At 70.3% G+C, this 56,455-nt stretch carries 51 protein-coding genes (2 of these 51 only partly in view); 17 read left to right on the top strand and 34 right to left on the bottom strand.

The genetic code is table 11. The features are described from left to right. Both KRR26_RS03085 and KRR26_RS03080 read right to left on the bottom strand, forming a co-directional pair. Positions 1–488 carry the 5' portion of an ImuA family protein gene (locus KRR26_RS03085; RefSeq protein ID WP_236068251.1) on the bottom strand. The gene continues 394 nt to the left of window position 1, outside the view, so 488 of the gene's 882 nt are visible here — the first part of the coding sequence; its start codon is at positions 486–488; the stop codon falls past the left edge of the window. A 141-nt stretch (positions 489–629) separates the two neighbouring features. Further along, positions 630–1,910 carry a vWA domain-containing protein gene (locus KRR26_RS03080; protein WP_407931706.1) on the bottom strand — a complete coding sequence of 427 codons (1,281 nt, stop codon included), beginning with the start codon at positions 1,908–1,910 and terminating at the stop codon, positions 630–632. A gap of 192 nt (positions 1,911–2,102) precedes the next feature. Here KRR26_RS03080 and lon point away from each other — a divergent pair, with 192 nt between their 5' ends. Continuing rightward, a complete protein-coding gene (gene lon, locus KRR26_RS03075; protein WP_217079081.1) occupies positions 2,103–4,595 on the top strand; it encodes an endopeptidase La in 2,493 nt (830 codons plus the stop codon). A gap of 171 nt (positions 4,596–4,766) precedes the next feature. Further along, the gene (locus KRR26_RS03070) at positions 4,767–5,747 is read left to right on the top strand and encodes an aldo/keto reductase (RefSeq protein WP_120203855.1); all 981 of its coding nucleotides are present in this window, start codon (positions 4,767–4,769) and stop codon (positions 5,745–5,747) included. Here the strand turns inward: KRR26_RS03070 and KRR26_RS03065 are convergent. The 4 genes from KRR26_RS03065 to KRR26_RS03050 form a co-directional block, all read right to left on the bottom strand. Further along, entirely contained in the window at positions 5,717–6,877 is a 1,161-nt protein-coding gene (locus tag KRR26_RS03065; RefSeq protein ID WP_236068250.1) for a DUF4130 domain-containing protein, read from the bottom strand. The genes KRR26_RS03070 and KRR26_RS03065 overlap by 31 nt on opposite strands. Positions 6,878–6,924: 47 nt before the next feature. Beyond that, positions 6,925–7,893 (bottom strand): FHA domain-containing protein, encoded by a 969-nt coding sequence (locus tag KRR26_RS03060; protein WP_217079080.1) that lies wholly within the window; start codon positions 7,891–7,893, stop codon positions 6,925–6,927. Beyond that, positions 7,881–9,200: a S1C family serine protease gene (locus KRR26_RS03055; RefSeq protein ID WP_120203852.1), complete on the bottom strand. Its 1,320-nt coding sequence runs from the start codon at positions 9,198–9,200 to the stop codon at positions 7,881–7,883. The genes KRR26_RS03060 and KRR26_RS03055 overlap by 13 nt, the downstream gene beginning before the upstream one ends. Before the next feature lie 84 nt (positions 9,201–9,284). Continuing rightward, entirely contained in the window at positions 9,285–9,935 is a 651-nt protein-coding gene (locus tag KRR26_RS03050; RefSeq protein WP_217079197.1) for a hypothetical protein, read from the bottom strand. Positions 9,936–10,066: 131 nt separating this feature from the next. Between KRR26_RS03050 and KRR26_RS03045 the strand changes: the two genes are divergently transcribed. The 7 genes from KRR26_RS03045 to KRR26_RS03015 all read left to right on the top strand — a co-directional run bounded on the left by KRR26_RS03045 (position 10,067) and on the right by KRR26_RS03015 (position 18,796). After that, a complete protein-coding gene (locus KRR26_RS03045) occupies positions 10,067–10,549 on the top strand; it encodes a hypothetical protein (RefSeq protein WP_120203850.1) in 483 nt (160 codons plus the stop codon). A gap of 150 nt (positions 10,550–10,699) precedes the next feature. Continuing rightward, positions 10,700–11,797: a 6-phosphofructokinase gene (locus KRR26_RS03040; RefSeq protein WP_120203849.1), complete on the top strand. Its 1,098-nt coding sequence runs from the start codon at positions 10,700–10,702 to the stop codon at positions 11,795–11,797. 28 nt (positions 11,798–11,825) lie between these two features. Continuing rightward, entirely contained in the window at positions 11,826–13,655 is a 1,830-nt protein-coding gene (locus KRR26_RS03035) for a serine/threonine-protein kinase (protein ID WP_217079079.1), read from the top strand. Continuing rightward, positions 13,652–14,641: a hypothetical protein gene (locus KRR26_RS03030; RefSeq protein ID WP_120203845.1), complete on the top strand. Its 990-nt coding sequence runs from the start codon at positions 13,652–13,654 to the stop codon at positions 14,639–14,641. The genes KRR26_RS03035 and KRR26_RS03030 overlap by 4 nt, the downstream gene beginning before the upstream one ends. Before the next feature lie 20 nt (positions 14,642–14,661). Further along, positions 14,662–16,554: a sigma 54-interacting transcriptional regulator gene (locus KRR26_RS03025; protein ID WP_120203844.1), complete on the top strand. Its 1,893-nt coding sequence runs from the start codon at positions 14,662–14,664 to the stop codon at positions 16,552–16,554. 20 nt (positions 16,555–16,574) lie between these two features. Continuing rightward, the gene (locus tag KRR26_RS03020) at positions 16,575–17,162 is read left to right on the top strand and encodes a hypothetical protein (protein ID WP_233576735.1); all 588 of its coding nucleotides are present in this window, start codon (positions 16,575–16,577) and stop codon (positions 17,160–17,162) included. After that, the gene (locus KRR26_RS03015; RefSeq protein ID WP_217079078.1) at positions 17,159–18,796 is read left to right on the top strand and encodes a carboxypeptidase-like regulatory domain-containing protein; all 1,638 of its coding nucleotides are present in this window, start codon (positions 17,159–17,161) and stop codon (positions 18,794–18,796) included. The genes KRR26_RS03020 and KRR26_RS03015 overlap by 4 nt, the downstream gene beginning before the upstream one ends. Before the next feature lie 4 nt (positions 18,797–18,800). Here the strand turns inward: KRR26_RS03015 and KRR26_RS03010 are convergent, their stop codons facing one another. From KRR26_RS03010 to mutL, 5 genes are all read right to left on the bottom strand, one after another. After that, entirely contained in the window at positions 18,801–19,319 is a 519-nt protein-coding gene (locus tag KRR26_RS03010; protein ID WP_217079077.1) for a hypothetical protein, read from the bottom strand. An 84-nt stretch (positions 19,320–19,403) separates the two neighbouring features. Further along, positions 19,404–20,429 carry a tetratricopeptide repeat protein gene (locus KRR26_RS03005; protein WP_217079076.1) on the bottom strand — a complete coding sequence of 342 codons (1,026 nt, stop codon included), beginning with the start codon at positions 20,427–20,429 and terminating at the stop codon, positions 19,404–19,406. Positions 20,430–20,539: 110 nt separating this feature from the next. Further along, on the bottom strand, positions 20,540–21,277 hold the full coding sequence (locus KRR26_RS03000; RefSeq protein WP_217079075.1) for a hypothetical protein: 738 nt from the start codon (positions 21,275–21,277) through the stop codon (positions 20,540–20,542). Positions 21,278–21,297: 20 nt separating this feature from the next. Then, complete coding sequence (locus KRR26_RS02995; protein ID WP_199723702.1) at positions 21,298–21,456, bottom strand: hypothetical protein; 159 nt, start codon at positions 21,454–21,456, stop codon at positions 21,298–21,300. Between the two features lie 123 nt (positions 21,457–21,579). Next, positions 21,580–23,406: a DNA mismatch repair endonuclease MutL gene (gene mutL, locus KRR26_RS02990; RefSeq protein ID WP_120203836.1), complete on the bottom strand. Its 1,827-nt coding sequence runs from the start codon at positions 23,404–23,406 to the stop codon at positions 21,580–21,582. Between the two features lie 102 nt (positions 23,407–23,508). On the opposite strand from mutL, the gene KRR26_RS02985 reads away from it, so the two are divergent. Together KRR26_RS02985 and KRR26_RS02980 are read left to right on the top strand one after the other, a co-directional pair. Next, on the top strand, positions 23,509–24,471 hold the full coding sequence (locus tag KRR26_RS02985; protein WP_120203834.1) for an SDR family oxidoreductase: 963 nt from the start codon (positions 23,509–23,511) through the stop codon (positions 24,469–24,471). Between the two features lie 3 nt (positions 24,472–24,474). After that, positions 24,475–26,349, top strand: a complete 1,875-nt coding sequence (locus KRR26_RS02980) for a lysophospholipid acyltransferase family protein (RefSeq protein ID WP_217079074.1) — start codon at positions 24,475–24,477, stop codon at positions 26,347–26,349. Between the two features lie 6 nt (positions 26,350–26,355). Here the strand turns inward: KRR26_RS02980 and KRR26_RS02975 are convergent, their stop codons facing one another. Together KRR26_RS02975 and KRR26_RS02970 are read right to left on the bottom strand one after the other, a co-directional pair. Next, positions 26,356–27,231 carry a GGDEF domain-containing protein gene (locus KRR26_RS02975; RefSeq protein ID WP_120204169.1) on the bottom strand — a complete coding sequence of 292 codons (876 nt, stop codon included), beginning with the start codon at positions 27,229–27,231 and terminating at the stop codon, positions 26,356–26,358. A 101-nt stretch (positions 27,232–27,332) separates the two neighbouring features. Continuing rightward, on the bottom strand, positions 27,333–29,729 hold the full coding sequence (locus KRR26_RS02970; protein ID WP_217079073.1) for a carboxypeptidase-like regulatory domain-containing protein: 2,397 nt from the start codon (positions 29,727–29,729) through the stop codon (positions 27,333–27,335). 104 nt (positions 29,730–29,833) lie between these two features. Here KRR26_RS02970 and KRR26_RS02965 point away from each other — a divergent pair, with 104 nt between their 5' ends. Together KRR26_RS02965 and KRR26_RS02960 are read left to right on the top strand one after the other, a co-directional pair. Then, complete coding sequence (locus KRR26_RS02965; RefSeq protein ID WP_120203829.1) at positions 29,834–30,133, top strand: DUF721 domain-containing protein; 300 nt, start codon at positions 29,834–29,836, stop codon at positions 30,131–30,133. Further along, positions 30,130–31,647 carry a CAP domain-containing protein gene (locus KRR26_RS02960; protein WP_120203827.1) on the top strand — a complete coding sequence of 506 codons (1,518 nt, stop codon included), beginning with the start codon at positions 30,130–30,132 and terminating at the stop codon, positions 31,645–31,647. The genes KRR26_RS02965 and KRR26_RS02960 overlap by 4 nt, the downstream gene beginning before the upstream one ends. Before the next feature lie 92 nt (positions 31,648–31,739). Here the strand turns inward: KRR26_RS02960 and KRR26_RS02955 are convergent, their stop codons facing one another. After that, complete coding sequence (locus tag KRR26_RS02955) at positions 31,740–31,973, bottom strand: hypothetical protein (RefSeq protein WP_120203826.1); 234 nt, start codon at positions 31,971–31,973, stop codon at positions 31,740–31,742. A gap of 352 nt (positions 31,974–32,325) precedes the next feature. Between KRR26_RS02955 and KRR26_RS02950 the strand changes: the two genes are divergently transcribed. Continuing rightward, positions 32,326–34,464 carry a lytic transglycosylase domain-containing protein gene (locus KRR26_RS02950; RefSeq protein WP_217079072.1) on the top strand — a complete coding sequence of 713 codons (2,139 nt, stop codon included), beginning with the start codon at positions 32,326–32,328 and terminating at the stop codon, positions 34,462–34,464. A 4-nt stretch (positions 34,465–34,468) separates the two neighbouring features. On the opposite strand, the gene cmk is transcribed toward KRR26_RS02950, so the two are convergent. The 3 genes from cmk to KRR26_RS02935 are packed head-to-tail and all read right to left on the bottom strand — an operon-like array spanning position 34,469 to position 37,237. Continuing rightward, entirely contained in the window at positions 34,469–35,170 is a 702-nt protein-coding gene (gene cmk / locus KRR26_RS02945) for a (d)CMP kinase (protein ID WP_217079071.1), read from the bottom strand. Further along, positions 35,167–36,258, bottom strand: a complete 1,092-nt coding sequence (gene hisC / locus KRR26_RS02940) for a histidinol-phosphate transaminase (protein ID WP_217079070.1) — start codon at positions 36,256–36,258, stop codon at positions 35,167–35,169. The genes cmk and hisC overlap by 4 nt, the downstream gene beginning before the upstream one ends. A gap of 10 nt (positions 36,259–36,268) precedes the next feature. Continuing rightward, positions 36,269–37,237: an acetyl-CoA carboxylase carboxyltransferase subunit alpha gene (locus tag KRR26_RS02935; protein WP_120203820.1), complete on the bottom strand. Its 969-nt coding sequence runs from the start codon at positions 37,235–37,237 to the stop codon at positions 36,269–36,271. Between the two features lie 225 nt (positions 37,238–37,462). Between KRR26_RS02935 and KRR26_RS02930 the strand changes: the two genes are divergently transcribed. Then, a complete protein-coding gene (locus KRR26_RS02930; RefSeq protein ID WP_217079069.1) occupies positions 37,463–37,930 on the top strand; it encodes a hypothetical protein in 468 nt (155 codons plus the stop codon). Positions 37,931–37,951: 21 nt separating this feature from the next. On the opposite strand, the gene KRR26_RS02925 is transcribed toward KRR26_RS02930, so the two are convergent. From KRR26_RS02925 to KRR26_RS02900, 6 genes are all read right to left on the bottom strand, one after another. Next, a complete protein-coding gene (locus KRR26_RS02925) occupies positions 37,952–39,919 on the bottom strand; it encodes an ArsA family ATPase (protein ID WP_217079068.1) in 1,968 nt (655 codons plus the stop codon). Positions 39,920–40,206: 287 nt separating this feature from the next. Beyond that, positions 40,207–41,649: an enhancer binding protein Nla6 gene (nla6, locus tag KRR26_RS02920; RefSeq protein WP_120204167.1), complete on the bottom strand. Its 1,443-nt coding sequence runs from the start codon at positions 41,647–41,649 to the stop codon at positions 40,207–40,209. Between the two features lie 61 nt (positions 41,650–41,710). Beyond that, complete coding sequence (locus KRR26_RS02915; RefSeq protein ID WP_147422899.1) at positions 41,711–42,397, bottom strand: sensor histidine kinase; 687 nt, start codon at positions 42,395–42,397, stop codon at positions 41,711–41,713. 210 nt (positions 42,398–42,607) lie between these two features. Beyond that, positions 42,608–43,072 carry a deoxycytidylate deaminase gene (locus KRR26_RS02910; protein WP_120203813.1) on the bottom strand — a complete coding sequence of 155 codons (465 nt, stop codon included), beginning with the start codon at positions 43,070–43,072 and terminating at the stop codon, positions 42,608–42,610. Between the two features lie 67 nt (positions 43,073–43,139). Next, positions 43,140–43,991 (bottom strand): S1C family serine protease, encoded by an 852-nt coding sequence (locus KRR26_RS02905; RefSeq protein ID WP_120203811.1) that lies wholly within the window; start codon positions 43,989–43,991, stop codon positions 43,140–43,142. A gap of 132 nt (positions 43,992–44,123) precedes the next feature. Then, entirely contained in the window at positions 44,124–46,370 is a 2,247-nt protein-coding gene (locus KRR26_RS02900) for a PrkA family serine protein kinase (RefSeq protein WP_120203810.1), read from the bottom strand. Positions 46,371–46,746: 376 nt separating this feature from the next. Here KRR26_RS02900 and KRR26_RS02895 point away from each other — a divergent pair, with 376 nt between their 5' ends. After that, on the top strand, positions 46,747–48,267 hold the full coding sequence (locus tag KRR26_RS02895; RefSeq protein WP_217079067.1) for an Hsp70 family protein: 1,521 nt from the start codon (positions 46,747–46,749) through the stop codon (positions 48,265–48,267). Between the two features lie 93 nt (positions 48,268–48,360). Here the strand turns inward: KRR26_RS02895 and clpX are convergent, their stop codons facing one another. The 3 genes from clpX to KRR26_RS02880 all read right to left on the bottom strand — a co-directional run bounded on the left by clpX (position 48,361) and on the right by KRR26_RS02880 (position 51,467). Further along, on the bottom strand, positions 48,361–49,638 hold the full coding sequence (gene clpX, locus KRR26_RS02890) for an ATP-dependent Clp protease ATP-binding subunit ClpX (protein WP_120203806.1): 1,278 nt from the start codon (positions 49,636–49,638) through the stop codon (positions 48,361–48,363). 221 nt (positions 49,639–49,859) lie between these two features. Then, the gene (locus tag KRR26_RS02885; protein ID WP_217079066.1) at positions 49,860–50,498 is read right to left on the bottom strand and encodes a hypothetical protein; all 639 of its coding nucleotides are present in this window, start codon (positions 50,496–50,498) and stop codon (positions 49,860–49,862) included. 45 nt (positions 50,499–50,543) lie between these two features. Then, entirely contained in the window at positions 50,544–51,467 is a 924-nt protein-coding gene (locus KRR26_RS02880) for an AgmX/PglI C-terminal domain-containing protein (RefSeq protein ID WP_120203803.1), read from the bottom strand. 127 nt (positions 51,468–51,594) lie between these two features. On the opposite strand from KRR26_RS02880, the gene KRR26_RS02875 reads away from it, so the two are divergent. Beyond that, positions 51,595–52,368, top strand: a complete 774-nt coding sequence (locus KRR26_RS02875; protein WP_407931705.1) for a tRNA pseudouridine synthase A — start codon at positions 51,595–51,597, stop codon at positions 52,366–52,368. Between the two features lie 10 nt (positions 52,369–52,378). On the opposite strand, the gene KRR26_RS02870 is transcribed toward KRR26_RS02875, so the two are convergent. The 8 genes from KRR26_RS02870 to KRR26_RS02835 form a co-directional block, all read right to left on the bottom strand. Continuing rightward, positions 52,379–52,543 carry a ribbon-helix-helix domain-containing protein gene (locus tag KRR26_RS02870; protein WP_120203800.1) on the bottom strand — a complete coding sequence of 55 codons (165 nt, stop codon included), beginning with the start codon at positions 52,541–52,543 and terminating at the stop codon, positions 52,379–52,381. Between the two features lie 59 nt (positions 52,544–52,602). Next, positions 52,603–53,100, bottom strand: coding sequence for a hypothetical protein (locus tag KRR26_RS02865; RefSeq protein ID WP_120203798.1), 498 nt, complete (start codon positions 53,098–53,100; stop codon positions 52,603–52,605). Then, positions 53,100–53,996, bottom strand: coding sequence for an ATP-dependent sacrificial sulfur transferase LarE (gene larE, locus KRR26_RS02860; protein ID WP_120203796.1), 897 nt, complete (start codon positions 53,994–53,996; stop codon positions 53,100–53,102). Before larE ends, KRR26_RS02865 begins: the two co-directional genes overlap by 1 nt. A 94-nt stretch (positions 53,997–54,090) precedes the next feature. Beyond that, on the bottom strand, positions 54,091–54,846 hold the full coding sequence (cysC, locus tag KRR26_RS02855; RefSeq protein ID WP_120203795.1) for an adenylyl-sulfate kinase: 756 nt from the start codon (positions 54,844–54,846) through the stop codon (positions 54,091–54,093). A 157-nt stretch (positions 54,847–55,003) separates the two neighbouring features. Continuing rightward, positions 55,004–55,474: a Mov34/MPN/PAD-1 family protein gene (locus KRR26_RS02850; RefSeq protein WP_120203793.1), complete on the bottom strand. Its 471-nt coding sequence runs from the start codon at positions 55,472–55,474 to the stop codon at positions 55,004–55,006. Between the two features lie 18 nt (positions 55,475–55,492). Beyond that, positions 55,493–56,131 carry a ThiF family adenylyltransferase gene (locus tag KRR26_RS02845; protein WP_120203791.1) on the bottom strand — a complete coding sequence of 213 codons (639 nt, stop codon included), beginning with the start codon at positions 56,129–56,131 and terminating at the stop codon, positions 55,493–55,495. Positions 56,132–56,138: 7 nt separating this feature from the next. Then, positions 56,139–56,411, bottom strand: a complete 273-nt coding sequence (locus tag KRR26_RS02840) for a ubiquitin-like small modifier protein 1 (protein WP_120203789.1) — start codon at positions 56,409–56,411, stop codon at positions 56,139–56,141. A 3-nt stretch (positions 56,412–56,414) separates the two neighbouring features. After that, positions 56,415–56,455, bottom strand: the end of a protein-coding gene (locus KRR26_RS02835; RefSeq protein WP_217079064.1) for a sulfurtransferase TusA family protein. It continues 199 nt past the right edge of the window; 41 of the gene's 240 nt are visible here — the last part of the coding sequence; the start codon falls outside the window, past its right edge; it ends in the stop codon at positions 56,415–56,417.

Below are 56,455 nucleotides of genomic sequence, written 5' to 3'. Positions count from 1 at the left end.
GACAGCCGCGTGGGCCGCCCCGCCGCGCCCACGCCGCGCGTCAGGTCCAACACCACGCACGCGAAGGCACCACTGCGAGCCAACTGCACCGCGGCCCACACGCGCTGCTCCGGGAGCGGAGGCCGCACCACCAGGAGGCGCTCCAGGTCCACGCCCAGCGCCGCCGCCGCGGGCGGATAGATCTCCTTCGGGCCATCCACCCACGCGCACAGCCGCTGCTCCCGGTGCGCCGCCGCCACCGCGCGCAGGGCCAGGCTGGTGCGCCCCGAGGCCGCCTCGCCGCACAGCTCCACGGCCTGCCCCAGGGGAAAGCCTCCCGCGGGCAGCAGCGCGTCCACCGCGGCCACGCCCGTGCGCAGCACCGCCAGGTACTGACGCGGCGCCGCCTGGAGCCTCCGGATGCGCTCGCGGAGCTGCTCCACCACCGAGCCTGGCGCCGAGGTCATCGGCTCCTCGCTCGCCGCCTGCTGATCCACCGCCGCGCTCATCTCGCCTCCCGCACACGTCCGCCAGCCCCTCGGCTGGACGGTCGTTCAGTATGCTAGGAGGTCTGACACCCACCGCTGTGGACACAGGAGGTGGGAAGCAGCGGATGACGTGTCAGGTCTGGCGACGAAAACGCGCGCGAGCTACCCCGCGCAGAGCAGCTTCACATCCACCCGGGTATCGCCCACGCGACGCAGACACCCACCCAGGAAGTACAGCCGCGCCGGGCGCCCCTCGCCCGACGGCTCGTATCTCAGCTCGCCTCCGGCCACCGAGCACACCTGCACCGAGCCATCCTCCCGCGTCAGCTCCACGCGGGCCAGCCGCGCGTCCGGCAGGTTCATCACGTCAAGGCTCTGCCCCACCGTGGCCAGCGCCGCGATGCCGATGAGCGTGTCCCGGTAGTTGCTCTTGCAGATGGAATCCAGGTTCACCAGCTTGCGGTCGAACTTCTCCGCCATGGCGCGCTGGCGATACCCGGGGCCATAGGACGTCGGGCAATCCGCGTTGCGCACGACAGGTCCCTGCGGCGTGCTGTCCTGCACCAACTCCGCCCGCTTGTCGCTCAGCGCCACCGGCCCGATGGTGGCCCAGAGCACCTCGCGCGAGGCGCCCGTCCCATCATGCAGGCCCTGGAAGATGGCGTAGTAGTCCTCCACCGACGTCAGCAGGTTCTCCTGCTCGTGACAGAAGTCCCGCGAGGCGTCGTCGCGCAGCGCCACCGGCGGCGGCCGCACCGTGGAGCTGCAGTCCTCCTCGTCCGTCACCACCACCACCAGCAGGCGCGCGCCATCCCGGAGGAAGCCTCCGTTGCCCCCCTGGGCGATGGACGTGGTGCTCAGCGGGCTGGAGACGGCCAGGCGCACCGCCTCGAAGGGAGTCTCCTGGCCACTGCCCTCCGTGCCCTGCTTCACCAGCCGACGGAACTTCTCCACGACGAAGCTGTCCGTGCCGTCGATGAACCGCTCGTCCGTGGGGTTCCCGGCCGCGTCCGGGACTGCCTGGAGCCGGCCGGATTGATCCGGGTACTGACGAACGACGTCCTGGCCCGACTTCAGGATGTGCCGCTGATACACCGACGTCGTGATGACCCCCACGCGAAAGTCCTGCGCCACCCCGCTGCCCTCCTTGATGGCCTCCAGGAAGGCGGGCAGCTCCGTGGCGATGCCCGCCTGCTCCTCGGCCATGGAGCCGGAGTTGTCGATGACGAAGAGGATGTCCGTCTTCTGCGGCGCGATGAGCGGCGGGGCGGACTGACAGGTCCCGGGCACGGTGGAGCCCGGGTCATCCACGGGAGAATGACAGGCCGCCGCCAGCAGGGCGGACAACAGGACGAGGGGGGCTCGGGAATGGCGCGTCACGGGGGGCCTCCTGCACGCGGCGCGCACCAGCGACGCACCGCCTCGGACAGAGGGGGCGAGCATGCCCCACCCCGCTCCTGGACGCGAGACGCGAGAGGAGCGTCGCGCATCCGACGAGGCACGGAAAAAACGCACACCGCGTTTGCCACATCCGTTTTGGTTGTTACCTTGCTTCATCTGCCGCAGAAAAACGACAGATGGTTCACCGGCTCGGTTGCTTGCTGACCGGGATCAAGAAGGAAGAGGCCGAACTTCATGTCTGACGAGAAGAAGAAGGGCACCGCGGCCAGCGCCATGCCCACCGCGATGGCTCCTCCAGGGCTGATCAACAAGGAAGACATCCCGCAGGTGCTGCCCATCCTGCCGCTGCGGAACAGTGTCTTCTTCCCGGGCGGCGTGCTCCCGCTGGCCGTCGGCCGCCAGAAGACGATTGCGCTCATCAAGGACGCGGTTCGTGACGACCAGGTCATCGGCGTCGTCACCCAGCGCCGCGCCGAGGAGGAGGACCCGGGCGCCTCCGACCTCTACACCATGGGCACGGTTGCCCGCATCGTGAAGCTCCTGAAGATGGGCGAGGACAACTACTCGCTCGTCGTCCAGGGTCTGGCGCGCTTCCGCGTGCTGGAGCTGGTCCAGGAGGCCCCCTACCTCAAGGCCCGCATCGACGCGGTCGAGGACAAGACCTCGGCGGAGAACGTCGAGGTGGAGGCCCTGGGCATCAACCTCAAGAAGCTCGCCCGCGAGGTCATCGAGCTGATGCCCGAGCTGCCCGCGGCGGCCACGGAGCTCGTGGAGAGCATCACGCACCCCGGCCACCTGGCGGACCTCATCGCCGCCAACGTGGACGTGCCCATCGAGGAGAAGCAGGCCGTCCTGGAGACGGTGGACCTCAAGGCACGCATGAAGCTGGTGCTGGAGCTGCTCAACCGCAAGCGCGAGATCCTCAAGCTCTCCAACAAGATCGACTCCGCCGTGAAGGGCGAGATGTCGAAGACCCAGCGCGAGTACTACCTGCGCCAGCAGCTCAAGGCGATCAAGGAAGAGCTCGGCGAGATGGGCGAGGAGGAGGAGGAGCTCGACGAGTTGCAGGAGCGCCTGAAGAAGGCGGGCCTGCCGCCCGACGTGGAGAAGGTGGCGCAGAAGGAGCTCAACCGCCTGAAGACGATTCCGGCGGCCTCCAGCGAGTACACCGTCGCGCGCACCTACCTGGATTGGATCGCGGATCTGCCGTGGGCCAAGCTGTCCGAGGACAACCTCGACATCGAGAACGCGCGCCAGCAGCTCGACAAGGATCACTTCGGCATCAAGAAGGTGAAGAAGCGCATCCTGGAGTACCTGGCCGTGCGCAAGCTGAAGAACGACATGCGCGGCCCCATCCTGTGCCTGGTCGGTCCTCCGGGCGTGGGCAAGACGTCGCTCGGCCAGAGCGTGGCGAAGGCCACGGGGCGCAAGTTCGTGCGCCTGAGCCTGGGCGGCGTGCGCGACGAGGCCGAGATCCGCGGGCACCGGCGCACCTACGTGGGCGCGCTGCCCGGCCGCTTCATCCAGAGCATGAAGAAGGCCGGCACCAAGAACCCGGTGATGATGCTCGATGAGATCGACAAGCTGGGCGCGGACTTCCGCGGCGACCCCAGCGCGGCGCTCCTCGAGGTGCTGGATCCGGAGCAGAACAACTCGTTCAGCGACCACTACCTGGACGTGCCGTTCGACCTGTCCAAGGTGATGTTCGTCGCCACGGCGAACCAGCTCGACCCCATCCCCGGGCCGCTCCGCGACCGCATGGAGATCATCGAGCTGTCCGGCTACACGTTCGAGGAGAAGCAGCAGATCGCCCGCATCCACCTCGTCCCCAAGCAACTCAAGGAGCACGGGCTGTCTCCGGACCACATCGAGATCACCGACGACTCGTTGCTCGTGCTGACCACCTCGTACACGCGAGAGGCCGGTGTGCGTAACCTCGAGCGGCGCATCGCGGACATCTGCCGCGCCATCGCGGTGGAGGTCGCGGGCGGCAAGACGGAGAAGCAGATCATCAACGCCGAGCGCGTGAAGGAGATCCTCGGGCCCGAGATGTTCTACTCGGAGGTCGCGGAGCGCACGGAAGTCCCCGGTGTGGCCACGGGCCTCGCCTGGACGGCGGCCGGCGGCGACCTGCTCTTCATCGAGGCGACGAAGATGGCGGGCAAGGGCGGCATGACGCTCACCGGCCAGCTGGGCGACGTGATGAAGGAGAGCGCGACGGCGGCGCTCAGCTACCTGCGCAGCAAGGCGGAGTCGCTGGGCATCAGCCCGAACTTCCTCGAGAAGACGGACCTGCACCTGCACTTCCCCGCGGGCTCCATCCCCAAGGATGGTCCCTCGGCCGGCGTCACCATCCTCACCGCGCTCACCAGCCTCCTGACGGGCATCCGGGTGCGGCACGACACGGCGATGACGGGCGAGGCCACCCTGCGGGGCCTGGTGCTGCCGGTGGGCGGCATCAAGGAGAAGGTGCTGGCGGCGCACCGGGCGGGCATCAAGCGGGTCATCCTGCCCGAGCGGTGCCGCAAGGACCTGGTGGACGTGCCGGATCAGGCCAAGAACGAGCTGGAGTTCATCTTCGTGAAGGAGATGGACGAGGTGCTCAAGGCGGCGCTGGAGACCTCTCCGTTCAAGGGCGGCGCGTCCGCCTCGGGCGGGGGTGAGCCGGGCAAGGAGGCTCCTGCCATCCCGCCCTCGGCCGAGAGCGCTCCCGAGGTCCGCGCGTAGTTCCAGCGGTCCTCTCGGATGTCACGCGGGCAGGCTCCCTCCTTGGGGGCCTGCCCGTCGTCTTTTCGGCCACGTCCGACGAAAGTCGCGCTGGGCGGACCGGGCGCGACCCACGAAGATGCCGCGCGACCCACGAAGATGCAGCGCGTGACGCGCGAAAGGAGCGCACCGATGAAGTACGTGAACCTGGGCCGCACGGGCCTGCGGGTGTCTCGCCTCTGCCTGGGGTGCATGAGCTACGGCACGCCCAAGTGGCGCCCCTGGGTGCTGGACGAGGAGTCCTCCCAGCCGTTCTTCCGCCGCGCCGTGGAGCTGGGCATCAACTTCTTCGACACCGCGAACATGTACTCGCTGGGCGTCAGCGAGGAGATCACCGGCCGCGCGCTGCGCCGCTACGCGCGCATGGAAGAAGTGGTCGTGGCCACCAAGGTCTTCTTCCCCACCGGGGATGGCCAGAACATGCGCGGCCTGTCGCGCAAGCACGTGGTCCAGGCGTGCGAGGCGAGCCTCAAGCGGCTCGGCGTGGACACCATCGACCTGTACCAGCTCCACCGCATGGATCCGATGACGCCGGTGGAGGAGACGCTCGCCGCCCTGGAGCTGCTCGTGCAGCAGGGCAAGGTCCGCTACATCGGCGCGAGCACCGCGTTCGCGTGGCAGTTCGCGCGCGCGCTCGGCGTCTCCGAGCGCCGTGGCTGGAGTCGCTTCGTCTCCATGCAGAACCACTACAACCTCGTCTACCGCGAGGAGGAGCGCGAGATGCTCCCCCTCTGCGAGGCCGAGGGCGTGGGCGTCATCCCCTGGTCTCCGCTGGCGCGGGGGCTGCTGGCGGGCTCGCGAAAGTCCCTGGATGACCGAGAGTCCACCAAGCGCGCGGGCACTGACTCACTCTCCCCCATCCTCTACGATCACCCCGGCGACTGGGACGTGGTGGAGGCGGTGCGGCAGGTGGCGGAGACGCGCGGGGTTCCGTCCGCCCAGGTGTCTCTCGCGTGGCTGTTGTCCAAGCCGGTGGTGACGGCGCCCATCATCGGCGCGACCAAGCTCACGCACCTGGAGGACGCCGCGCGCGCGGTGGACCTCAAGCTGGAGCCCGCGGAGGTCCAGATGCTGGAGGCGCCCTACCGGCCCCACTCCGTCAAGGGCATGTAGCGCCCCGGGCCTTTCACCCACTCCGCCGCCGAGCGCAGGTCCGCCTCGAAGTGGATCCGCGCCTCGGCCCGAGCGCGCGGCTCGGCGATCCGCTGCACCTGCGCGGGGTCGAACGTGGCCATCCAAGCGTCTGCCCACGGCGTGCGCAGCAGCCGCCCCCGGTCCAGGTGGAAGCGGAAGCTCGGCCCCAGGAACGCGCGCGCGGCCCCCTCGCCCAGCGCGACCACCATCCGAGGCCGCACCGTCGCCACCTCCGCCTCCAGCCACGCCCGGCACTCCGAGTCCTCGACGTCCCTGGGCAGCGACGCCCGGTGCACCGCCGAGCGCCGCAGCCGCGCCCGAGCAAGCACCTCGTCGAGCAGGGACGCCTCGGCGCCGAAGAGCGGATGGCCCGCGCTCGCATCCGCCACGTCGGAGCGCTCGCGCACCAGCATCAACGAAACCGCGCCGTCCCCCGCCCCCACCATCTGCCCCTCGGGGCCGAGCGCGCGAGGCTCGGGCATCCCAGGGTCCGCGACGCCGGCCGCGAAGCGCAGCTGCCCGGCATCCCAGTGCGCGCTCGCGTCGGGCGTGAGGAGACTCCATCGCGCGAACGCGAACCGCCGCGCGACGCGCGGAGCCACGTACCGGGCGATGCGGTGTGCCGGCCGGAACCACGCGACGAACCGCTCGCCCTCATCCGAGGACACGCGACGAAACCGCGCGCCTTCCAGGAGCCTCTGCGCGTCACGCCCCACCGCGCGCTCCATCTCTCGCAGGCGCGCCACATCCCCATCCCCCGAGCGCTCCAGCACGGCGCGCTCCCCGCGCGTGAGTCGCCAGAGGACGCGATAGAGCAGCCCCCAGCGCTCCGCGGAGCGATGACAGGCCACCGCCTCGGCCAGCACGAGGAAATCCCGAGGCACGCTCGCCGCGGCAACGGGCGCCATGCCCGGCGCGAGCCCCCCAGGCGTCCGCATGCTTTCCGGGTCCGAGTGCGCCAAGCCACGAGCGCCCTCATGGGACTCCACGAAGAGCACCCGCTCCGGTGGCGCACCGCGCGCCAGCAGCGTGCGCGCCACCTCGCGAAAGGAGGTCAGCTCGAACGTCACGTGGACGCGCGTGAAGGGCTCGGGCAGGACTCCGGACATGGGCAGCCCCGCGTCCTACCTCACCCGTCCGACACACGCGACCCCGTTCATTCCTCCTTCGCGAGCGAGTCCACGTCCTTCTGCAGTTGGGCGCTGTCCTGGAAGAACGCGTCCAGGGACTGGGTCCGGGCCACGCGGAACGAGGGCGGCAACATCGAGCGCGAGAAGTCCAACTCCGGGCTGAACTCCTCGTTGGCGAGCAGCGTGGGGATGTACGTGAGCAGCAGGAACACGCCCGAGCCCACCACCAGCACGCGCAACAGGCGCACGGGCTCCCAGCGCGTCACGTAGCGCAGGTGCCAGAACAGCCCCCACACCAGCAGGCCCAGGTAGGCCACCTTCGTCAGGAACCCCAGCCCCCAGTGCCACGACAGGCTGAAGCCCAGCGTCGCGGTGGCGGCCGGCACCAGCGTGACGCCCAACAACATCAGCCCCCCGAGGGTGGCGTGGGTGCGGAACTGGAAGCTCCGGCGCGAGATGCGGCTCGCCAGCGACCAACCGCCCGCCCAGAGCAGCGCCACGCCCAGCGGAATCAACCCCGAGGTGAGGAGGTCGCCCCAGTCCGTGCGCTGGTAGTTGGTGACGTAGCCCGAGACGAGGCACGCGAACACCAACACCAGGAGGGTCGCCGTGAAGGCACGAGGCTGTTCGAAGAGGCGCTCGCGGGGAGACTCGGCCATCCGCGCGATGACGGTGTCCTCCACCTTGTGGCTTCGCGGGCGGAAGCGCAGCACCGTGTCCCCCAGCGCCACGCGCGCGTCGGGCGTCAGCACCACCTCGGCCAGCGGGGCCCAGGGGTCCACGCGGAAGGTGCCGTTCTGGCTGCCCAGGTCGCGCACCACCAGCGCGCCGTCCTCGCGCCGCTCGACGCGCAGGTGCGACGCGGACACCTTGGGGTCGTCCAGGATGATGTCGTTGTCGTAGCCGCGCCCCACGCTGACGGGGAAGCGCTCCAGCCGGTGCCGGGCCTGGACACCGTCGCCCTCCAGGACCTCCAGGAAGATCACTTCGTCCACGAGAGGCCCTCCAGGTAGCGCCGCGCCAGCTTGCGGGCGTTGTCCGCGCTGAAGCCCGCCAGGGTGAGACTGGAGTCCACGCCGCTCGTGCTCGCGTTGAGCGTGGCGGCGCGCAGCACCAGGTCATAGAGGCCCGGGAAGCGCCGGTACGCGCGCAGGCACATCGACGCGCGCACGGGCAGCCCGCCCACGTCCACGAACTCCGACTGGCAACGGAAGTTGGTGACGTCCTCGCGCGTGGCGGGGACGGAGTCCGGGTCCTGCGAGTACAGCGAGCTGTACAGCGACGCGAAGCGCAGCGCGCCCAGCTCCCGGCTGCTCACGTGCTGGTGGAGATAGGACACCACGCCCGTGCTGTGATTGGAGGACAGGTAGATGTCCTCCTCGGACGAGCACTGATAGTTCGTCACCGTGTAGGGCGTATCGGGCTCGTGGGCCGTGTCCCCCCAGCACTTGAGGAAGCTGCTCCACCGCCCGGGCACGCGGTAGTCATCCAGCGGCTGCTGCGGCAGGGGTGAGGCGAGCAGTCGCTCCGTCAGCCGCTGCTGATTCTCCAGGAGCTGCTGATGGACCGACGGCAGCAACGACTCGTCCACCTGCTTTCGCGGAGCTTGAAGCACGCGGGCCAGCAGCGCGCGCGCATGCGCCACCGGCACCAGGAACCCGACCTGATTGCCCAGCGTGGAGACGTTGATGCCCACCACGCGGCCCTCGCCCGTGAGCGTGGGCCCGCCGCTCATGCCCGGGTTGATGGCGCCCGTGAAGTGGATGCGCTCGTACAGCGCATCCTGGACGAGCCCGTTGTACGTGCCCTCGACGATGGTGGTGCCCAGGTCGCGCGGGTTGCCCATGGCGAACAGGCGCGTGCCCTGCGCCGGCTCGTGGTCATCCAGCGGGAAGAAGTCCGGGGCTGGCACATCCGTCTGGATGAGGGCCAGGTCGTGCACCACGTCCACGTCCAACAGCCGCACCAACACGGTGCCGGCGCCGCGCTCCAACTCGGCGGTGTAGTCCTCCGGGTGGAGCACCAGGTCGGAGACCACGTGGTAGTTGGTGATGGCGTGCCCCTGGGCGCTCACGAAGAAGGCCGAGCCGATGGACGACTTCGTCCCCGAGCGCCGCTCGATGATGCGCACCTGCGCGACCCGCCCTTGAATCTTGCGGAACAGCTCGTGGGTGGCGGGCGGCAGCACGGGAGGCGGCGCCTCGGGACGCGCGGCCTCTGACGCTCCAGGAGGAACGCCCGGCTCCACCGGGGCCACCACGGGCGTCTGCGCGAGCAACGCGACGGCGATGAGGACGATCATGGGCACGGCGCACAGTACCCCAGGGGGCCCCACACAGGGACAGGACGAAGCAGGGCGGGCCGCCACGGAAGCGCCCGCCCGCGCTCAGCCACGCGGCCCGAACTCGGCGCGCCCCCGCTGTCGCCTGCGCCAGGCGGCATAGGAGGCCACCAGCGCGCCCGCCAGCGCCCCCGCCAGCGCGCCCGCCACCCGCCGAGGCACCACGCCCGCGACGGGAGGCTCCATCCGGAAGCTCTCCAACGACGCGCGCACTTGGGGCGCCAGCGCCTCCCACCGCTCCGCCGGCGCGCTCACCGTCACCACCGCGTGACGCCCCTCGGACGCCAGCGCCGTCACCAGCACCGCGCGCACCTGGCCCGCCTCGCGCAACGTGCCCAGCACCTCCACCCGGGGCACCGGCCCGCCCACCCGGTCCACCCGCTCGGGAGACAGCGTCAGTCCCAACTCCCGCAGGAAGTGCCCCGGCACCGCCGAGGCGAACGCGTCCCGCTCGGAAGGGCTGGCGGAGAAGCCCTGCTCCACCACCGACACCAGCCACGTGGCGGCCTCCGGGCCCTCGCCATCCATCAGCACCGCGGACAGGCCGCGAGACGCCCCGGGCTCCAGCGACACCGCGCCCACGCGCGAGCCGGCGTAGCGCTCCCAGCCTGTCATCCGGAAGGACGCCGGGGGCCGGAAGCTGTAACCATCCCGGCGCAGCTCGGCGCCCAGCGCCCCCTGCTGCACCATCAACATGAGCGTCAGAAGCGGCCACACCACGCGGCGAGCATAGCCCGCGCCACCTGTCCGCCCGTATTCCAGGAAGTCCCGCGCGCCTGCTTCCCCGTGTGACATCCCCCTCGGGCGCGGCTAACGTTCGCGCCCCGATGACTCCAGCCGCCAGGGCCGAATTGGAGGCGCGCGCCGACCGAGCCCTGCGCCGTGGCGAACTCGCCGAGGCCCTCGGCCTCTTCGAGCAGCTCGCTCGTGCCTTCCCCACGGAGGAGGGGCTCGCCCACAAGCTCGTGCTGGTGCGCGAGTCGCTCCAGCCCCATGAGCTGCAGCACCTGCAGAACCGCCCGCGCGAGCCCCACGAGCTGCCGTCGCTCGGCCCCTCCACGCCCATGCAGGAGGGCGAGCGACTCTTCGCGCTGGGAGACTATGTGGGCGCGGCCGCCGCCTATCGCCGCGCGCTCCAGGATCGCCCCGGCAACGAGCTGCTCCAGGAGCGCCTCCTGGAGTTGTACGAGCTGGCTCGCGCCCTGCCCGTCCAGTCGCCCACGGACAAGGCCCTCCCGCCGGAGCCCGAGGACAAGCTGCAGGCCCTGCTGGATCGGCTGGCCTCCCGCCGCCGCCTCAAGCGCGACTGAAGTGCCCTATCTCCCTGGCACCGGGAGATCCGACGTGGGGCGTATTCACGCGTTGCACCCCCCGGAGCGCGCTCCTACAATCCGCCCCGACGTCGCTGTCATAGCGCGGCCTCACCCACGTGACACCCACGTCCGACTTGACTCGTGACCATGACCCGACCCCTGCGACTCGGAGTCCTCACCGGTGGCGGTGACTGCCCGGGGCTCAACGCCCTCATCCGCGGCCTCGTCCGGCGTGGCGCGCACGAGTTCGGCCATGAATTCGTCGGCATCGAGAACGGCTACATGGGGCTGTGCGAGCCGGAGCTCGTCCGCCCGCTCGGCGTGGAGGACACGCGCGGCATCCTGCCCAAGGGCGGCACCATCCTGGGCACGTCCAACCGAGCCAACCCCTTCGCCTACGCCCTGCGCGAGGGCGACCACTGGGTGGAGCGGGACGTGTCGGACCGGGTGCTGCGCCGCTGCGAGGAGCTGGGCCTGGATGGGCTCGTCACCATCGGCGGCGACGGCACGCTGTCCATCGGGCACCGGTTGGCGGAGAAGGGCCTGAAGGTCGTCGGGTGTCCGAAGACCATCGACAACGACCTGTCCGGCACGGACCAGACGTTCGGCTTCGACACCGCGCGGCTCATCGTCACCGAGGCGCTAGACCGCCTGCACTCCACCGCCGAGTCGCATGACCGGGTGATGGTCGTCGAGATCATGGGCCGGCACGCGGGCTTCCTCACACTGGACAGCGGCATCGCGGGCGGCGCGGACGTCATCCTGCTGCCGGAGATTCCGTACCGCGTGGAGTCCATCGTGGAGAAGATCCGCCGCCGGGCCACGCGCCGGCGCAGCTTCTCCATCATCGCCATCTCCGAGGGCGCCTTCCCCGAGGGCGGCACGCTGGCGGTGATGGAGAAGGCCGAGGACATTCCGGGACGCGGCGTGGTGCGGCTGGGTGGCGCGGGCAAGGTGTGCGCGGATCTGCTGGCGCGGCACATCGACGCGGAGATCCGCGTCACGGTGCTGGGCCACTTGCAACGCGGTGGCAGTCCCAGCGCGGCGGACCGCGTGCTGGCCACGCGCTACGGCTGCAAGGTGTTGGACCTGGTGCGCGACGGGCAGTGGGGCCACATGGTGGCGCTGCGCAACAACGCCATCGTCGCGGTGCCGCTGAGTGAGTCGCGCAAGGAGCGCCGGGTGGATCCGCACGGGGAGCTGGTGCGGTTCGCCAAGAGCATGGGAATCGGATTCGGGGACTGAGTCGAGGGAGCAGGGGCAAACGCGAACCATGACGCTCGTCGGCCGCCATATCGGTCGTTATCGCATCCTGGAGGAGCTGGGCTCCGGGGGCATGAGCGTCGTGTACAAAGGGCTCGACACCGCGCTCGATCGCGAAGTGGCCGTGAAGGTGCTGCACCCGCACCTGGCCGGCAAGGACGAGTCGCGCAAGCGCCTAGCGCGCGAGGCCCGCGCGGTGGCCAAGCTGCACCACCCCAACATCCTGGAGGTGTTCGACTTCTCCCCCGCCGAGGCCCACGACGCCTTCATCGTCACCGAGTACATCCGAGGCCGCACGCTCAAGACGTACCTGGACGAGGGCGCGCTGGAGCCGCCCGAGCTGGCGGCGATGATCATCCACGAGCTGGCCGCGGCGCTCGCCCACGCGCACGAGTCCGGCGTCATCCACCGCGACCTCAAGCCCGACAACGTCATGGTGCGCGAGGACGGCGTCCTCAAGCTGATGGACTTCGGCATCGCGCGGCTGCTCGACATCGAAGAGCGGATGACCGTCACTGGCACGCTGGTGGGATCGCCCGCGCACATGTCCCCGGAGATCATCGAGGGACTCGAAGCAGGCCCCGAGGCGGACGTCTTCAGCCTGGGCATCATGTTCTATGCCCTGCTCACCGGCCGCCTGCCCTTCAGCGCGCCCAACACCACCGCCACCCTCAAGCGCATCCTCGATGGCGCCTACGAGGACCCTCGGCGCCGCGTGCCCTCGCTGTCCGATGAGCTGGCGGAGATCTGCGCCCTCTGTCTTCAGCGCGACCCGCGCCGCCGCTACGCGGACGCGGGCCAGCTCCGCGACGCGCTCGCGGACTACCTCACCGGCCTGGGCTTCCCGCGCGTGGGCGAGGAGCTCGTGTCGTTCTTCGCCGACCCGCCCTCGTACAAGAAGCTCGCGCGCCAGCGCATCGTCGCGGCGCTGCTGGAGCGCGGGGAGCGCCTGCTCGCCGAGAAGCGCACCCCGCGCGCCCTCGCGCACCTGAACCAGGTGCTCGCGCTGGACGCGGACAATGCGCGCGCCCTCGCGCTGCTCAAGAACGTCCAGCGCGCCCAACGGCTGCGCACCTGGCGCCGCCGGGGCCTGCGACTGGGCACCGCCGCCGTCGTGGCGGGCGTGCTCGGCACGGTGGGTTGGAAGGTCCATGCCCTGCGCGAGCCCGCGGCGCCCGTGCCCACCCCGCCCTCGGCGACCGCGCCAACGCCCCAGCCCATTGCCCGGGTGACGCCGCCCCCCACGCGCGCCACGCCCCCGGCGCCGCCCGTCACGACCGTCGTGCGGACCGCCATGGAGCGCCCGCCAGCTCCGCATCCGGCGCCGCCAGAGTCCACCGAGGAGCCGCGCTCGGCGGCCCGCAAGGGGACCGCCCCCGTGCGGACGATGCCCGTGTCCATCCTGGTGCGGCCCTATGGCTTCGTGCGGGTGGATGATGCGCCGGCCAGCGCGCAGCCGCTCGCGCAGCACAACGTGCAGACGACGCCGGGCCGCCACTCCGTCACCATCACCTGCGACTACTGCGAGGACACCACGGAGACCATCGACGTGAGCGCCGAGGGCGACAACGTCTTCCGGCTGCGTGCGCTGCTCAAGCCCTCGCAGCTCTCGTTCGATTATCAGCCCGCGGACGCGCTGGTGCAGGTGGGCGACACGCGCCGCACCGCGCACGACAGCCTGGCCCAGCCCTTCGAGATCCGCTCCCCGCGCGGCCCGGCCAGCTTCCAGCACCGCGTCGAGGTGGAGATCAGCCGCCCGGGCTTCCGCGCGGAGAAGCGCGTCGTCCTCCTGGAGCCGGGCAAACCCACCACCTTGCGCGGAACCCTGCACCCCGAATGAGCCGCGCCCTGTCGCTCCTCCTCTTCTGCCTGGCGCTCGCGCTCGCCCTGCCCGCGCGAGCGCAGGAGCCGACCGACCCCGAGGTGTCCGCCCTCCGCGCCGCCTTCGAGTACGGCAAGTACGCCGAGGTGCTGGACCGCGCGGGCCAGCGCATCGACCGCGGCAACCTCGGCCCCGAGGACCTGGAGGAGCTGCAGAAGCTGGCGGGACTGGCGGCCTTCAACCTGGGGCGCACCGAAGAGGCCGCGCGGCACCTGCGCGCGCTGCTGCGCTTGGATCCCGACTTCAACCTGGATCCGTTCGTCGTCCCGCCCCCGGCCGTGGCCTTCTTCGAAGACCTGAAGGGCCAGATGGCCAGCGAGTTGGAGTTCCTCCGGCAAGAGCAGCGGCTGCGCGTGGAGCGCGAGAAGTCCGAAGCGGAGCGCCGCGAGCAGGAGCGGCTGGCGGCCGAGACGCAGCGCCGCCGCGCCGAGGAACTCTCGAGACAGGTCGTCGTGCGCACGGTGGAGAAGCGCAACTTCCTGGTCAACTTCGTGCCCTTTGGCGCGGGCCAGTTCCAGCAAGGCCGCAACAGCCTGGGCATCGTCTTCGCCGCGACCGAGGGCGCGCTCGCGGTGACGAGCATCATCTCCTTCTTCGCGTACGGCTCGCTCTACAAGGAAGGCTTCATCCGCCTCGACAATGTCTATGACGAGGACGGACAGGCCTCCATCCCGGTGCGATACATCCCCACGGACCGCGCGCGGCAAGCGGACACGTGGCAGTTGCTGAAGCTGGCGTCGGCGACGGGCTTCTACACCGTCTATGCGCTGGGCGTGGTGGACGCCATCTACCACCACGAGGATCAAGTCGTGCGCACCACCATGGAGGCTCGCCCGGAGCCCTCGCCCTCCGAGTCCCTCCGCTCTCCTGCCCCCCCGCCCCTGCGACTGCGGCTGCATGCCTCCCCGGACGGCGTGGGCGCGGGCCTCACCCTCAAGTTCTAGCCCCAGGTACGCGCCCTCTTATGGCCAGCCTCACCGTCCGCTCCCCCGATGGCAAGGTCCTCACGGTCTCCCTGCGCAAGCGCATCACCAGCCTCGGCCGGGGTCCTGACAACGACGTGCGCCTGGAGGACCCCGCCGTCCCCGACAGCGCCCTGCACGTCACCTTCGATGGCAGCCGCTACGAAGTGGGCACCCTGGGCGCCACCTTCCAGGTCAACGGACGCAAGCGCGACACCCACGCGCTGGCCACCGGTGACGTGGTGCGCGTGGGCGGCACCGAGCTTGTCTTCACCCGCGACGACGCGCCCCGCGCCCCGCCGCCCCGCACGCCCACGGCCGAGGTGGAGGTCTCGCTGTCCTCCAACAGCTCGGACTCGCACACCGCCGAGGTGCCCGGGGTCCCCGGCCGCGAGCTGGTGCTCCTGCGGCGGCTGACCGCCTTCAGCGAGCGGCTGCTGGGCAGCTACGACGTGGAGCGCATCCTCGAGAGCCTCATGGACGAGGCCATCGAGGTGACGCGCGCCGACAAGGGCTTCCTCATCCTCATGGAGAGCGGCGAGCCGCGCGTGAAGGTGGCGCGCAACATCTCCCGCGAGAACATCGAGGACGCGGTGGAGAAGCTCTCCGACTCCATCATCGCCAAGGTGGTGCGCGACCAGCGCGCGCTCATCCTCGCGGACGCGGTGGACGCGCCCGAGTTCAAGGCCAGCGAGTCGGTGGTCAACCTCAAGGTCCACTCGGTCATGTGCGTGCCGCTCATGCACAAGGGCGACCTGTTCGGCGTGCTCTACGTGGGCAATGACCGGCTGGTGAACCGCTTCGAGCCCAAGAGCCTGGACATGCTCACCGTCTTCGCGGCGCAGGCGTCCCTCATCCTGCACAACGCGCTGCTGGTGAATGACCTCAAGCTGGACAACACCGAGCTGCGCAAGAAGCTGGAGGATCAACGCTACGGCGACATCGTGGGCGCGTGTCAGGGCATGCGCGACGTGTACAAGCGCATCGACAAGATCGCCCCCACGGACATCTCGGTCCTCATCACCGGCGAGACGGGCACGGGCAAGGAGCTCATCGCCCGGGAGATCCACCGCCGCTCGCCGCGCACCAAGGGCCCGTTCATCACCATCAACTGCGGCGCCATCCCGGAGAACCTGCTGGAGAGCGAGCTGTTCGGCCACACCAAGGGCGCCTTCACCGGCGCGGTGGCCACGCGCCCCGGCAAGTTCCAGGCGGCCATCGGCGGCACGCTGTTCCTGGATGAGATTGGCGAGATGCCCCTGCAGCTCCAGGTGAAGCTGTTGCGCGCGCTCCAGGAGAAGGTCGTCTACAAGGTCGGCGACAACCGCGGCGAGGCGGTGGACATCCGCGTGGTGGCCGCCACCAACAAGATCCTCGAGGAGGAAGTGAAGCGGAACACCTTCCGCGAGGACCTCTACTACCGGCTCAACGTCGTCACGTTGAAGCTGCCGCCGCTGCGTGAGCGCGGCGAGGACATCATCGTCCTGGGCCGCTTCTTCCTTCAGAAGTACGCGCGGGAGTTCAACTCGCGGGCGCGCGGCTTCACGCCGTCCGCCAGCGTCTCGATGAAGAAGTACAGCTGGCCGGGCAACATCCGCGAGCTGGAGAACCGCATCAAGAAGGCCGCGGTGCTCGCGGACAAGCCGCTGCTGGGCTCGGACGATCTGGACCTCAAGCCGGAGAACCTGGAGCCCATCATGCCGCTGCTCCAAGCGAAGGAAGAGTTCCAGAAGCGCTACATCAACGAGGTCCTGGCGCGGAACAACGGCAACCGCACCAAGACGGCCAAGGACCTGGGCGTGGATCCCCGCACCATCTTCCGCCACCTGGAGAAGCTGGAGGCGGAGAAGACGGGCCGGCCCCTTCCCCCCGAGGAGGGCGAGGAGCTGCTCTGACGGCGCCAGGTCCCTGAACGATGCGACCCTCCTCGATTCGAGCCCCGCGCGAACGACGGTCCCCCACGACGTGGGGACTGTTCGGGCTCGCCCTGTGCCTGGGCGTGGCGGCCGGCTGCCTCGTCCCGCAGGACAGCGCCTCGTTCCTGGACAACCTGCCCGTCATGCTCAACCGCCCACCACGCATCATCGAGAACCAGGTGCGGCCCCCGGAGCGTCTCATTCGCGACTTCGGCGCCAGCACGTGCGCGCTCGACTTCTCGGTGGAGGTGCAGGATCCCGACGTGGACGACACGCTCAGCGTCGAGTGGTACGTGGACTATCCCACCGACGGCCGCATCCAGCAGGTGGACGAGTTCACCAACACCGGGCGCCCGGACCGCGCGGGCGGCGCGCAGCTCCACGTGGACCTGCGCGCGGCCAACAGCCTCCTGGCGAGCCCGGGCCTGCACGTCGTGGAGGCCATCGTGACGGACACCCGGCTCATCCACCGCGAGCCCCGGCCGCGCGGACAGCTCGACCTGGCGGACGGCGGCACGGTGGTCAATCCGGGCTTCGCCACCAGCTATGCCTGGGTCGTGAACACCGTGCAGGGGAACTGCCGATGAACGCTCGGCTTCGCATCGCGACCTGGGTGGCGGTGGCGCTGGGCGCCCCCGCGTGCGGACTCATCGACGATTCGACCAAGGCCGCGCAGCTCGTGTGCGCCTCGGACGCCGAATGCGGCCCCAAGCAGGTCTGCTTCGCGGACGGCTGCGGAGACCCAGGCCGGGACATCGTCGTCGAGGTGACCGCCGCGCCCAGCCAGGGCGTGCATGCCCAGGACTTCCCGGTGGACAACCTGCGCCCGCAGCAGGACCTCCAGCTCTTCGGCCCGGCGTCGCTCCAGGGGAAGGTGACGCGCAACGTGAGCGCGACGGCCGACGGCGGCGTGGGCCCCACCGCGTACCGCGACAGCATCACCGTGCGCGCCACGGGCACCAGCCGCCTCATCCCCGGCGTCTCGCGCCACTACGAGGCCACGCTCGTGCCCACGGACGGCGCCTACGCGATGCCCGTGGGCACCGGGGACTACGCCGTGACGGTGGTGCCCGGTGACGTGACGGTGCCGCCCATCACCCGGGCCGGCGCGGTGGATCCCGGCCTCCGCGCCTCGCTGGACTTCTTGCTCGCCGCCCCCGAGGCGCTGGTGCGCCTGGAGGGCGTGCTCGTGGAGCAAGGCACACAGCCGGTGGCCACGGACATGGAGGTGCAGGCGTTGGATGCCAGCCTGCGTCCGCTGTCCCAGCGCGTCCGCGTGGAGCGCGGCACCGGGCGCTTCGTGCTCAACCTCGCCCCCGAGGCGGCGCGACTCGCCACCGTGCTCCTGGCCGCGACGTCGGTGAACAACGACGACGGCGTGCCTCGCAAGACGTTCGTGGTGGATCCCCGCGTGGGGCTTCCCGAGCCGCTGGCGCTGGGCGCCTACGGCACGCTGGTGCGCGTGGGAGGCCGTGTGCTGGACGCGCGCGGACAGCCCATCTCGGGCGCCACCGTGTCGATGGAGGGCAGGGTCGGCGGGGGCGGCGGCTACGTGAGCCGCCCGGTGCTCACCGGCACGGACGGACGCTTCGAGCTGCTGTCGCTGCCGAGCGGCGCGGAGGGAGCGCTCGCCCTGGTGACGGTGCCGCCGCCCGCGTCCACCGCGCGCATCACCCGCCAGGCCGTGACGGTGCCCGCCGAGCTCACCGTCCTGCCGGACATCACCTGCCAGGATCGGCTCCTCGTCACCGGCACGATGCTGACGCCCGACGGGAATCCCGCCCCGGGCGTGCGAATCGTCGCCGAGCCGCTGGCCGAGGTGGCCGGATGGCCCCTTCCCTCCTCGGGCACGCAGCCTCGGGGCGTCACGGACGCGGACGGCCACTTCGAGTTCCGCGTGGACCCCGCCACCTACCGGCTGGACTTCACCCCGGGGGAGAACCTGCCGCGCGTCAGCCGCTTCGTCACGGTGCAGCCCGTGGGCTCGGGCGATCCCGGGGCCACGCGGCTGGAGCCCTTCACGCTCTACAAGGGGCGCAGCATCACGGGGCTCGTCACCATGCCGGGGGGCGTGCTGCACACGCCGGGGGACCTGGTCCCCAACGCCTCCATCCGCTTCTTCCGCGTCGTCACCGTGGCGGGAAAGCCCTCCGCCGTGCTGCTGGCGCAGGCGCTCTCCGACAGCTCCGGTCACTACACGGTGGTGCTGCCCACCCGTTGAACCTTCAGGGCAGCGAGCCGGCCGCGGCGTTGGCCTGCGCGGCGTCGAACGCGGCGTGCAGCGCATCCACCGCGCCGCCCACCTCGCCCGCGTACTGCACGGCGTGGATGGTGTAGAGGTCCTGCACGTGCTCCAGGCTGCGGAACAGGGTGCGCAGCTGCACGCGCGAGGGGTCCCTCGAGTCCAGCGCGCAGCGTGACTCCTCCTGACGCGTGCGCGTGAGCCAATCCGCGCGGAACTTCATCCACTCCTGATCCACCTTCTGCGCCGGCATCACGCGCACCAGCTTCTCGCGCTCCGTCTCCAGGTCCGCCCAGAGCGAGCGCGCGGTGTCCAGGCACTCGCGGAAGGTGAGCGGCGGCGTGGACGGGGGCGGCCGAGCGGGCGTCATCGCCGCCACCGAGCGCCCCACGTTCCAGATGAGCCAGAGGCAGAACAGCGTCGAGAGCGCGATGTGGATCCCATAGGCGCCACCGCGGAATCGACGGTAGCGGGGATCTTTGCCAGGGTCGGGAGCGGACACGGGGTCCAGGTCTTACGACCGTGGCCCCCGCGTGGCAACGCCCCTGTCATGGACAGCGTCCGCTAACAGGGGCGGTCCGGACACCTACTGCGGCGCCGCGGTGGCCGCGGGAGCCTGGGCCGGCGCAGGCGCACCGGCGGCCGGGGCAGGCACCGGGCCCGGCGCGGCGGTGTCACCGCTCATCAGCCGCTTCACCGTGGAGAGGCGCCCGCGGAACTGCGACAGGTACTGGGTGGCCGGGTACGTGGCCAGCGCCGAGCGCACCGTCTCGGCCGCCTTCTCCAGCTGATTGGTCTCCTGGTACGACTGGGCCAGCAGCAGCATGGCGTAGTCACGCGTCTTCGACTTCTTGTCGCTCTCGACGAAGCGAACCAGCAGCGGCACCGCCTTCTCGTGCTGGCGCAGCTGGTTGTAGGCCGTACCCAGGAAGAAGGACGCGTCCAGCGCGTCCGCCTCCGAGGGGTTCATGGCCAGGAAGCGCGAGAGGTCCTCCACCACGGCGCTCATCTCGTTGCGGCGGAAGGCGGCCTTGCCACGCTCCAGCGCCGCGTCGCCCGTCTCGCGGCGGAGGATGGCGGCGCGATCATTCAGCGCCTGCCGCTCCAGCGAGCTGAGCCGCGACGTGTCCAGCTTCACGAGCGCGTCGATGCCCTTGAGCCGCTCGTCACCGGGCAGCGTGGTCATCATCTTGTAGACCTCGGCCGCCGCGCGCTGCGCGGTCTGGTGCGAGGACAGCTCACCGCGCTGCTTCTCCAGCTGCGAGCTCAGGTCCGCCACCTGCTTCTCCAAGCGCTCACGTTCCCCCGTGGCGCTGGAGCTGCGCGCGCTGGTCACCATCACCGCGGCGCCGGTGGCCAGGATGGCGAACAACGCGTAGGCCACGGCGGAGGACAACCACTGGCGCTTCTGGAAGTCCTCGTGGCGCTTGCCCACCGCCTTCACCTCCGCATGGAGGTTCTTCAGCAGGTTGTCGGTCTTGATGACCAGGTTGCGCGACTCAATGACTTCCCTGCGGAGTTCGGAGAGTTCCTTCTCGACATCGGACTTCGGCTGTTCGCTTGGCATGGACATCTTCCTGGGCCCGGAGACGACTTCGGCCGACTCGCGCATGGTAGGGAACTCCGAGGGTAGTGCAGCGACTTTTCCGCACCGGAACAGGACTCGGGTGCCTTCACATTCCAGTCGCCGCGCTCGCGCGCACGCTCGGTCGCTGCCCGCGACTAGAAGCTTCCAACGCTCCTGGAAGGCTCGGGCGAGAAGGCATACGTCAGGCCGAGCGTGAACCAGTTGCCGCCGCCGTTGAAGCTGAACGGACCGGGGTGTCCCTCGGCGTCCGGCGTCTCCACCGGGCCGCGCAGGAAGGCGAGCCGGTACTCGGCGGTCAGGCCCCAGTGCGCGGACAAGCGAAGCGTGGCGCCAATCGAGCCCATCCACGCCTGCGTGACGTTCTCCACCATCGAAGAGCCCTCGCGCTTGGACGCCGCCACGGCGGGCCCGGTGAGGATGCCCGCGAAGGGCACCAGCCCCTGCGGGCCAATTCCGTCCAGCACGCCCTGGAAGCGCAGGCCCACCAGCGCGCCGTACGACAGCGTCGTCAGCTTGCGGCGCTCGAAGGTGCCGTCGCCCACGGGCTCGGCGAGCCGCAGCGAGTTGTTGCCGCTGACGAAGAGATCGATCCCCAGCTCCACCAGGTCCGTCACCGCGTACGCGAAGGTGCCCGTCAGCACGGGCCCGTCACCGCGCGGATCCTCACCGCGCTCCGGTGGAGGGAGCCACGCGCTGCCGACCTTGCCGGGCCGGTACCAGGAGTCGAAGAGGGTGTCATTCGAGGTCAGCCGCCAGCCGCCGCTCACGGTGATGCGCCCCACGCCGTCCAGCGATTTCGGTGCGGCGTCCTCCGGTTGGGCGAGCGCGGGCGTGGCGAGGAGGACGAGCAGGGGCAGGAGTCGGCGGGGCATCGGGCGGGCTCAGGATGGACTCACCGCGAGCGGGGCGGGCGCACGGCGATTTCGAGGAACGTGGTGCGCCGCCGACACAGCGACGCGACCACGCAGCGGGCCACGCAGAGCGGGCCGAACTCCCGGAGGACGACGCCCAGGTTGGCCAGCACGTCACGCAAGGTGATGACACCGCGCATGCGCTCGCTCCTCGCGTGGGAACCGTGAGTCCGCCCCGTGCTACAGGCGTGTGGCGGACCGTAACAGCGACCTCCCACGCGTCAACTTTCCGGGCGCGCAAGGGCGCGACACGCCTGGGGTTCTCAGCGGGCGCGGCGCTCCAGCTCCAGGAGCGGCATCTCCAGCACCACCACCGTGCCGTGCGTGCACGGGGGCGTGAAGTCCGCCTTGTCCAGCTCGCCCAGCAACGCGCGCAGCTGCGCGTCCGTCAGCGGCGTGGTGGTGGCGCGGCGCGCGGCATGGCACGCCATCACCCGCACGGCCTCGGCCAGCGACACGGCATCCAGCTCGCCGCCCGGGGGCGGCAGGGCCCGCGCGAGCGCCTCCAGCAGCGCGCGCGGCTCCGTCCCCTCCAGACCGGCCGGCACCGTCTTCAGCGCCACCGCCGTGCCGCCGAAGGGCTCCACGTCCACCCCCAGCCGCGCGAGCGCGTCGCGGCCCTCCACGAGCGACCGGGCCGCCGCCAGCGACAGGTCCACCGTGGTGCCGAACAACGAAGGCGCCGGGGGCTTCGAGGTGTCCAAGAGGCGCAGGTAGGACGTCAACCGCGCGCGCTCCAGCGCCGCGTGCGGATCCAGGACCACGAGCGTTCCGCCCGGTCCCTCGCACACGTGGAAGCGCCCGCCCAGCAGGCCCAGGGGCCGCAGCGCGCCGAAGTACCCGGGAGGTGGCGCCTCGTTGAGTTGAGGCTGGGCCTCGCCGAACGCGGGGGCGCGCCCGAGCGGCAAGCCGCCCAAGCCGCCCGCGAAAGGACCGGCCTGCGGGCTCGACGGCACCGAGGGCGCATCCATCACCGTGGGCAGCGGCGCGCCCCACGTAGCCTCCTGGGCCCGGGTGAGGAAGCGCTCCACTGCGAGCGCGTAGTGCGCGGCGTCCTGCGGCTGCGCGGCCCCCTCCTGCCCCGCCGCGCCCAACCAGGGCGCCGCGCGCAGCACCCGCGTGAGCGCCGCGCCGATGGTGTCCTGCACCCCGCGCGCATCCGAGAAGCGAACCTCCTGCTTCTGGGGATGCACGTTGACGTCCACCGCGCGCGGATCCACGTCGATCTGCAGCACCACCACGGGCTGCCGGCCCGCGGGCAGGAAGTCCTGGAAGGGCCGCTGCACGCAGCTGATGAGGCCACGGTCGCGCACGTAGCGTCGGTTCACGAAGGTGTAGAGCCCTCGCGCGTTGGGCAGCGTGTACTCGGGCGAGGCGATGTAGCCGGTGACTGTCACGCCCAGCCGCCGCTCCTCCACGGGGAACAGGTGCGGATGCGACGCGGGGCCCAGCACCTCGGCGATGCGGTCGCGCGGGTCGCTGCCGGACGCGGCGCTGGTGAACAGCGCGTTGCCCTCGTGCGTGACGAAGATGGCCACGTCCGGGTAGGCGAGCGCCAGCCGCATGGCCGCCTCCTCGGCGTGCTTCAGCTCCGTGTCGCCCTTGCGCATGAACTTGCGGCGCGCGGGCACGTTGAAGAACAGGTCCTCCACGCTGATGACCGTGCCCACCCGAGGCGGCGCGTCCTCCACCACCGCCGGGCCGCCGCCCTCCACCGTCACGCGCGTGCCCACCAGCGCGCCCGGCTCCGCGGTGTGCAGCGTGAAGCGGGACACGGAGGCGATGGCCGGCACCGCCTCGCCCCGGAAGCCCATGGAGTCGATGCGGAACAGGTCGTCCAGCTCGCGCAGCTTGCTGGTGGCGTGGCGCTCCAGGCAGAGCATGGCGTCCTCGCGGCCCATGCCGTGGCCGTCATCCGAGACGGTGATGCGCCCCAGCCCCCCGCCCTCCAGCTCCACGCGGAGGGTCCGAGCCCCCGCGTCGATGGAGTTCTCGCACAGCTCCTTCACCACCGAGGCGGGTCGCTCGACCACCTCGCCGGCGGCAATCTTGTTGATGAGCACGTCGCTCAGGCGCGCGATGCGGGACATGGCAACCGTCCACCCTCCGCCACCCGGAGGGCGTTGTCCAGCGCATCCATGACGCAGTGGGCTGACATTCCCGGGCGTCTGGGCTAACACCTGGACCCGCGTATGGACGTGACACGAGCAGACAAGGGCCCGATGCGCGTCGCCGTGACGGGCGCCAGTGGCGAATTCGGCAAGCTGCTGCTCCCGTTGCTGGAGCGCGACCCGAACGTCGAGCGCATCGTCGTGCTCGACGTGGCGAAGCCCGCGGGCGACAAGGTCGAGTTCCACCGCGTGGACCTCACCCGGCACGACGCGGAGGGCGAGCTGACCGACGCCCTCACCGAGCACGCGGTGGACGCGCTCTATCACCTGGCCTTCCTCTTCGGCCCCATCCGCAGTGGCTCGATGGCGCACGAACTGGAGGTCGTGGGCACCATGAATGTGCTCACGGCGGCCGGGCGCGCGCGGCTGCCCCGGCTGGTGGTGCCCTCGCTGACGGCCGCGTACGGCGCGCGGGGCAACAACCCCGCCCTGCTGCGGGAGGAAGCCCCGCTCCAGGGCTGCCCCCACAGTCGATTCATCAACGACAAGGTCGAAGTCGAGGGCCAGGTCATGGCCTTCCGCGAGCGACACCCCGACACGCGCACGCTGGTGCTGCGCTTCGCGCCGTTGCTCGGCAGCGACGTGGACAACCCCGTCGCGCGCTTGCTGTCGCGCGCGGTGGTGCCCACCCTGCTGGGGTACGATCCGCTGTGGCAGGCGCTGCACGCGGAGGACGCCGCGCGGGCGCTCCACCTGGCGCTGCGGGCGAACGCGTCCGGCGCGTTCAACATCGTGGGGCGCGGTGTGCTGCCGCTGTCCGGCCTCATCCGTCAGGCGGGTGCCCGCCCGCTCCCCCTGCCCGGCCCGATGTTCCGGGCCGCGCTTCACGCACTGGACATGGCGGGCGCGGCGACGTTGCCGGTGGCCCTGCTCGACTACATGCATTACTCCTGGGTCGCGGATGGAGAGCGCGCCGAGTCGGCGCTGGGCTTCGTCCCCGTCCACCACGTCAGGGATGCCGCTGCGGCGTTGAGGAGGAGCTGAGTCATGGCGAAGGGTGTCCTCGGGAATGATCCGTTCCAGCGCGGCGCGGCCTCCCGCCAGCCGGAGGCCACGGACGCACGCAAGCCCGCCGAGGAGAAGAAGCCCGCGGCGAAGAAGGCGAAGGCCTCGGGCAAACCTCCGAAGCAGGCCGCGGCGGCCAAGGCGACGAAGTCCCGTCAGCCCCCCGCGGCCTCCGCGAAGAAGGCCAGCGCGAAGGCGCGCGAGAAGGCGGCTCCGCCCGTCGCGCCGGAGCCCATCGCCGATGAGGCCATGCCCCTGCGCGAGCCTGCGGCGCCCGTCACGCCTCGCACCACCCCACCCGCGCGCCCCCCCGTCATGGCGGACGACGCGGCCCAGCGCACCGCGGAGAATCGCCGCGTGGACCGCGCGCTGACGGAGGCGCTCGCCGCCGAGGTGGCCGAGGCCGCCGCCGCGGCCGCCGTGGACGAGGCGCTCCAGGGGCGCGAGGAAGCCAACCAGGACGTGGACCGCGTGCTGGCCACGGAGCTGGCGGCGGGCATGGCCGAGGCCGCCGTACGCGAGGTGTTGGACCAGGACTCCGGCACGAGCCCGCACCGGGCGCGGGAGCTGGCCGCCACCGTCGCCGCCCAGGTCGCGGGCGCGGCGGGAGGGCCCGCGGTGGACGAGGTGCTGGAGCAGCACGCCAGCCGAGGCCCCCTGGAGCGCGGCGCCGACAGCCGCGCCCCGCTGTCCTCGGACGAGTACGAAGGTCACCTCGAGGACGAGGACGACGAGGACGCGTGGGGCCACGACGCGTGGGGCCTGAACGCCGACGCGGACGATGAGGAGCCGCTCCCCACCTCCGAGGAAGTCGCCGCGATGGAGCAGGAGCTGGAGCTGACGGCCAGCGTCACGCGGGACGAGTTCCCGCCGCAGCGTCGCTCGTCCCTGTCGCTCGTGCCTCCCGTGGAGGGCGCGCAGGCGGAGTCGTTCTCCGCGGGCGAGTTCGGCACCGAGCCAGAGCGTCCGCCCCCCTCCCGCGCCGGCGGAATGTTCGCGCTGGCGCGGGAGATCGCCGGCCAGGCGCTCGCGAGCGAGGGACTGGGACGCGCCATGGGCGCCATGCAGGGGCTCGTGGAGGCCGTTCGCACCGGGCTCGGCGCCAGCGGTGGCACGCGCGTGGACGAGTACGGCAAGGACGCCGCGCTGGTGGAAAACCTCCAGCCGGTGCTCGACTTCCTCTATGGCCCGTACTGGCGCGTGTCCGTGCAGGGCGCGGAGATGGTGCCCTCGGGCGCGGCCATCCTGGTGGCCAATCACTCCGGCGCCCTGCCCTATGACGGGCTGGTGATGGCGCAGGCCATCACCCGGGAGCGGCCGGATCTGCGCGAGCCGCGCTGGCTGGTGGAGGATCAAGTCTTCCACGCGCCGGTGCTGGGCACCCTGTTCAACCGGCTGGGCGCCGTGCGCGCCTGTCCGGAGAACGCGCTGCGCCTGCTCGACGAGCAGCGCCCCGTGGTCGTCTTCCCCGAGGGCTACCAGGGCCTGAGCAAGCCCTTCGCGGAGCGCTATCGCCTGAAGCGCTTCGGGCGCGGCGGCTTCGTGAAGCTGGCGCTGCGCACGGGGGCGCCCATCGTCCCCGTGGCCATCGTGGGCGCGGAGGAGACGTCGCCGCTGCTGGGCCGCATCCCCGCCAGCTTCCTGGGGCTGCCCTACCTGCCGCTCATGCCCGGCCCGCTGCCACTGCCCGCCAAGTGGAGCATCCGGTTCGGTGAGCCCATCGACCTGGGAGACCTGGCGCCCGAGTCCGCGGAGGACCTGGGCGAGGTGCAGCGCCTCACCGAGCGCACGCGCGAGTCCATCCAGGGGATGATCCAAGCCCTGCTGCGCGAGCGCCGCTCCGTGTTCGCGGGGTGAAGTCCGTCAGCCGCAGGAGCGGTTACGGCCGCCCTGCTTCGCTTCGTAGAGCCGCTCATCCGCCGTGCGCACCAGGTCCATGGGCTCGCGGTGGTGCGGCTCCAGCACGGACACGCCCAGCGACACCGTGACGGGGATGGGCTGCTTGTCGAACTCGAAGCGCTGATTCTCCACCAGCAGCCGCACCTTCTCGGCCAGCTGGCGCGCGCCGCTCAGCGATACCTCGGGCAGGAGGATCCCGAACTCCTCGCCGCCGTAGCGCGCGAAGACGTCCTCGCGGCGGATCTTCGTGCGAACGGTGGACGCCAGCTGCTTCAACACCGAGTCCCCTGCCAGGTGGCCGAACGTGTCGTTCACCGCCTTGAAGTGGTCGATGTCCATCAGCACGAGCGACAGCACGCGCTCGTAGCGCCGGCTGCGAGACAGCTCGCGCTCCAGCTGCTCGTCGAAGTAGCGGCGGTTGTAGATCTGCGTGAGGCCGTCCATCGTGGTCAGCCGGTAGATCTCGTCGTGGTACGCCGCCTCGATGTTGCCGCCCGCGATGTACTTGAAGATGGTGCGGCCAATCTTCACCAGGTCGCCGTTGCGCAGCTCGCGCGGCGTGGCCGCCGGCTCGTCGTTGATGAACGTCCCGTTCGTCGAGCCCAGGTCCTGGATGCGCACACCGTCGCGCGTGTTGCGGATGCTCGCGTGGTTGCGGCTCACCGACTCCTGATCGATCTGGATGTCCGCCTTCGACGAGCGCCCGATGAGCGTCTCCTCGCGCGCCAGGTCGTGCTTGCGACCCAGGTCCAGGCCGTAGATGACCACCAGCGCCGCGTCCAAATTGACCGGCCGCTCGGAGATCTTGGAGATGACGGTGATGACCGTCTCCTTCTGCACCATACCGGGCTTGACGCTATCACCCGGCAAATCTTGAAAGCGAGCCTCACCCCGCGCGTCGGGAAAAGGAGGCGGCGGCGAAGGACGGACGACCCGCCACGTCATGGCTGCGCCTCCGAAGTCGAGGGGACCGGGACGAGGTCCGTGGAAGGCGCCACCGCCAAGCCTGCCCCCATCACTGTCGCCGTGACGCCATAGTCGAGGGTGGAGAGGGCTTGAGTGAGCTCCGGCAGACGCTCCAGGTCGGAGCCATCCGCCTCGGCCAGCGCGGACGCACCCAGTGCCGCCCCCTCGGGCCCGCGCACGACCAGGGCATGCAAGGCGAAGTTCGCGGCGCTGGCGGGCAGGTCCCCCCAGAACGTGCGGTCCTCAAACTCCCCCGGCGGGCGAGGCAGCCGGACACCCTGCGCCGCGCGACGCGGATCCATCAGCACCGTCCACCGCTGGCCCGCGCGATTGGTGAAGATGGCCCGGAGCAAGGTGGCCCCCTCCACGGGGGTACCCAGCCGCAGCTCGCGTGCCTCCAAGCCGCCCGTCTTCCCGAGGGTGCCGTTGTAGAGCGCGCCCTCGGGAGGGGCGAGGAAGTCCATCCCCAGCGCCACCGGGCGAGTCCCCGAGGGGTCGAACCGAGGCGCCTCCAACGGGGCCAGCAAGGTGCTGGTGGCGGAGCCCGCCGTGCCCTGTCCCAGCACCTCATCGGATGAGGCCATGGCGACGAGCCGGTACGGCTGTCCCTCCAGACCATGGTGCGCGGGCGCCATGCGCAGGCGCACCAACCCCGGGCCAGACAGCCCCTCCTGGGCATCGGTGTTCGGATCGACCGGCGCGCGATTCAGCGCCGCGCCCATTCCCACCGGCACCATGCCCCGCCCCGGCGCCGTCACCGTGGCGAGCGCGAACGCGCGGTCCAAATAGGCGCCGCGCACGCGAGGCAGCGGCGGGAAGCGCACCACGAAGGGGAACGCCAGAGGCACCTGCTGGAAGGGGTACGACACCCGCGCGAAGTGCGACACGTCGCTCATGTCGGGCGAGTCCGTGCCGGCCCCCGGCGTGGGCACGACCCGGAACTGCACGTCGCGCACCACGGTGGAGTGGAACCGCGAGGCGGCAGGCAGCGCGCGGATGAGCAGCGCGAGCGGATCCGCCGCCGGACTCAGCAGGTTCCCCAGCACCTCGGCGCGGGGCACCTGCCCCGTCAGCGCCCAGCCCGTGCGCGTGCCGCACGCCCCAGCCCGGACCGCCTCCTCGGGGAACAGGACGCCGGCGAGGGAGGCGTCGCACACGCCCGCGACACCTGGCGCGCGCACCTCGGGAGGCTCGCCGGGCGAGCCCATGACGAAGCCGCCCTGCGGCAATGAGTCGAGCACGCTGCTCGCGCTGGCGGCCCGCGCCGGCCCCAGGAGCTGCACCGGATCCACCTCCGCGGGCAGCCCCGGCGCGGACAGCCCCGTCAGCCCCATCGCCAACAGCGGCGTCGCCTCAGCGAACGGAAACACCACGTCGGGGACAACGCCCCGCGCCCCGCCATAGGTGTCTCGGGGGTTGCGGCGCAGCGGGAGCACCAGGTCGCGCAGCCCCTGCGTGTCGTAGCCCGCGACGGTCAGGTAGCCGAAGTCCGGGTGGAACACGGACACCGTCACCTCGCCCGTGGCGGCCACCCACGTCAGGCCCGCCCCATCCGTCATCGCCCGAGCCAGCTCACCGCCCTGTCCGTTCGACACGGACACCACGGCGCCGGGGATGGCGCGCCCCGTCAGCTCGTCCGCCACGCGCACGCGAACCCCGCCCGTTGGAATCTTCGGCGTCAGCACCGTGACGCGCGCGGCGCAGGAGGCCGAGCCGAGCGTGACGCCCACCGCATCGGACTCAACCCCGGGCGTGCCCAGCACGAAGGTCGCGGAGAGCCCCTGCCCGCTGCCCTGCACCCGCTCGGAGCGCGCCACCCAGGACGGCAGCTCGCGCGGCACCACGGGTTGTCCGGCCGCGTCCATCACCCAGACCGAGAAGCGCACCGGCGTACCCGGTCGCCCCACCACCACATCGGGGACGATGTGACACGCGGTGGCCAGCGAGAGCGCCGGCGCCGCGCCACACTGCCCATCGCGACAAACCTGCCCGGCGCCCTTGCAGTCCGCATCCGCCGTGCACAGCGCTGCGACACAGCGGTTCGCGTCGCAGCGACACCCCAGGGGGTTCGCCTCGCACTGAGGCAAGGCGGCCTGACCACGGCGCGACGCGCCACAGTCCACGTCCACACGGCACGAAGCCTCGCACCGAGACACCGCCGTGTTGCACATGAACAGCGCGGGGTCGCCGCAGTCCTGATCCACCGAGCACGGGCCCCCGACCGGAGAGCCCCCTGGAACCTTGGGCGTCCCCTCGTCCCCCATCGCACAGCCGAGCGAGAGGCACAGGACGACGAGCGCGACACCCGTGACGGGCGCCAGCAGGCGGAGCGGGGACAGGGACGAGGTGGAGGGGGACACCGGCTGCGACATTACCGCCGGAACGCCCGGCGCGCGACGACCCTGGGCGGCGGCCCGCACGTCCCCCGCGGTTGTCGGTTGGCTTTCGGGACTTCCCGTCCCATGATCGCGCCGGCATGGCCAGCAGCGAGCCGAAGTCCCTCGAGAGCCTACTTCCCCGTGTCCTGGCGCGCCTCGCCGGAGAATCCGGACGTGCCCGTCCGCTGACCCCCGTCTGGACCGCGGCGGCGGGGCCCCACATCGCCCGCCATTGCACCCCGCATGTGCTGGAAGGCACCACCCTGGTGCTGACGGTGGCGAGCGCGGAGTGGGCCCAGGCGCTCACTCGCGAGGAAGCGTCGCTGTGCGCGCGGCTGAATGAGCGGCTGGGCGAGGGCATGGTGACGGCGCTGGCGTTCCGGCTGGAGCCGAGATGATTGCACTGGCGCTCTTGAGCGCGGTGCTCGCCGCGGCGCCCGCGCCGGACACCCCGGAGGCGATGGAGGCACGCGCCTCGGAGCACGTGGTGACCGAGTTCGAGCGCATCGGCCGACGGGCGCCTGCCCCGGACCCCAGCCTGGGCGCGGCGGCCCGCAGGCTCGCGCGCGAGGCCCTCACGCTCTACCCCACGGGCGCGCCGGACCTGTTCACCCTCACGGACGCAGTCAGCGACTCGGGCGCGGCGGACCCCTCGCCGCGCACGCTCGTCATCCGAGCCTGGGCGCACGCGCACGCCATCGAGACCTTCGAGGCGCGAAGGGACTTCAACGAGGAGCACGCCTCCCACTACGGGCTGGGCGTGGCCTTCGACGACGCGCGCGCCGTCATCGTCCTGCTGCTCGTGGACCGCAAAGTGGAGCTGCAGCCCTTCCCGCGCATCATCACGGCGGAGAAGGCCGCGCGAACGCTGTGCGCGCGCTGGAGCGCGCCGATGCGCTCGCCCGAAATCTACGTCACCCGTCCGGACGGCGAGGTGGAGCGCGCGAGCCTGCTGGCCCGCGCCAACGGCGGCCCCACGTTCTGCTCGCGCCTCACGTTCAACGCCCCCGGAACCTACACCGTGGAGGTGGTGGGCATTGGCGACGCGGGCCCCGAGGTGGCGGCGCTGTTCCTCACCGACCTGGGGCCTCGCAAGCAACGCGACGACCGCGAGCCCACCCGCGAGCCCACCACTGTCGAGGACGCCCGCCCCGTCCTGTACGAGCGGGTGAATGCCCTGCGCCGTGCGTTCCGACTGCCGGAGCTGACCCCTGACCCGACGCTGGAGCAGGTGGCGCAGCGCTACAGCGCGCGCATGGGGCACGAGGGCTTCTTCGCCCATGTGGCGCCGGATGGCTCCTCGCTCACATCGCGCCTGCAGGGCTCTCGCTACATCCGCGCGGGCGAGAATCTGGGCCAGGCCTCGGGACCGCTCGCGGCGCACTTCGGCATCGAGCACAGCCCCGGTCACCGCAAGAATCTGTTGGATCCCGCGTTCCACTTCATGGGCGTGGGCGTGACGTTCCAAGAGCTTGGCGGGCGCAAACAGGCCATCGTCACGGAGGTCTTCACCACGGCCTCGCCCGGCGCGCCGGAGCCGGCGGATCCGCTCGCGGACGCATACGACACGCTCATGCGCCACCGCAGCGCGCTGAAGCTGCCCCCCATGGCGCGCAGTGAGGTGCTGGAGCGACTCGCGCGGCAGCATGCCCAGCGCGCGCTGGAGCTGGACCAGCCCTCGGCCCAGCCGGGCGAGGCGCCCCTGCACGAGCGCGTCTTCGCGGTGCTCCCAGACGCGGGAACCGCGGCGGTGGACTTCTACGTGGTAGGAGATCCGAGCGCGATTCCGGACTCGCGAAGCCTCGCGGACGCGACCAACAACCGGGTCGGCGTGGGCGTGGTGCGAGGAGACTCGAAGCGCTTCGGGCGAGGACAGTATTGGGTGGCCGTCATCTACGCCGCGGTGCCATGAGGCGACACGCGGCGCGGCACATCCCGCACGGCGACGGCGGGGGCACCCCTTCGTCAGGAAGGGCGTGCCCCGACACCGTCAGGAAGACCTGGCTAGATGCCGCGGCGCTGCGTCGCGTAGGCCTCGATGCCCATCTGCGGCGGCGCCACCTGCTGGTTGAGCGGGCACTTCACACACGTGAAGGACTGCCAACCCCGCCGGACGGCTTCGTCCAGACAGTTGTCATACTGATTGCAATTGAGATTGCGATGCGTCTCGACGCCGGCACGCTTCGGCCCGGCTTCGGGATTGATGGTCTGCGGCAGATCGGATGGACACGGCTTCATGGAGCCCTCCCTATGAGCAGTTTCCCCCCCCGAGCGCTGTGAACGAGCAGTGCTACCGACGACTTACCCGCCGGGGACACCGACGGTCCGGAGTGGCGCGCAACAGCCACGCAACGTATTGATTCACCCCAGGTGACGCAACGGGTCGAGCTGTCCATCCCAAGTGCAGGTAATCGTCCGAACGTCTTCAGCGAATGGGACGCGTTTCCGACAGCAAGCTCGACCTGTCGGCGCGGGGATCTAGGTCTTGTCGAGCCGACTGTCAAACCACCCCGCCCATGGGCGGCGGGGAATGTCCATCGAAAACCTCTCGTTGGTGGCCGCAAGGCCGCGTTGTGAAAGGAAGACTTACATGCGTTGGAGCGGGTTGGTGGCGGGGCTGGCAGCGACTGCGGCCCTGGGGCAATCCCCCGCCACCTTGGAAGCAGTTCGCCTGCACCGACCTGACGCGGCGGCTGTGGCCCGGGCTGAATTGGATGCCTGCGTGGCCGCCCGCTGCCCGGACGCCGGCCGGATGGCCTTGCTGGCCGGCACGCTCGCCCTCTCGGACGGCCGCGCCGCCGAGGCGAGAGACCTCCTCGCGGCCCGCGCCCCGCCCGCCCTCCTGGCCCCCTTCCATGCCTTCTACCTGGGTCAGGCGCGCTTCTACTCGGGTGACCCGGCCGGCGCCGCGAAGGACTTCGAGCGCGCGCTGAAGGTCGCCCCACCCGCGCTGGCGGCCCGCGCCCGCGCCCGCCTGGGCGAGGCCCTGCTGGATGCCGGACAGGCCGCCCGCGCCGCGCCGGTGCTGGAGTCCGCCGCCGCCGCGGAGCCCGGCCCGGAGCTGCTCTACGAGCGGGCCCAGACGCGCCGCGCCACCGGCAACGCCGCGGGCGAGCGCGCGGACCTGAAGTCCGTGGCGCTGCGTTACCCCAATCACCCCTACGCGGACGAGGCCCTGGTCCGCCTGGCGGAGTTCAAGCCCGCCACGCCCCTCAACCTCGCCGAGCGGATGCAGCGCGCGAAGGGGTTCCTGGACGCCGGGGCGCCCGCACGCGCCCTGGATGAGCTGACCGCCGCCGACACCGCGCACCTGCTGACCGCCGCTCCAGCACGAGCCCAGGCCGCGCTGCTGCGCGCCCAGGCGAGCTTCGCGCTGGGCAAGCCCGCGGACGCGGAGCAGGCGCTCGCGGTGGCGCGCAAGGGCCCGCCCGCGGTGGCCGCCGAGGCCGCGCTGGTGGTCGCCCGCCGCATGCTGCGCACGGATGACAACGTCCAGGCGCGCGCGCTGATGGCCGCGTTGGACAAGGCCTGGCCCACGCTCCCCGCCGGCGAAGAAGGCGGGTTCTTCACGGGCTGGTTGGACCTGCAAGGCGGGCGCTTCGCGGACGCGGCGAAGTCGTTCGCGGCCTACGAGAAGCGCTATCCCCATTCGCGCCGACGCGACGAGGGCATGTGGTTCCGTGCCTTCGCGCACATCCGACAGGAGCAGCACGCGGAGGCGCGCAGGGCCTTGGAGGCGCTCGTCGCGGCCTACCCCAAGTCAGCCCTGATGCCGCAGGCGCGCTACTGGCTGGCGCGCACGCAAGAGCTCTCCGGCGCGAACGCGGCGGTGCTCGGCCCGGCCTACGAGTCCGTCATCGCGGCGGCGCCCGCGTCGTTCTACGCGCTGCTCTCCACCGAGCGACTTCGCGCGCTCGGCCGCACCCCTCCGGCCGCCTTCCCCGAGCCGCCCCGCCAGCTCACCGTGCCGCGCCCTCCCGAGTTGGAGCTGGCCGTGGCGCTGACGGAGGCCGGCCTCTTCCGCGACGCGGCGGACGAGGTGCGCGTGCGCGCGGCGGGACTGCGCACGGCGGACCAGGCCCTGCCCTTCGTCCACGCGCTGCTCCAACTGGGGGAGTTCGGTCACGCGCACACGGTGGCGGCGCGCTACCTGTGGGGCCGCGCCTTCGGAGCGCGTGAGCCCGATGCGCTCGCGGCCTTCTATCCCCGCGCGTTCGCGTCAGCCGTCGAGGCGGAGGCGACGCGGCAATCGCTGGATCCCTTCCTCGTGTGGGCCATCATGCGGCGCGAGAGCACATTCCGCCCTGAGGTCATGAGCGCGGCGGACGCGCGCGGGCTGATGCAGATCATCCCGCCCACCGCCACCGCCATTGCCCTGAAGATGGCGGAGCCCGCGCCCGCGCCCGCGGACCTCTTCGCGCCCGAGCGCAACATCCGCTACGGCGCGTGGTACCTGGCGCAGCTCATGAAGCGCTTCGCGCACCCGGCCCTGGCCGCCGCCGCCTACAACGCGGGCCCCAAGGCCGCCGCGAAGTGGGTGCAGGAGAAGGGCTCGCTGCCGTTGGATCTCTTCGTCGAGTCCATCCCGTTCCGGGAGACGCGCGGCTACGTGAAGCAGGTGATGGCGGACCTGTTCCTCTACCACGCGTTCTACGGCTCGGATGCGGCGGGCACCACGCGACTGTCGCTCGCGGTGCCCGCGGCGTCCGCGGAAGGCGTGAGCTTCTGAGCGCTCAACGCGCCGGAGCGCGCGAGCCCATGCGCCGGCGGATCTCCTCCTCCAGCGTCTGCACCACCTCGGAGAGGGGCAGCGCGCTGGAGTCCACCCGCACCGCGTCGTCCGCGGCCTTCAGCGGCGCCACCGTGCGCGCGGTATCCGCGGCATCGCGCCGCGTCTGATCCGACAGCACGTCCTCCAGGCTGCTCTCCACGCCCTTCTCGAAGAGCTCCTCGAAGCGGCGACGCGCGCGCACGTCTGGATTGGCCTCCAGGAAGAACTTGGCGTCGGCGTCGGGGAACACCACCGTCCCGATGTCGCGCCCCTCGAGGATGGCGCCCGACTGGGCCTCCAGCGCCAGGCGCCGCTGGAGCTGCAGGAGCCCCGCGCGCACCACGGGCCGGCTGGACACCTGCGACGCCCCCATGGAGACATCCGGCGTGCGAATCTCCCCGGAGACATCCTGGCCGCCCAGGAATACGTGGTTGTCTTCGCCCTGCACCTGGAAGTGGATGCGCACGCGCGCGAGCAGCGCCTCCAGGCCCGCGTCGTCGTTGAACGCCAGCCCCTCGCGCCGAGCCATCAGCGCCACGCAGCGGTAGATGGCGCCCGTGTCCACCAGCGCGAAGCCCAGCCGACGCGCCAGGATCTTCGACACCGTGGACTTGCCCGCGCCCGCGGGACCATCGATGGCGACGATGAACGGCCGCCCGCTCAAGACAGGCTCTCCCGCAGCGCCTTCACGCACCGCTCGTTCTCCGCCGGCGTGCCCACGCTGATGCGCAGGCACGTGGGGAAGCCATTGCCCGCCATGGGGCGCACGATGACGCCCCGGCGCAGCAGCCACTCGTACAGCTCGAGCGCGGGCCGGTGGAAGTCCGCGAACACGAAGTTGGCGTGGCTGCGCGTCAGCGTGATGCCCAGCGGCGGCAGCTCCTGCTCGAAGTACCGCAGCCCCGCGAGGTTGTTCTCGCGCGTGCGCCGCACGTGCTCGGTGTCGCCCAGCGCGGCGATGCCGCCCGCCTGCGCCACCACCGTGAGGTTGAACGGCATGCGCGTGCGCTGGACATACGTGGCCAGCCCCGCGTCCATCACCCCGAACCCCAGTCGCACGCCCGCCAGGCCGTAGATCTTGCTGAAGGTCCGCAGCGCCACGAGGTTGCGATGCCGCGGGAACAGCTCCACCGCGCTCACGTAGTCGGGCCAGTCCACGAACTCGGCGTAGGCCTCGTCATGGATGACGAGCACCTCCGGCGGCACCGCGGCCAGGAAGTCCTCCAGGGCCTTGCGCCCGAAGGCGGTGCCCGTGGGGTTGTCCGGGTTGGCCAGGAACACCATGCGCGTGCGCGGGGTGATGGCGCGCGCCATCGCCTCCAAGTCGTAGGAGTAGCCCGCGCGCATGGGCACCTCGACGAACGGGCGGCCGTGCGCCTGCGCGGAGATGCGGTACGCGGGGAACGAGCACTGGCACAGGAGGACCTCGTCCTCCGGCGTGGTGAAGGTGCGCAGCAGCAGCTCGATGAGCTCGTTGGAGCCACACCCCAGGACGACCTCCTCGGGCTTCACGCCCACGTGCGCGGCCAACTGGCGCACGAGGTGGAAGCTGGTGGCATCCGGGTACAGGTGCACGGCCTGCGAGGCCGCCCGCATGGCCTCCACGGCGCGAGGCGAGGGCCCCAGCGGATTCTCGTTGGAGGCCAGCTTGATGACGCCCTGCAGGCCGTACTCGCGCTCCGTCTCCTCGATGGGCTTGCCAGGCACATAGGGCTTGAGCGTCTCGACGTACGGAGGAACCAGCGGTCGCATGCGGCTCCCTTCAACGTCCCGAGAACACGCCGAACGCGCGGAACTTGTTGTAGCGGTCGCGCACGAGCTCATCGGGCGACATGCCGGACAGTTGGCCCAGGTGCTTGCGCAGCGCCTTGCCCAGCGCCTCAGCGGCCTTGGGGGGATCGCGGTGCGCGCCGCCCGCCGGCTCCTGGATGACCTCGTCGATGACCTTCATCTCCAGCAGGTCCTTGGCCGTCAGCTTCAGCGCGTCCGCGGCCTTGGAGGCCTTGCTGGCGTCGCGGAAGAGGATGGAGGCGCAGCCCTCGGGGCTGATGACGGAGTAGATGCTGTTCTGCATCATCAGCACGCGGTTGCCCACGCCAATGGCCAGCGCGCCACCCGAGCCGCCCTCGCCCAGCACCGTCGAGATGATGGGCACCTTCAGCCGGCTCATCACCTCCAGGTTCACCGCGATGGCCTCGGCCTGTCCGCGCTCCTCCGCGCCGATGCCGGGATAGGCGCCCATCGTGTCCACGAAGGTGAAGATGGGCTTCTCGAAGCGCTCCGCCAGCTCCATCAGCCGCAGCGCCTTGCGGTAGCCCTCGGGGCGGGGCATGCCGAAGTTGCGCGACATGTTCTCCTTCGTCGTGCGCCCCTTCTGGTGGCCAAGGACCATGACCGGCTTGCCATCGAAGCGCGCGAACCCGCCGATGAGCGACGTGTCCTCTCCGAAGCGGCGGTCACCACTCAACTCGAAGTAGTCGGTGAACAGGTGCTGGACGTAGTCCAGGAAGAACGGCCGCGCGCTGTGGCGGGCCAGCTGCACCACCTGCCAGCGAGACAAGTCACTGAAGATTTCCGTCTGCAGCTTCTTCGCCTTCTTCTCCAGCTTCGAGATCTCCGACGAGAAGTCCACGGAGCCGCTGGTCGAGAGGGCCTTCAGCTCATCGATCTTCTTCTCGAGCTCGATGAGAGGGCGTTCGAAGTCGAGCGCGTAGCCAGTACCGGTTGCCATGCGGGCGGAACTAGCACCCCCGTCAGGGGCATGACAACGCGCAAGCCGTTACGCACCGCGTAGTTCCCCCCTGGGCCGGCCAGGGGGAAGGTCCAGCCGCCAACGGCGCGCGGGCCCCGGACGCCCGCTGGGTGACGGACCGCGCACGCTTCCAGCAGCCCTCGCGCGCGCGCCCCTTGGCGTTCGAAAGCGCGGTGCCCACCCTCCGCGCCGGGAGGCATCGCGGTGGAAAGACTCTCGAGACACCACTGGGGACTCGTGGGAATCATCGCGGCGAGCCCGCTCGTCCTCGCCTTCCTGCTGGGCGCCAACGAGCCCGCCCTCCTGGAGCCCGTCCTGCGCACGACGGTGGGGGGGCTGAGCTGGGTGTTCGCCGAGCTGCTCGGGCTCGTGGGGGGCGCCCTCTTCGCCGCCATCCTCGGGGCGATGCAGCCCGCCGCCGCGCTCCTCCCGCCCACACGGCGCGCGGTGGGCACCATCGTCGGCGCGCTCGCGCCCGTCGCGCTGTGCATCGTCCCGGCGGTGGCGCTCCTCTTGGCCGGGCCCACCTGCGCCACGGTCCTGGGGCAGCGGCACCCGAACTCGGAGTGGGGCTCGTTCTCGGCCGCGGCCTCGGAGCTGCTCATCCGAGCGCGGGAGCAGATGCCCTCGCGCCTGCCTCGCCTCCCCGAGTGCCCTCGCCCCGTCTGGTGAGCAAGGGCCCCGAGAAATGGATCAGGCCGCCTTGATCTTCGCCGCGGGCGCGGACAGCGCGTACCACGCGGTGCGGAAGGCCTTCAGCTCGCGCAGACCGGCCGGATGACGGCCGAGCGCCGGAGCCATGGTCACCGGCAGGCCAATCTTCTTCTCCATGGCCTTGGCCGCGTTCAGCTCCAGCTTGCGGCGGTTCTCGCACTTGTCGCAGGTGGACTTGGGGCCCACGCGGTTGACGAGCACCCGCTCCACCTGGAGCTTGCGCTCCTTGAGGTACTCCACCAGCCGCTCGGTGCGCGACGCGGCCAGGTCCTCACCGCGCGTGACGACCACGAAGCGAGACTCGCTGGGCGACGCCAGCGCGTCCTCGAAACGCTTGACGTGCTTGAGCATGGCCGCCACGTCCTCGGCCAGCTCCCCGAGCCCCTTGGCCCGGTGCTTGTGCAGGATGCCGTGCAGCGCCCCCAGCCACGACTTGAGGGTGTCCGCCAGCTCCACCACCCGCACCACGCTCACCACCGGCGCCGAGTCCACGACGATGCGCTTGAAGCGCTCCTGCACCAGCGCGTCCGTCAGGCACGAGAGCGCCGCCAGCTCGTCGATGTTCGGCGGCGCGCACTCCAGCAGGTTGCGCAGGTAGAGCAGATCCGCCGGCACGTCATTGCCCGCCTTGGGCGCGCCCTCGAAGGCCTTCTCCGCCTTCTCCTTCACGCGCTTGCGCAAGGCATTGAACCAGCCCGCCATGTCCAGCTCGCGCGCATACAGGCCCTTGGTGCCCTTCACCTGCGTCTCGGTGTCGGTCAGCCGGCTCTGCAGCACGTCCGACAACGAGTGCGCGGGGTCCGTGGAGATGAGGAGCACCGGCCCCTCCTTCTCCGTCAGCGTCACGGCGGCGGCGGCGGCGCACGAACTCTTGCCCACGCCGCCCTGCCCCACGAAGAAGATGAGCCGCGTGGGCGGCAGCGGCGGCGCCGCGATGGGCGGCATGGAGGGCGCGCGCACGAGCGCGGGCGGCCCCTCGGCGGCCGAGAACTCCAGCGCCTTGGTCTCCTTGCCCGTCGCCCAGACGCCAGCGAACTCCTTCAGCCCATCCAGCCCGCGCGGGGCCACTTCACGCCGGCCCAGCAGGTGCACCGGCACCAGCTTGTCCAGCGCCTGATACTTGCGCACGTGCGGCGCCTGGAGCCCACGACGGCCCTGACAGGCGGGGCAGCCCACGTGGTCCTCCACCTGGTTGACCAGAATCTCCGCCAACGGCAGGCCGCGCTCGCGCAGCTGCGTGAAGTACATCCGCGTCTGCGCCTCGGGAACCGGCTCCGCCAGCGCGACGAGGTGGAAGGCCGTGCGGGCTGGATCCTTCACCAGCGCCAGCAGCTTCTCCACGCGCGCGCCCACCTGCTCCAGGAAGTCACCCGCGGCGGCCTCCTTGACCTTCTTGCCCTTGCCTCCGGAGGACGTCTGCGCGCGATCAGCGCCCACCTTCACGAGGCCCAGGAACTTGCGAACGTGACCCGGCAGGTCGAGCAGCCGCAGCGTGTGGCTGGTGGGCGCCGTGTCCACGATGATCCGGTCGAACTCCTCGGCCTCCACCAACTCCAGCACCTGGAAGAAGGCGACCAGCTCCTCCAGCCCCGGAACCGCCTGCTGGTACAGCTTGGCCATCTCCTCGTCGCTCAGGTGCGTGCCCTTGACCGCCGCCTTCTGAAGCGCGGGCAGGTAATCCGCCAGGAAGGGCTTGAGGAGCGCGGGCGGGTTGATCTCCATGCCCCACAGCCCGCCTTCGCCTTTGCCCGCCTGGAGCTTGGTGGGCTTGGCCGGCAACTTCTTCTTCACGAGATCCGAGAGCGACTGCACCGGATCCATCGAGACGACCAGCACCTTCTGCTTGGGCGCGCCTTCGGAGAGCCTCAACGCGTACGCTGCCGCGAGCGTGGTCTTGCCCACCCCGCCCTTGCCTCCGAAGAAGTGAAGAACTCGCGCGTCGCTCATTGCGTTGTGGCCTTCCTTGTGCCCCCCCGGCGGCACCCCAGATGCTCACTCCTGGACGGCCGCGAACACTGCGGCGGAGTCGCCCGGTGTGAACCTGTCCGGCCGGGCCCTCCCCAACGGGTGGGAGAGAGGCGGAGGATCCCCCGTCCAGAGGGCAAAAGTCAAGAATTGACGCGGGTTTCGGGCCCGCTCGGCGGGTTGCGACAGGCATTGCGCCCGCGCTTCAGGGGCCTCCTGGCAACCGCGCCAAGGGCTCGGAATCCGGGGCCCTTTTCCTACCTGTAAGGTCAGCGGGCGAGCAGGCTGCTGGCGCCGATCGGGCCGTCGCCGCCCTGCCCTCCCAAGCCCCCACCTCCGCCGCCCGGCGTGGACTGGGCGCGGGCCTCGGCCGCATAGCGATTGAGCTTGTTGTAGAGCGTCTTCTCACTGACGCCGAGCACCTCGGCCGTGCGGGCCTTGTTGTTTCCGTTCCGTTGCAGGCTGCCCAGGATGTACTCGCGCTCCACGGCGTCCAAAGACAGTCCGTAGGGCAAGCGGAAGGTGTGGCGCTCCGGGCTCTTGCCCGCCATGTCGGGCGGCAGGTGCTCGCGGGTGATCAGCTCCCCGTCGCAGAGGATGACCGCGCGCTCCACGGCGTTGCGCAACTCGCGGATGTTGCCCGGCCAGTCGTAGTTCTTCAGCACCTCCATGGCCTCTGGGTGCATGCCCGTGACGCGCTTGGCCGAGTCCCCCCGGAACTTGTCCACGAAGTGCTGGACGAGGATGGGCACGTCGTCGCGGCGATCCCTGAGCGGCGGCAGGTGGATCTGAAACACGTTGAGGCGGAAGTACAGATCCTCGCGGAAGCGCTGGTTCTTGATCTCCTGCTTGAGGTCGCGGTTGGTGGCGCACAGCACGCGCACGTCCACTTCGATTTCCACCTTGCCGCCCAGGCGCCGCAGCCGCCCCTCCTCGAGCACGCGCAGGAGCTTGGCCTGCAGGTCGATGGGGATCTCGCCCAGCTCGTCCAGGAAGAGCGTGCCGCCGTGGGCCAGCTCGAACACGCCTGGCCGGCGCTGATCCGCGCCCGTGAAGGCGCCGCGCTCGTGGCCGAAGATTTCCGATTCGATCAGCGTGGCCGGGATGGACGCGCAGTTGATGGCGATGAAGGGCTTGTCGCGGCGCAAGGACAGGTTGTGGACCGCGCGGGCCACCACCTCCTTGCCCGTGCCGGACTCGCCGCTGATGGACACGCTCGCCTTGGAGGGCGCCACCTTCTCCACCAGCTCGATGACCTTGCGCATCCCCGCCGACTGGGCGATGAGGTCCGAGGAGCCCAACTGCTTGAGGCGCCGCCGCAAGGTCTGCACCTCGCGCATGGTCTCCTTCTTCTCCAACGCGCGGTCGATGCAGACCTTCAGCCGCGCGGTGTCGAGCGGTTTGACGATGAAGTCATAGGCGCCTTCGCGGATGGCCTCGACGGCCGCGTCGATGGTGCCGCGTCCGGTGAGGAACACCACCGGACAGTCGGGCAGCTCTTCCTTGAGATTGCGCAACAGCCACAGGCCATCGGTCTCGGGCATGAACAAGTCCGACAGGACGACGTCCGGCCGGAACTCGCCCGCCTTGCGCAGGGCATCGTGGCCGTCGAAGGCCGTCTCGACCTTGTGGCCCCACGTGCCCAGCATCTCCGCCAGCGCCTCACAGGTGTCGCGTTCGTCATCCACCGCCAGGATTCGTGCGCTGCCCAAGATGAAGACCTCCACAGCGTGAGACGTGATGACGCCAACCCGCGGCCAGTGCCCGGAAGACTCAGGCGCGCGGAAAGAACAGCCGGCACAGGCCGGCCCGCAGCTCCAGCTCCAGGCCCAGCTGGGCCGCGCGCAGCCTCAGCGCGGCTTCCGTATCCGCCGCCACGGTCCCCGCCGCCGCGCCTCCGGTGTCCTCCACCTCCAGCACCGCCCGCGCATCCTCCGAGCGCACCCCCATGCGCAGCCCGCTGCCCGGCGCCGAGCGGTGAATGGCGCGGGTCAGCATTTGAATCAGGAAGAAGCCCAGCTCGCTCGTGTCCGCCAGACGCACGCGAACGTCCGCTTCGATCGACACCTGAACCTGCAAGCGGCGGCGGCGGCTCTCATGGCCCAGCACGTCGAGCGCCCGCTGCGCGGCCTCGGACAGGGGCGCCTCTCCGGACGGACCAGCGCCCCGGAACACGATGAAGTCCGAGAACATCTTCAACATCCCGTCCACGCGCTGGATCTGCTCGCGCATGGCCCGCAGGTTCTTGTCCTGCGATGGAGGCACCTGGCCCGAGTCCCCCTTGAGCTTCTCGGTGAGGACCTCCAGATGGATGGCCAGCGCGTTCAGCGGATTGCGAACGTCGTGCAGCAAGCTGTCCATCAGCGCGGGCACCGCCGCGTAGCGGGCCGCCCCCACCACCGGGTCCGCGGACTCCTGGACGGAGGACGCACTGCTGGTCGCGACCATCGGTGTAACCAACGGGAACTCCTCGGGTTTTTCCGTCTTCCCTGCACCCACACCCCTGCGGAGCGTGGATTTAGGGAGCGGGATCCGCAACGTCAACCCTGGGGCGGTAATTCTTGCCGGAAACGGCAAATTCCCGTGTTGGAACAGCCACTTGCGTGGGTTCCCGAGTGTCGCTCAGCCAACGTTACCGCTGTCCGCGCGGATCATCCCGCGCGGGGACTGTCACCCAGTGGACGCGGTACCCGTGGACGGGGGTCGGGCGGCGTCGCCCAAGCCCACCAGTTCCAGGCCGATGCGCGCGGCGTGCTCGAAGATGCGGGGGTCCCGGTAGAACTCCGCGTACACGATGCGCGAGCAGCCGCTGTTGGCGATGAGCTTGAAGCACGGCCAGCAGGGGCTGGCGGTCGTGTAGATGGTCGCGCCGTCGATGCCCACGCCGTTCTTCGCGGCCTGGATGATGGCGTTGGCCTCGGCGTGGACGGTGGCCACGCAGTGGCCGTTCTCCATCATGTGGCCCACGTCATCGCAGTGAGGCAGCCCGCGGATGGAGCCGTTGTAGCCCGTGGACAAGATGGTCTTGTCGCGCACGATGACCGCGCCCACGTGCTTGCGGTCGCACGTGGCGCGAGTGGCCACCTGCCGGGCGATGTCCATGAAGTACTGATCCCACGAGCCGCGTCCGGACATGCCCTGCCCTCCCGAAAAGGCCTCGGATGTACCCCGTCGTGCGGGAGTGTCCAGTTCTCCCCGCGCCTCACCGGCGCGCGGTGGGCGGCTGCGAGCCGGAGCGCTCCCCTTGGGCGAGCAGGCGACCAAAGCCCTTGGCCTCCAGGAAGCCGCGCACCTTGGCGGTGGGCGCCGCGAACGTCTCGCCCGGCATGGGCACATCGAAGCTGTAGGCCTGCGCGGCGACCTCGAAGCCCACCTGCGCGGTGCGGTAGCCCTCGACGATGGCCAACAGTCGCCCCGTCTCCAGGCTGAAGATGCCGCCACCCGAGGCGCCGTAGCCGATGGGCGCGTCCGTCTTCAGCATGCGCGGGCGCTTCGTCTCGGCGTCCCACTCCACCTGCGACACCATGCCGCCCGAGATGGACAACGCCCGACCATAGGGTGAGGCCGCCACCACCACGTCCTCACCGGGCTCCAGTTCGTCGTCGTCCGCCAGCGCGACCGCGGGCAGCGCGACACCGGGCACACGCAACAACGCCAGATCCAACGCGGGCACCTCGCCGGTGGCCACCACCTCGGCCGGATACTCGGCGGCGTCGCCGCGACCATCGATGACAATCTTCAGCGCGGGAGCCTTCAGGTCGCTCGTCACCACCGCATGCGCGTTGGTCAGGACGAAGCTGGCCACGCCCTGCGCCGTGCGTTCGGTGCCCACCACGACCCCCGAGGCAGTGCGTCGCGGCTCGCCCCCATCCGTCGCAACGAGCCGCACGTTGTGCGGGAGGATTCGCCGCACCATCTCCTTGCGCGAGGGGCGAGCGCTGACGAGCGTCGCGGGTGGCCCCGCCTCCTCCTCGGGCAAGCGCGCGACACGCGAGGCCGAGGCGCACGACACGGAGAACACCAGCACGCTGCCGCCCAGCACGAACCGCTTCATCGAGACTCCGGAAGGGGGAAAGCCGAAGGACACCCCACTCGACATCCGTGGGACCTCCCATCATCCCGACCGCGTCTGGAATGAACAGCAGGCGGGCATCAAGGCCCCAACCGCCCGCCCGGAGGGCTCGGCTCAGCCGTAGCGCTTGCGCATGAGGAACAGGATGGCGTCCTTGGCGCAGTGCTCGCAGTACCCGTAGCGCTCGGCCATCGTCTTGAGCGTCTCCTGCACCTGCGACTGCTCGCGCGAAGAAAGCTGCCCGCGATCCTCGGAGAGGTACTTGAGGACGTTCTCCTTGTTCTTGCGCAGCACCCGCTTGCGCTCCTCGAAGTAGTGGTCGCGCAGGCGCTTGAACATGTCCGGGAAGATGCGCGGGTAGTCCATGAGCGCGTCCGGGTTGTCGAGCCGGTGCGCGCCAATGGACGCGATGAGCCCGCGCCGGAACTCATGCGGGTCCTCGCCCCGGGGCATGACAATGGCCTCGAGCTCCGCCATGCGTTGCTCGTCCGGTTGCTCCATGGCACCTGTCACCCGGTTGCGCATCTTCTCGTTGCGCACCCAGTGACTCACGTTCTGGATGTAGCGCTCGACCAGCTCGCGGTACTGCCCCTCGGACACGAGCCCCATCGAGTCGCGGACCTCGGTGTCCACGCGGTCCAGGTACTCGGCCTCCACCACGCGCACGAACGTCTCATGGTCGTGGTAGCTGTCGACGACCTCCTGGAGGAGGTACTCGTAGACGCTCTTGTCCTTGCAGATGGCGTGCAGCTCCTCGAGCACCGCCAGCGCGTTGAGGCACTTGTAGTCAGGGCTCTGCGCGGCGTTGAAGAGCGCGGTCTTGATTTCTCTCGCGCTCGCGCCCGCGCGCCCCTCGTAGTTGGGATAGGCCTCGGATTCTTCGTAGAGGTCCGCGCGCAGCTTGCGCAGCTCCTTCGTGTTGGCGGAGCTGAGCCGGTCCGGCGCCGCGCCTTCCTGGTAGATGTGGAGCTTCTCCGGCGGCGTCAGGTGGTCGATGAGCTCCTTGACGTCCTGGGGGTAGCGGTCCGGGATGGGCTTCTTGAGGCGCGTGAGCGTGGCCCACATCGCGGCCACCTCGGTGGCGTGCGGCGCCACGTGCTTGCCCACGGTGGTGGAGGTGATCTGCGCGTCGTAGATCTCCTGCTCGACCTTGTAGCGGCGCAGGTAGGGCACGCGCACCAGCTCGATGCGGCCCTTGAACGAGGCGAAGTCCGGCAGTTCCTTGAAGGCGCCCAGGTGCTTCTCGTTGGACGAGGCGATGAGCACCTCGTCGAGTTGGAGGACGAACGGCTCCAGCGGCACCTCGCCCGTCTCGCTGAAGCCGAGCAGATACTTGAAGGCCTCCAAGGGTCGCTTGAGCAGGTCGGCGTACTCGATGAGCCCGCGGTTGGCGTGCACGAGCGGGCCGTGCGGCTCGAACAGCACGGTGCTGTGCAGGGCCGCGGGGACGTTGAGCTGGGTGCGGTCCGCGGTGATCTGCTGCGCCATCGCGTCCACGCTCATCTGCGGCTCCACCGTCACGGTGCCGAGCTGATAGCGCCGCGAGACATAGAAGCGCTCCACCTGGACGTGGCGCATCACCTTGAGCCAGTCGCCGTTGTAGGAGTTGAGCAGCGCGGTGTAGATGCGCCGGCACTTGGCGCACAGCTCTCCGTCGCGCACGTAGTCCGAGAGGATGAAGTCGCCGTTCTGCCCATCGCCCATGCCCTTCTTCTTGAGAGCGCCCTCCACCATGCGGCGCCGATCAGTGGGCGGCACGGCGAACAAGGGGTGGTCCTTGAGCTCGCAGGGCATGCGCAGCTCGATGGACTCGGCATCCAGGTGCGCAAAGGATGAGACATCGCTTTCGGACGCGGCGGCCGCGCGCTCGCCGAACCCGATGGAGCCCTTCACCAGCTTCTCCGAGGGGAACACCCACGCGATGCGATAGAGCGCGCCCTGCGGCAGCCGCGAGTACGCCTCCATCCCCTCCTTCAGCGCGTTGACGAGGGTGGACTTGGCGCTGCCGTTGGGGCCATGCAGGAGGATGAGCTTGTTGATGCGCCCGGCGCGCACGAAGTTGCCCAGCACGCGGTAGATGGCGTTCTGGACCTCCTCCTGGCCAGCAACCCGCCCGTCGCGCTCGCTGCCCGGTGCGTCAAAGACCTTGAAGCGGCGGATGGTGCCCGTGGGATGCGGCACCTGCTCGGTGCCGAAGTGGTCCATCACGTCCCGCAGGAACTGCGCGGCGTTGCGCGCCTGGCTGCGCGGGTCGCTGAAGAAGAGCGTGAGGTACTCCTCGAAGGACAGGATGGACCGGTTCTTGACGAAGTCGGCACTCACCTGCGCGCCCACTTCCTGCAGATAGCCCTTCGCTTCCACGGCGGCTCCCCTCTGTGCTCGGGTCAGTCCGTTCGAGTCGGGACACATAACGCTCGCGAGTCCCGCCCGTGGGTCGAACTTTCCTCTGGGTGCGCTGGATGTCCAGCGTCCCCGGCCCCTTGTGTTCGCAGGCGGCGGTCGCTCCCCCGCCCCATACCCGACGGGCCGCCAGATGCCGGACCCTACCCGCCGGGCCGCAAGGCAGCACTCCGGGAGCGTCCCCACCCAGAACCTGTCCGGCCGGGAGCGCACCACGCCGAGCGGAAGGTTCCCCACCTCGCGGGCATGACACCGCGCAGCCGACTCGCGCGACCGGGTCGGGTGAGCTACGTTCGGGCACTCTTTCGCAGCCAGTCACTTCCGGAGCCCAAGCGCGATGCACAAGGAGCCCATCATCGGCATCGACCTCGGCACGACGAACTCGTGCGCGGCGATCGTCGAGGACAGCGGGAACGTCAAGCTGATCCCCTACAAGGGCGGCGAGTACACCATCCCCTCCATCTTCGCCATCGATGACAAGGGCAACGAGCTCATCGGCTACGAGGCCAAGCGTCAATGGCAGCTCAATCCGCGCAACACCGTCTACGGTGCCAAGCGGCTGGTGGGGCGGCCCTTCCAGAGCGACGTCGTCGAGACGATGAAGAAGGTCGTGGCGTACAACATGCGCCCCGGCAAGAAGAACGACGTCACCCTGGACGTGGGCAAGAAGGAGTTCACCCTCCAGGAAGTCAGCGCGAAGATCCTCGGGAAGATTCGCGAGGTCGCGTCCAACTACCTGAAGATGCCGATCAAGCGGGCCGTGGTGACGGTGCCCGCCTACTTCAACGATCGGCAGCGCCAGTCGGTGAAGGACGCCGGCAGGCTCATCGACCTGGACGTCGTGCGCATCATCAACGAGCCCACGGCCGCGGCGCTCGCGTACGGCGTGGGCAAGGGGCTCAAGGAAAAGGTCATCATCTATGACCTGGGAGGCGGCACCTTCGACGTCTCCATCATCGAGATCCGCGATCGCGTCTTCGAGGTGAAGGCCACCGGCGGCGATGTCTTCCTGGGCGGCATCGACTTCGACAACGCCATCATCCACCACGTCCTCAAGGACTTCGCGGCCAAGACGGGCATCGACCTGGCCACGGACCCGGTGGCCATGCAGCGCATCAAGGACCTGGCCGAGCGCACGAAGATCGACCTGTCCGCGCGCGAGGAGGTCCCCTTCAACATCCCCTTCATCACGATGACGGCGCAGGGCCAGCCGCTGAACATCGAGATGAAGTTCACCCGGAAGATGTTGGAGCAGCTCACCAACCACCTCGTGGACCGCACCCTCCAGATGGTGGCGCGGGTGCTGGTGGACTCGGGGCTGTCCACCAAGGACGTGGACGAGGTGATGTTGGTGGGCGGGCAGACGCGCATGCCCGTGGTGCAGGACCGCCTGACCAAGTTCTTCGGCAAGCCGCCCAGCAAGGGCGTCCACCCGGACGAGGCCGTGGCCATCGGCGCCGCGCTCTACGCGCACTCGCTCCAGGACGACACCAACCTGCGCATCCAATTGTTGGATGTGATTCCCATGGCCATTGGCCTGGAGAAGGCGGGCGGGGCCTTCCACACCGTCTTCCCGCGCAACGCGCCCATCCCCAACGCCAAACAACTCCTGGCGACGACGAGCATGGACAACCAGACAGAGCTGGCCATGCGCATCTTCCAGGGCGACCACGATCAGGTGGCGCGCAACGACTTGCTCGGCGAGTTCACCTTCTCCGGCATCCAACAGGCCCGCGCGGGTGGCGTGCAGGTGGAGATCACCTTCGACGTGAACGTCGAGGGCATCCTCACCATGAAGGCGCGTGACCCGAGCACGGGCCGCGAGATGCGCACCACCGTGCGCGTGACGCAGAGCTGAGCCCGCTTGCGTCTCCGGACGTGAGAAGGCCCCTCGTCCCAGCGGCTGGGAGAGGGGCCTTCGTGCATCAGCCGAGCGGTTGAGGCTGGCGACCTAGGCGGTCTTCTTTTCCTTCTCCAACACGAGCTGCGGGGGCTCGTGCTTGGTGATGACCTGCTCGGTGATCTTGCACTCCTTGACGCCCTCGCGGAACGGCACGTCGTACATGATCTCCAACATGGCGTCCTCCATGATGGCCCGCAGGCCGCGCGCTCCGGAGTGACGGCGCATCGCCTCGCGGGCGATGGCGCGCAGGGCCTCCTTGGTGAAGGTCAGCTTCACCTTCTCCATCTCGAACATCTTCTGGTACTGCTTCACCAGCGCGTTCTTCGGCGTCATGAGGATGGTGACGAGGTCATCCTCCTTGAGGTCGTTGAGCGTGGCGATGACCGGCAAGCGGCCGATGAACTCGGGGATCATCCCGAACTTCATCAGGTCCTCCGGCTCCGACAGCGCCAGCAGCTCGCCCACGCTGCGCTCCTCGCGGTGGGTGATGCGCGCGCCGAAGCCGAGCCCCTTCTCGCCCACGCGGCGCTTGATGATGCCGTCGATGCCGTGGAACGCGCCGCCGCAGATGAACAGGATGTTCGTCGTGTCGACCTGCACGTACTCCTGCTGGTTGTACTTCTTGCCACCCCGCGGGGTGACGTTGGCGCGCGTGCCCTCGATGATCTTCAGGAGCGCCTGCTGCACGCCCTCGCCGCCCACGTCGCGGGTGGCGCTGGGCATGTCGCCCTTGCGCGCGATCTTGTCGATCTCGTCGATGTAGACGATGCCGCGCGCCGCCTTCTCCACGTCGTAGTCCGCGCTGTGGAGGAGGTTCTGGATGATGTTCTCGACATCCTCACCCACGTAGCCGGCCTCGGTGAGGCTGGTGGCATCCGCGATGGTGAACGGGACGTTGAGGAAGCGCGCCAGGGACTGGGCCAGCAGCGTCTTGCCGCTACCGGTGGGGCCAATGAGCAGGATGTTGCTCTTGCTCAGCTCCACGTCCTCGCCCGTCGGGCTCTTGACGCCCGGGCGAGGCCGGCTGGCCGGCTTCTTCTGGTAGATGCGCTTGTAGTGGTTGTACACCGCGACCGCGAGGACCTTCTTCGCCTGATCCTGGCCAATGACGTAGTCGTCGAGGAAGGCCTTGATCTCAGCGGGCGTGGGCAGACTGACCTGCGGCTTGCCCTCCTCGCGCTCGTTCTCATCCGCGATGATGTCGTTGCAGAGCTTGATGCACTCGTCGCAGATGTAGACCGTAGGCCCTGCAATCAGCTTGCGGACCTCGCGCTGCGACTTGCCGCAGAACGAGCAGGACAGGTTGACGTGGTGCTCCTTCTTCACTGCCGCCTCCGAGTTCGCCGACCCCGGGTTCCCGGGGCCTACTCCACCGACACCGCGTCCCTCGCCCCAGGCTGCCCACGTCTCGAACAGCCCGCGAGCCCGCCCACACGGGCCCTGAACCCACTATAGGGCCCTCCCCCCCGGGCAGGAAGCCCAGCGGTGCCACCCCGCCGCCGAGCGTTCAGCCGCGGTCAACGGGGTTCGCGTTCGATAACAGCGCCTCAGGCGTCCGTCACGCCCGAGGCGAGGTCCTCGACGTCATCCGCCAGGGCGGCCGCTCGCTCGGCGACAGCGTTCGGCACCCGACGGCACCCCGCCAGCTCACTGGCCAGCTTGCGCGCCATCTGCGCCAGCTTGCGCACCTGCGCGCTCTCGGGCGGCGGCTCGGGGGGCGGGCGAGGGAACCGCTCGGTGAACTCCTTCTTCAGCTCGGTGGGGGACTTCTCCGGGCTCCAGATGCTGTCGCGCAGCGACTTGTACTCGGTGGGGGACAGCTGACCGCGCTCCTCGGCGTCCGCGAGGACCTCGATGACCTCGAAGGCGGGGGCCTTCTGGGGGAACTCCTGCTGCTCCAGTTCCTCGGCCGGCTCGTGCTTGGCCAGGAAGCTGAACGAGCGCGTCAGCTTGAGCGCCGTCTGCTTCTTGATGTGGAGTTCCTTCAGGCAGTACGCCTCGAAGGTGGGGTAGCCCCACTCCTCGAACTGGGCGCCATCCCGGACCTGCACGAGCAGCTTGCCCAGCTCGGCCCAGGTGGACTTGAAGCGCTTGGCGGCCTGCAGCACGGTGTGCCGGAACGTCCCCGGAGGGATGCTCAAGGCCTTCTTGGCGATTTCGACTTCAGCAACGGATCCGGCGGACATGCCCCCGGTATCGGCTACGTCCGTCGGCTGGGCAAGAAAGTGGCCCTACCCGCGCTTGCCGATGTTGAACGACAGGCCCACCGTCGCGCGCTCCCCTTCGTACGCCTTGAAGGGCCACTTCTTCAGCTCGGTGAAGAGGCACTCGAAGAGTGGCCCCTGCTTGAACTGGGGGTTGTCCACCCAGAGCTTGTTCACGTGGCCGTCATTGCCGATGACGAACTCGAGCGGGATGCGAGCGGCCAGGCCGGGGCTGCGCTCCGCCTCTTCCTTGAAGCAGCGGAAGAGCGTGGCCTTGTTGCCAGCCACCACGCGGTTGATGGCCGCCTGGTCGAACTGCTGGCCCATCTCCAGGCCGTCCGGATCCGTGCTGACGCTGCCCGTGCGCGGCGGCTTGCGCTCCTCGGCGCGGGCCACGGCGGTGGGTTTCGGGGTTCCCGCTCCGGGATTGGCCGGTACGGGCTTGGGCTCGGTGGGGCGCTCGGGCCGCCGCGAGTCACCCGTGGGGTACGCGAGCAGCTCCTCGTCGTCGCGCCGCGACTGCGCGAGCTTGATGGTGGGCGGCTCCATGGTGATGCCCTCGAAGGCATCGTCCTCGCCGAACCAGCCATGCACCGCGGCGTTGCGCGCGAGCATCAGCCCCACGCCGCCCAGCAGCAGCGCCACCACCGCGGCGGCGCCCCCCAGCACGAGCATGCGCTGGCGCGTCTTCTGCGCCTCCACGGCCATGGCCGCGGCCACGCGCGCCTGCGCCTCGAAGCGCGCCACATGCACTTGGAAGGTGGCGACCTCGCTCATCCGCAGGAAGTGCCGTTCCCCCGCGGGCGCCACCGGGCTGTCCGGCGCCAGCTCGCCGGCATACAGCTTCTCGATGATCTGCGCGGAGCCCACCGGCCCCAGCACCAGGTCTCCCTGTCGGAAGAGCCACTGCCCGTCATCCACGTCCGTCGCCAGCTCTTGTCCCGCCACCATTCGCGCGGGAGTATCGTGCGTCTGCCCACACGCTCGCAACGCCGTGTCCCCTTCCTCTCCTCGACGAATTCCCGCAGCACTGTGGATCTGGTACCGCGGCGGAAACTTCCGCGGCTTCCAGCGCCAGGTGGAAGGCCCCACCCTCCAAGACAGCGTGGAAGCCGCGCTGCGCGAGGCCGGAGTGCCCGCCGGGGTGATGCCCTCGGGGCGCACGGATCGCGGCGTTCACGCGCGCATGCAGGTGCTGAGCCTGCGCCTGCCGGAAGCGCCCGCGCTGGAGGAGATGCTCGGACGCGTCGCGCGCCACCTGCCTCCGGATCTCGGCATCTGCGTGGCGAAGCGCCCTGCCCCATCGTTCCATGCGCAGTGGGTGGCGAGCGGCAAGTCGTACCGCTATCGCCTCCAGCTCGAAGGGACGGTCTCCGAGGCGTGGCGTCCCTACGCGCTCGACGTCCCCCGCGAGCCCCTGCTGGCCTCGCGCGAGGTGCGTCCCGAGCGGCTGGCGGAGCTGCTGAACCACGCCACCGGCACCCGGGACTTCATCGCGTTCCATGAGAAGTCCAGCCCGCGCAAGCCTCGGCGACTGGAGTCCGCCACGCTGCACGCGCGAGGCTCGGGACTCTACGAGGTGCGGCTGGAAGGAGAAGGCTTCGCGCGCTACCAGGTGCGTTACCTGGTGGGGAGCGCGCTGAAGGTGGCCGCGGGGCTCCTGCCCGAGGAGCACTGGCACGCGGCGCTGGAGGCGGCGGCGCCCCTGGAGGGGCTCAAGGCGCCCGCGCAGGGACTGGTGTTGTGGGAGGTCCGCTACCCTGCCGCGGTGGATCCCTTCTCGCCGGGAGAGCGCCTCCACCCTCCCGGGCTGCCTGGCACTCCCCCCTTCGGGGACGAAGCGCCGGGCTGAGTCGCTCGGCTCAGTCGACCACGCGCTCTTCGTACTTCGACAACAGGTCCGAGATGGCCTCGCGCAGGTACTCGCTCTGCCGGATCCGCGTGGCGCGCGACAGCTCCTTCAGCGCGTCGAGCTTCTCTCGGTTGAGACGGAAGACCACTGAGGTGAGGCGGGGATTCATGTCCAAGTGCGCAACCTCCTACAGATGCGCACACCATCTCACAGGGCTGGGTGATCGCAAGAAAATCACTGTGAGCCCACCGGGAACATCCACTGCACCCCGGTGAAGGCCTCGACGTCGCCCCGCAGGCCGGATCCGAACCCGAACGTGAAGCCGAGTCCGCCGAACAGCGCGAGCTGATCCGAGATCAGGTGCCGCACGCCCAACCCTATGCGAGGGCCCACCCACGGCCCAGAAAACGGCCGCACGGTCGCGCCGAGATCCACGAAGGTCTGCCAGGACTCGTCGCCGAAGACGCTCCGGAACCCGCCCACGAGCGACACTTCCTCTCCCGGAGCGCCCGTGCTGCCACGAGCCATGAGGAAGACCTCGTCATGGCCGTAGCCCACCGAGAGGCTCGCCCCGAGATCCAACTGCGCGGCCAACCCGGACACCGCCGAGTTGCCGCTGATCCGCTCCGTGTAGGAGGCCCCGGGCCCCACGAGCAGCGACAGCGTGCGGGGGTGCGAATAGGGCTGGATGAACTCGGCGCCGAGGATCAGCGGGACGAGTCCGGCGAACATCAGCCGACCACCGGGAGCGAGAACGCCTCGGGCCGCCCCTGCCCCGCCGCGGGCGCCACCCCGGCGGCCTCGTTCATCCGGCCCGAGCGGAACGGCTCCAGATCCAGCGCCACGAACTTGAACCCCAGCGCCTTGAGCGCCGCGTTCACCCGGCTCCTCATGTCCGCGGAGAGGAAGCGCTCGTACTCCTCGGCGGCCAGCTCCACGCGGGCCACGTCCTGGTGGTAGCGGACCCGGAACTGGCGGAAGCCCAGCGCGCGCAGCTCGGACTCCGCCCCAGCGATCTGAAGGAGCCGGTCGCGCGTCACCGACGTGCCGTAGGGGATGCGCGAGGCGAGGCACGCCATCTGCGGCTTGTCCCAGGTGGGCAGGCCCATCGCGTGGCTCCACGCGCGGATCTCCTCCTTCGTCAGCCCCGCGAGCGCCAGGGGGGACACCACCCGGTGCTCCTTCGCGGCCTTGTGCCCCGGCCGATGATCCTTGAAGTCATCCGCGTTGAAGCCGTCCAGCACCACCGCGAGGTCCAGCTCGCTCCGCTTCGCCTCGCAGAGGTCGTACAGCTCCGTCTTGCAGAAGTAGCACCGGTTGGTCGGGTTGGCCGCGTAGCTGGGGTTCGCCAGCTCGTTGCTCGACACCACCACGTGGCGGGCCCCCAGGCGAGCCGCCAGGTCCCTCGCCTCCTTCTCCTCCTCGGGCGCCACCGAGGCGGACAGCGCGGTCAGCGCCAGGGCCCGGTCGCCGAGCACCTCCACCGCGACCTTGAGGACGAAGGTCGAGTCCACCCCGCCCGAGAACGCCACCAACGCGCTGCCCTGGGCGCGGAGCGCTTCGCGCATCGCCTCCAGCTTGGGACGGGACGACTCACACAGGGCTTGGATCTGCTCGGGGCTCAGCATGGGGGGACTCCTAAAACGGAAGGGCTCCGGATTGCACGCGCATCGCGCATGCAACCTGGAGCCCTTGGACAGCGCAGGTGAACGACAGGCGACGCTAGCGCGCCTTGCGCTTCGCCGCCGCCTTCTTCGCGGCCGGGGCTGGCTTGGCCACACGCGCGGCGCGGGTCGCGGGCCGGGCCTTGGCGCCCTTGTCCGCCTTCGGGGCCTTGGCCGCCGGCTTCGAGGCGATGATGGGCGCCGGCTCATCCCCGCGGCGCGCCTTCTTGGGCAGCGGGTTGGCCTTCATCTTCTTGCCAGTGATCGTCTTCAGCTCGTCCGTGCTCATGTAGCCAAGATCGAGCAGCGCCTGGAAGATCTTGGCCGCGCCGTCCTCCACCGACTCGGTGTCCGAGTGGATGGTGACCTCGGGCGAGTTGGGCGGCTCGTACGGCTCGGTGATGCCGATGAAGTTGGGGATCTCCCCCGCCAGGGCCTTCTTGTAGCGGCCCGTGCTGTCGCGCTCGATGAGCTTCTCGGTGGGGCAGTCGACGTAGACCTCGACGTACCGGCCGATCGCCCGGCGGTTCTCCTCGCGGCCCACCTTGTAGGGACTCACGCAGGGCACCAGCGCCGCGACCCCGTTGCGGGTCAGCAGGTTCGCCACGAAGCCCAGCCGCTTCACCACCACGGAACGCTCTTCCTTGGTGTCACCGAGCCCCGCCCAGAGCGACTCGGAGAGTTCTCCCTCGTCGAGGATCTCCACGTTGCGACCGACCTGGCGCAACCGAGCCGCGATGTACGCCGCGGTGGTGCTCTTCCCGGTTCCGGACATGCCGGTCAACCAAAGCGTGAAACCAGTGTTGGGGGCCATAAGGGTTCAAACTCCCTGCGTCCGGAGCGCTTCTTGCACATGGCGTGGGACGCGGCAGATCCAGTAGACGAGCGCTTTATAGACGAAAACCCGGTGACTTGACAATCCACACGCACCTTTCCGCAGGTGGGGGTAACGGGCAGGCAAGTGCCTGCCCTTACACGGGTTTTTCAATCCTGAAATCGGCCAGGGACACCGAAACACGCAGGAAATCCTCGGATTCCCAAGCAAAAAGCGACAGGTGCGTGACACAGCCGCCATGTACGGCCGCGACGAGGTGGGACACGCCTGGAAGCAACGGAGTTCCTGACGGCGCGGCGCGCTCCCGGTCCTCGACGGAGAAATCCGCGGCGGCATTCACGTGGGAGTGGAAGACGCACGCGACGCGCTCCGCACGCGCGTCCGCGTCACGGCAGACCTGGAGCCACTCGCCCAGGTCGAACTCGAAGTGGGTGCGGGGCGTGGGCGACGCGTTGCGAATACGACGCACCCGCCACGTCTCCGGAGTCGCGCCCCGAAGGAGCACTCCACAGCCCTCCTCGGGCCACGTGGCCTGCAGGTGCTCGAGGACCTCCGCGATCACCGCGCCCGGTGGGACGCGTCCGTCCGGGGCCAGGGCTGGGGCCATCGGCACGCCTCCGGGGTGCTAGGGACTCTGGGTCTCCCGGCTCGCGCACCGCGCGCAGCGCCGCGGCTCCAGCTCCGTCACTTCTCCAGGTGCCGCGAGCCAGCGTCCCCCCAGCGGCTCGCTCATCCCAAGCCGGAGCCGCTGGAACACCAGCGCGCCCAAGGCGCCCAAGGCCACGCCCAGCGCGCCATCGGGTGGCGGCGTGAGGTGACGGACCGTCTCGCCGAAGCACCACACACAGCCCTCGGGCCCTCGGAACACCACGGCCGCTCGCGCGCCGTCGCCGCCGAGCGCGACCCAGGGGGCGGCACCGCTCCACGCCGCCGGTAGCTCCGCGATCAGCCCGCCGCCCGCATCAGCTCCCACCGCGTCCGGATTCACCTCGGGCAGCGCTCGGGCCAGGAGCTCCGTGGCGGGCTGCCCCACATCCTCCGCTGACGCCAGGAAACCCGGCGCCCACGGCCCCAGCGTCAGCGAGCCCACGCCCGCCACCGGCGTGCCGCCGCCCGCCAGATACGCCGCCGCCGTCAGCCCCGAGGCCCCTACGCCATCCAGCCGCGCGCGCTCGGACAGCAAGGCCTCCTGGCCGCGTCCACCGACCTCGCGCAGGAGAATCTGCCGCGAGTAGCGCAGGATCTGATCCTCTCGCAACGCCATGACGCCCTCACCCTCCCGCCATCGCCGGCACGAGCGTGAGCCGGTCGGAGTCCGCCACGGGCGTGTCCAGCGACTGCATGAACCGGATGTCCTCCTCGTTGAGGAAGACGTTCACGTAGCGCCGCATCGCGCCACGCTCATCGAGCACCCGCGCCCCCAACCCGGGATAGCGCGCGTCCAACTCGCGCAGCACCTCGCGCACCGTGGCCCCGGGGGCGAGCACCTCGGCCTGGTTGCGCGTCAGCGCGCGCATGGGGGTGGGAATCCGAACGGTCGCCATGACTCACCTTCCCTGCTTGCGCAGCACCAGCACGTGCGTGCCGT

It is taken from the genome of Citreicoccus inhibens, assembly GCF_019039035.1.
Taxonomy (GTDB): domain Bacteria; phylum Myxococcota; class Myxococcia; order Myxococcales; family Myxococcaceae; genus Citreicoccus; species Citreicoccus inhibens.
Note: the sequence above shows the minus strand (reverse complement) of the source record. Positions and strands in the feature narration are given on the sequence as shown.

What these genes read in the sequence shown, in the direction of transcription:
- cysC (WP_120203795.1), bottom strand. Translation starts at nt 54,846, where the DNA reads ATGGCCCCCAACACTGGTTTCACGCTTTGGTTGACCGGCATGTCCGGA.
- KRR26_RS03015 (WP_217079078.1), top strand. Translation starts at nt 17,159, where the DNA reads ATGAACGCTCGGCTTCGCATCGCGACCTGGGTGGCGGTGGCGCTGGGC.
- KRR26_RS03045 (WP_120203850.1), top strand. Translation starts at nt 10,067, where the DNA reads ATGACTCCAGCCGCCAGGGCCGAATTGGAGGCGCGCGCCGACCGAGCC.
- KRR26_RS02905 (WP_120203811.1), bottom strand. Translation starts at nt 43,991, where the DNA reads ATGAAGCGGTTCGTGCTGGGCGGCAGCGTGCTGGTGTTCTCCGTGTCG.
- KRR26_RS02895 (WP_217079067.1), top strand. Translation starts at nt 46,747, where the DNA reads ATGCACAAGGAGCCCATCATCGGCATCGACCTCGGCACGACGAACTCG.
- KRR26_RS03025 (WP_120203844.1), top strand. Translation starts at nt 14,662, where the DNA reads ATGGCCAGCCTCACCGTCCGCTCCCCCGATGGCAAGGTCCTCACGGTC.
- larE (WP_120203796.1), bottom strand. Translation starts at nt 53,996, where the DNA reads ATGCTGAGCCCCGAGCAGATCCAAGCCCTGTGTGAGTCGTCCCGTCCC.
- KRR26_RS02970 (WP_217079073.1), bottom strand. Translation starts at nt 29,729, where the DNA reads ATGTCGCAGCCGGTGTCCCCCTCCACCTCGTCCCTGTCCCCGCTCCGC.
- KRR26_RS02950 (WP_217079072.1), top strand. Translation starts at nt 32,326, where the DNA reads ATGCGTTGGAGCGGGTTGGTGGCGGGGCTGGCAGCGACTGCGGCCCTG.
- lon (WP_217079081.1), top strand. Translation starts at nt 2,103, where the DNA reads ATGTCTGACGAGAAGAAGAAGGGCACCGCGGCCAGCGCCATGCCCACC.
- KRR26_RS02845 (WP_120203791.1), bottom strand. Translation starts at nt 56,131, where the DNA reads ATGGCGTTGCGAGAGGATCAGATCCTGCGCTACTCGCGGCAGATTCTC.
- KRR26_RS02980 (WP_217079074.1), top strand. Translation starts at nt 24,475, where the DNA reads ATGGCGAAGGGTGTCCTCGGGAATGATCCGTTCCAGCGCGGCGCGGCC.
- KRR26_RS02965 (WP_120203829.1), top strand. Translation starts at nt 29,834, where the DNA reads ATGGCCAGCAGCGAGCCGAAGTCCCTCGAGAGCCTACTTCCCCGTGTC.
- KRR26_RS03000 (WP_217079075.1), bottom strand. Translation starts at nt 21,277, where the DNA reads ATGCCCCGCCGACTCCTGCCCCTGCTCGTCCTCCTCGCCACGCCCGCG.
- KRR26_RS02840 (WP_120203789.1), bottom strand. Translation starts at nt 56,411, where the DNA reads ATGGCGACCGTTCGGATTCCCACCCCCATGCGCGCGCTGACGCGCAAC.
- KRR26_RS03065 (WP_236068250.1), bottom strand. Translation starts at nt 6,877, where the DNA reads ATGTCCGGAGTCCTGCCCGAGCCCTTCACGCGCGTCCACGTGACGTTC.
- KRR26_RS02935 (WP_120203820.1), bottom strand. Translation starts at nt 37,237, where the DNA reads ATGGCAACCGGTACTGGCTACGCGCTCGACTTCGAACGCCCTCTCATC.
- KRR26_RS03055 (WP_120203852.1), bottom strand. Translation starts at nt 9,200, where the DNA reads ATGATCGTCCTCATCGCCGTCGCGTTGCTCGCGCAGACGCCCGTGGTG.
- KRR26_RS03080 (WP_407931706.1), bottom strand. Translation starts at nt 1,910, where the DNA reads ATGCTCGCCCCCTCTGTCCGAGGCGGTGCGTCGCTGGTGCGCGCCGCG.
- KRR26_RS03070 (WP_120203855.1), top strand. Translation starts at nt 4,767, where the DNA reads ATGAAGTACGTGAACCTGGGCCGCACGGGCCTGCGGGTGTCTCGCCTC.
- KRR26_RS02880 (WP_120203803.1), bottom strand. Translation starts at nt 51,467, where the DNA reads ATGGTGGCGGGACAAGAGCTGGCGACGGACGTGGATGACGGGCAGTGG.
- KRR26_RS02910 (WP_120203813.1), bottom strand. Translation starts at nt 43,072, where the DNA reads ATGTCCGGACGCGGCTCGTGGGATCAGTACTTCATGGACATCGCCCGG.
- mutL (WP_120203836.1), bottom strand. Translation starts at nt 23,406, where the DNA reads ATGTCCCGCATCGCGCGCCTGAGCGACGTGCTCATCAACAAGATTGCC.
- KRR26_RS03030 (WP_120203845.1), top strand. Translation starts at nt 13,652, where the DNA reads ATGAGCCGCGCCCTGTCGCTCCTCCTCTTCTGCCTGGCGCTCGCGCTC.
- KRR26_RS03005 (WP_217079076.1), bottom strand. Translation starts at nt 20,429, where the DNA reads ATGCGCGAGTCGGCCGAAGTCGTCTCCGGGCCCAGGAAGATGTCCATG.
- KRR26_RS02960 (WP_120203827.1), top strand. Translation starts at nt 30,130, where the DNA reads ATGATTGCACTGGCGCTCTTGAGCGCGGTGCTCGCCGCGGCGCCCGCG.
- KRR26_RS02995 (WP_199723702.1), bottom strand. Translation starts at nt 21,456, where the DNA reads ATGCGCGGTGTCATCACCTTGCGTGACGTGCTGGCCAACCTGGGCGTC.
- KRR26_RS02985 (WP_120203834.1), top strand. Translation starts at nt 23,509, where the DNA reads ATGGACGTGACACGAGCAGACAAGGGCCCGATGCGCGTCGCCGTGACG.
- KRR26_RS03050 (WP_217079197.1), bottom strand. Translation starts at nt 9,935, where the DNA reads ATGTTGATGGTGCAGCAGGGGGCGCTGGGCGCCGAGCTGCGCCGGGAT.
- KRR26_RS03035 (WP_217079079.1), top strand. Translation starts at nt 11,826, where the DNA reads ATGACGCTCGTCGGCCGCCATATCGGTCGTTATCGCATCCTGGAGGAG.
- KRR26_RS02865 (WP_120203798.1), bottom strand. Translation starts at nt 53,100, where the DNA reads ATGTTCGCCGGACTCGTCCCGCTGATCCTCGGCGCCGAGTTCATCCAG.
- KRR26_RS02850 (WP_120203793.1), bottom strand. Translation starts at nt 55,474, where the DNA reads ATGGCCCCAGCCCTGGCCCCGGACGGACGCGTCCCACCGGGCGCGGTG.
- KRR26_RS03020 (WP_233576735.1), top strand. Translation starts at nt 16,575, where the DNA reads ATGCGACCCTCCTCGATTCGAGCCCCGCGCGAACGACGGTCCCCCACG.
- KRR26_RS02925 (WP_217079068.1), bottom strand. Translation starts at nt 39,919, where the DNA reads ATGAGCGACGCGCGAGTTCTTCACTTCTTCGGAGGCAAGGGCGGGGTG.
- KRR26_RS02885 (WP_217079066.1), bottom strand. Translation starts at nt 50,498, where the DNA reads ATGTCCGCCGGATCCGTTGCTGAAGTCGAAATCGCCAAGAAGGCCTTG.
- KRR26_RS03040 (WP_120203849.1), top strand. Translation starts at nt 10,700, where the DNA reads ATGACCCGACCCCTGCGACTCGGAGTCCTCACCGGTGGCGGTGACTGC.
- KRR26_RS02955 (WP_120203826.1), bottom strand. Translation starts at nt 31,973, where the DNA reads ATGAAGCCGTGTCCATCCGATCTGCCGCAGACCATCAATCCCGAAGCC.
- hisC (WP_217079070.1), bottom strand. Translation starts at nt 36,258, where the DNA reads ATGCGACCGCTGGTTCCTCCGTACGTCGAGACGCTCAAGCCCTATGTG.